Here is a 48,473-nt window from a genome sequence, read left to right as displayed (position 1 = left end):
AAAAAGTTAACGACTGCTGATTATTACGCCAAATTTAACTTAAATTATCAATTTCTCCAGTTTTGAGAATCCATATTCCTGCAAAACAGAGATTAATTCATCAGTCTCAGCATCCATCTTCATACAATAAGCAAGGTTATCTGCTGAAGTACAAACAAGATTCTCCTGATGTTTAACCAACCAAGCTGTCCTTCGGGCAATAGCGGCACCGGAATCAATTAAGCGGGTACCATCAGGCAATACCTGAACTAATTCTTCTGCCAATAGTGGAAAATGAGTACAACCCAATACCACCGTATCAGGTGGTTCTTTCATTCTGAGCCAAGGTTTCAGTATCTTTTTTAAAGCGTCGGAAGATACCTTACCACCATGCAGCTTAGCTTCGGCTAATTCTACCAACTCAGCAGAACCTATAGATTCAATTCTGCAATCTATCGCAAATCTTTCGATAAGTTCTTTTGTATAGGCTCGGTTAACTGTTGCTCTCGTCGCCAGTAGCCCAACAATGCCATTACGAGTTAACTTCGCGGCGGGCTTTATCGCTGGAACCACACCAACCACCGGGAAACGGAACCGCTCACGCAAAGCTGGCAAACTGACGGTACTTGCGGTGTTACATGCAATAACGACTATTGCCAAAGAATGTTTTTGCTGAACGGCATCAACAATTTTAACGACTCGTTCAATAATAAATTCTTCCGATTTTTCACCATAAGGGAATGCTTCATTATCAAATACGTATATATAGTGGAGATCCGGCAACAATTGCCGGATCTCTTGGTAAACGGATAAACCACCGACACCAGAATCAAAAACTAAAACTGTCGGGCGGACAGGTTTATTCAAATCAGAAGTTATAGCTCCCAGTGAGGTAATATTCACGTCCTGGAGTACGATAGCCATAAACTGTCTCGTAATCTTTATCAAGCAGGTTGGCTATTCTACCACGAATTGTCAGATGAACAGTGACCGGATATGAAACAGTTAAATCCCAAAAGCTAACTCCGCCTAATTTCACTTCTTGAGCGGGAGATGTACTGGAATCTTTATCGTAACGCTGCCCAAGATATTGATAGGTTAATCCCCAATCAAAATCATATAGCTGCCAGTCAAGTTGATATTTCACTTGCTGCTTCGCACGGCGAGTTAAAATCTCATTAGTTTCACCATTACGTGGATCGATATATTGCAATGTCAATTGATGCTGGAATATTCCAGTATCAATTGAACCAGTCCATTCAACACCTTTAATTTTTGCTTTGCCAATATTGTAGTAGCGACTATTTGTATAATCGATCAATTGTTCAATGTCATTACGATATACAGAAAGACGCCAATTCAACAAACCAGTTACGCCTTCTATACCGCTTTCCCATTGTTTACTTTCTTCAGGTTTCAAATCTCGATTACCTCCCCAAGAACCATACATCTGGCTAAGAGTTGGCGCTTTAAACGCCGTACCATAAGAAGCAATCAAACGATAACCTTCAATAAACTCCCAGCCTGCACTGGTTTGCCATGTAGTATTCCAGCCAGCTTCTGAATGCTTATCCGACCGAATCGCGCCCTCCAGAATAAAATCATTTAATTGCTGCTGTGCTGTCAGATATATCCCTGTACTACGTACTGTTTCACTCGTTGGAATATAACTTGTTCCAGCATCAATGGACTGTTTTTGAAAGTCGACACCCGTACTCACCATTCCCTGATATAGCTGAAAGGTATTTCCCCATTGCAAGTTATATTGTTCAGAATCGCCAAGAGTCGCGGATTTGTCATAGCGCCCATACTTAGGATCAAAGTTGTAGTCTTTTATATGACTATAACTTGCAATTAATTGGGACGAGTAAATCCCTTGGTTAAATTGGATCCCTGAGTCATAATGACGGCTATAAAGTTCACGAGTATCTGGCCTGGCATATGGATAACTCCAGTTAATATCCGCATCATAAGATGTTCTATTGTCATAGCCATAAGCACGGGCAAATCCACTGAATTGCTCATTAAATTTCTGATCAACCCCCAACCAGAGCACTTTACTCATAAAACCATCACGGTCAGGTTGCCTGAAACCACCAGTATTACCCGCAGAAACTACATCAAATCCTTTAGTATAAGTATAGCTGGCTGCTGCTGTCAGTGAGGTGTTTTCAGCTAATTTTTGCTGGGTTGCACCATCATAAACCTGGTAACCGTGTGAGCCGATACCTACGTTTAAACTGGTTCCCGGTTTCTCTCTGGTCGTTATGATATTAATAACGCCGCCAATCGCATCAGAACCATAAACCGCAGAACGTGGCCCACGGATATATTCAATTTTCTGAATCAACGATACAGGTATTTGGCTTAAATCAGAGGAGCCACTGATACCAGCTTGATTCAGACGTATTCCATCCATCAGCACCAATACATGACTAGAGTTAGTACCACGGATAAACAGGGAGCTTAACTGTCCAATACCACCATGCAGCGCAATATCAACACCGGGCAAGCGGCGTAAAATATCGGCTACGCTATTTGACTGCCAACGCTCAATTTCATCTCGTGTTACAACGGCATAAGGAGCCAATATGCTTGAAACAGGCTGTTTAAATCGACTTGCTGTAACAACCAATGAATCCTGCTGTTCTTCCGCAACAGCAACAGGATTCAAACCAGAGATAACTGCAACTGAAATTGCGGATAATAAAAACCGGTTTTTATTTATCATATAGAGAAAACGTCCAACAATGATTGTTAGAAGGCCAAACCTCCATGCTACGATGAAGGTTCAGACCTGTTTAGAATATAAGCATAGACAGGATTATGAATGCGTAATAAGAAAACTGGACATCCTTTGCTCTTTCCCTACAATTTCGCACGAAAATTTTTCTTACTACAGATATAAGAGAACAAACATAATGCAAAATCTCCTGCCAACGGAAAGCTATGAGCAACAACTTGCAGAGAAGGTAAGCCGTTTAAAAAACATGATGGCACCTTTCCAAACTCCGGAACCAGAGGTTTTCCGTTCACCGGTATCTCATTACAGAATGCGGGCAGAATTCCGAATCTGGCATGAGCAGGATGATTTGTACCATATTATGTTTGATCAACAGACAAAACAGCGTATTCGCATTGTGCAATTCCCTGTTGCCAGTAAATTAATCAACAACATGATGGCAGTGTTAATTGACGCCATTAAATCCGAACAAATCCTGCGCCATAAGCTATTTCAGATTGATTATCTGTCCACTAGCAGTAATAAAATCCTTGTTTCTCTGCTTTATCACAAAAAGTTGGTTGATGAATGGACACAACAGGCGTTAAAACTGCGGGAGGAGTTAAGAAATAAAGGGTTTAATGTTGAGCTAATTGGCAGGGCAGCTAAAACTAAAATCGTATTGAACCATGATTACATTGATGAGGTTTTACCTATTGCAGGTCGGAGTATGATCTATCGTCAGGTAGAAAACAGTTTCACCCAACCAAATGCCAGCGTCAATATTCACATGCTCGAATGGGCGATTGATATTACCAAAGGTTCACAAGGCGATTTACTTGAACTTTATTGCGGAAATGGCAACTTCTCTCTGGCGTTAGCTCAAAATTTTGAAAGAGTATTGGCGACAGAAATTGCCAAGCCATCCGTTGCTGCTGCTCAATACAATATCGCAGCCAATAATATTGATAATGTGCAAATTATCCGAATGTCGGCAGAGGAATTTACTCAAGCAATGAATGGAGAACGCGAATTTAATCGCCTTCACGGAATCGATTTGAAAAGCTATCAATGTGAAACTATTTTTGTCGATCCACCACGTAGCGGCCTTGATGAAAAAACAGTTGAGATGATCCAGGCATATCCGCGGGTTCTTTATATTTCCTGCAACCCGGAAACCCTTTGCCATAATTTAGAAACATTAACCCGAACGCATAAAATCAGCCGCCTAGCTCTGTTTGATCAGTTCCCTTATACACACCATATGGAATGCGGCGTACTTCTGGAAAAATTAAACTGAGACTTAACCAGCATACAAAACAAAAACGCCGCAGATAGTTATCTCTCCGGCGTTTTTCATCAATTAATGGCTGTTTTCTGCAATTGCCTGGTTTTTACGGACTTTTATTTTTCTGTAAATCCAGAACACCAATATAGTCCCTATTACCGCGGGGAGGAAATTAGAACCAATTTCAGGGTACTCCACCCTGATAATCGCACTATAACTAAATAATCCCAAGAGGAAGCAAGCGACAACCAGTTTAGGCACCCCATCAGGCATTGAATGATTCAAATAGCGCTGATGGAGACAATAAATTGATAACACCAGTGTTATCAATGGGAAAACTGAAAAAGAAACAACTGAGCTAAAAACTGCTGAAAACGTTCCATTAGTTGCTAATCCGACAATAAAAGCGAGTAACAATGTACTTTTGTCCTGGCGGTATTGTTCCATCATTTCGTTCTCCTTCTTCATAGTTATTTAAGTTTAGGGTCCGGTGGATTTATTTCTCTGCGATACCAATAATATGCACCTTTAGCAATCATCCGTAGTTGCAAGACTAAACGTTCTTCCAAACGCTGTCTTTTCTCCAAATCAATATCCAATGCTTCTGCACCTGCACTGAATACTATTGTCACCATTGCCTCTGCCTGTACTTCAGTAAAATGTCTCGGCATATGGCTTTCCTGCTCTAAATAGTCTGCCAACTCAGCAATAAAATGTTGGATTTCCCGTGCGACAGCGGCACGAAATTCAGCAGAGGTACCTGAGCGTTCACGTAATAATAAGCGGAATGCATTTGGATTATTACCAATAAATTCCATAAAAGTTGAAACAGATGTGCGGATGACACTGCCACCTTTAGCAATACGTTGCCGGGCTTGTCTCATTAACTGACGTAGCATCAAGCCACTCTCATCCACCATAGTCAGCCCTAATTCATCAACATCACGGAAATGGCGATAAAATGAAGTTGGCGCAATGCCTGCTTCCCGAGCCACCTCACGCAAGCTAAGGCTGGTAAAACTCCGTTCAGCACTCAGTTGACTGAATGCCGCTTCAATTAGTGAACGACGGGTTCTTTCTTTCTGTTTCGCTCTGACGCCAGTAATGTTACTCACACGAATCCTGATATCTCTGTCTGAATATAGTGAAGAAATAGACCAAATTTTATAATCATGCTCTTATCATGTCACTGATACGGATTTGTTTCATCATTAAACTGTGACATAAAATCCTTATGACGATTGGGTTATTAACTCAACCAATGTTAATATGGCGTTGTAATTTTGTGTAAAAACAGGTCTTTCCTCTATGCAACATATTCATTTTGACGCCATTGTCATTGGTTCCGGCCCCGGTGGAGAAGGAGCAGCAATGGGATTGGTGAAACAGGGTAAAAGCGTTGCCGTTATCGAACGCTATAACAACGTCGGCGGTGGTTGCACTCACTGGGGTACTATCCCGTCCAAAGCCCTCCGCCACGCCGTCAGCCGTATTATCGAATTTAACCAAAACCCTCTGTACAGTGATAATTCCCGCATTCTTCGCTCTTCATTTGCTGAAATCTTACGCCGCGCTGAAATCGTCATTAATCAGCAAACTAAAATGCGCCAGGGATTTTATGAGCGCAATGGATGTCGTATGTTTTCCGGGGAAGCAACATTTATTGATGACCACCGGGTGAGTGTGCGCTATGCCGATGATAACTACGATATCTTAAGCGCAGATAAGATTATTATCGCAACCGGATCCCGCCCATATTGCCCGCCAGATGTTGATTTCACCCATTCCCGTATTTATAACAGCGATTCCATTCTGAAACTGGATCACGAACCACGGCATGTGATTATTTATGGTGCCGGGGTAATTGGTTGCGAATATGCGTCAATTTTCCGCGGATTAGGCGTGAAAGTTGATTTGATCAATACCCGTAACCACTTACTGGCTTTCCTTGATCAAGAGATGTCAGATGCACTTTCCTACCATTTTTGGAATAGTGGTGTCGTGATCCGCCACAATGAAGAATATTCTAAAATTGAAGGTGTTGATGATGGTGTTATCGTTCACCTCAAATCCGGTAAAAAAGTCAAAGCCGACTGTCTGCTTTATGCTAACGGCCGAACAGGCAATACCGATACGCTTGGGCTGAAAAACATTGGTCTGGAAGCCGATGGCCGCGGGTTACTGAAAGTCAATAAGATCTATCAAACCAGCAACGAAAATATCTACGCCGTAGGAGATGTTATCGGTTATCCAAGCCTGGCATCCGCCGCTTATGATCAGGGCCGAATTGCCGCACAAGCGATGACTAAAGGAAGTGCCGAAGTTCATCTGATTGAAGATATTCCAACCGGCATCTATACCATTCCTGAAATAAGCTCTGTGGGTAAAACCGAACAACAATTAACAGCAATGAAAGTGCCTTATGAAGTTGGGCGGGCACAGTTTAAACATCTTGCACGCGCACAAATTGCGGGGATGAATGTCGGAAGCCTGAAAATACTGTTCCACAGAGAAACCAAAGAGATTCTTGGTATTCACTGTTTCGGGGAGCGTGCAGCTGAAATCATTCATATCGGCCAGGCTATTATGGAACAAAAAGGTGAAAGTAATACTATCGAATATTTCGTCAATACTACCTTCAACTATCCAACTATGGCTGAAGCCTATCGTGTCGCGGCCCTGAATGGCCTGAATCGGCTATTTTGATTGTCCATAATAAGCGCCCATTTTAGCGCTGACAACCTCTGCCAGTTGCTCATAGCGACCACGCAGAGGTGAACCAGGCCGATAAATCAAAATAACAGACCGCTTAGGTTCAGGGTTACCACACCCCAGATAACAGACACCATCACGTTTTCTCTCCTGCGGAACTGCCAGATCAGGCAATAACGTGATTCCACTCCCGGCAGCAACCATATTACGCAGGGTTTCCAAACTGGTTGCCCGGAAATGTGTATCTTCCTTCGCTCCGGCTTGAAAACAGAAACCCATGGCCTGATCACGTAAGCAATGACCATCTTCCAGCATCAGCAGCTTCTCACCTGCCAATTCATCCATAGCAATTTTTTCTCTATCTGCCCAGGGATGGTCATCATAGATTGCCAGTTTCATTGATTCTTCAAACAATGGCACTTCGATGAAAGCTTCTGTCTCCTTAACCATCGCCAGAATCGCACAATCCAATTTGCCACTATCCAACTGGGCTAACAAACTTTGCGTCTGAGCTTCATGCAGATACATTTCCAACTTAGGAAATAAACTATGAAGTTCAGGAATAATATGAGGTAACAGATATGGACCAATTGTTGGAATCAGACCAATATGCAGAGGGCCAGACATATTTTCCCCCTGAAGTGATGCCATTTCCTGTAGGATCCTAACCTCACGGAGAACCGTTCTGGCCTGTTCCACTAATAACATCCCTTGTTGCGTGAACAAAACCTTACGACTAGTGCGTTCCAACAGCATGACACCCAGATCATCCTCAAGCTTACGAATTTGCCCGCTTAACGTAGGCTGGCTGACGTGGCATGAATCGGCAGCATGGCGAAAGTGCCGATGCTCCGCAAGAGCCACAAGATATTCCAGATCGCGGATATTCATTCCCACCTCAACATATTTAATATAAATGATAGAAACTACCAATAGATAATTATATCAATGTGAGGAGAAGACTATCAGATAATCCTTAAAAACTTATATGTAAAGATCTCATTTATTTTACAGGGGATATTAATATCCCCTAACGATGACTCACTTAAGCTTTAGCCTCTGTTTAGCATCTGTAATCGCTTTCATGACCTGTTTCCGCGATACACCACCTTTTGCAAAACGCTTATCCAGACAAGATTGCAGAGACAAAATATCGTATACATCTTCAGTAATTGTGCTGCTAAATTTCTGCAACTCTGCCAATGACAGCTCTTCCAGCGCCTTACCTTGCGCAAGCGCCATAATCACGGTTTCCCCGACAATATGGTGAGCCTCACGGAATGGAACACCTTTTGCGACCAGATAATCAGCCAATTCAGTTGCGTTAGCATAACCCTGTTTAGCCGCTTCTTCACAACGTGAACGCCTGACTTGAATACCATCCAGTACCAACGCTGCCATATGCAAGCAATCGAGCCAAGTGTCCAGCGCATCGAACAACCCTTCTTTATCCTCCTGCATATCTTTATTATAGGCCAGCGGCAAACCTTTCAGGGTCATCATCATACCGGTCAATGCTCCCTGCACCCGACCACATTTCCCACGGATTAACTCCAGCGCATCCGGGTTTTTCTTCTGTGGCATCAGGGAAGAACCCGAAGTCACTCGATCTGACAGTTCAACAAAGCCCGCTTCACCACTGTTAAAGAAAATCAGGTCTTCAGCAAAACGGGAAAGGTGGATCATGCTGATACTAGCGTCAGACAGCAATTCCAGTACATGGTCACGATCTGAAACGCTATCCAGACTGTTACGGGTCGCGGAAGCGAAACCCAGCCATGACGCCAATTGTTCGCGGTCAATATCATAAGCGGTTCCGGCCAATGCTCCGCATCCAAGCGGACTGGTATCCAGCCGTCTTAAAGTATCCTGTAACCGGCTTTCATCACGAGCCAACATTTCTACATAAGCCAGGCACCAATGAGCAAATGTGACAGGCTGTGCTCTTTGCAAATGGGTATAACCCGGCATAACCGCATCCTGATTATTCTCTGCGGTAATAACCAATGCCTGCTGTAATTCCACAATTGCCTGATGAAGATAGGTAATATGCTCTTTACACCAAAGTTTGAGGTCTGTTGCCACCTGATCATTACGGCTACGACCTGTATGAAGCTTCTTACCCAGATCGCCAACTTTGCTGATCAACTGCCCTTCCACCCAACTATGAATATCTTCCGCATCACTTTGCAGGATGGCTTGTGGGCCAGCTTGAACCTCACTCAGCAATTCATTTAATGCCATCTCCAGCTTTTGTTGCTCCTCAGCCGTCAGCACACCAACAGTCACCAGCACTTTCGACCATGCAACCGAACCTGTAATGTCCTGCTCCGCCAGTCGGTAATCAAAGCGAAGTGAATCATTAAATTGTTTGAACCGTTGATCTGCTTCCTGACTGAAACGCCCGCCCCAAAGTGCCATATTTTTATTCCTGATTATCTGATGCCTGAGTGATGTATTGCCTTTTATAAGCCGTAATTTCATGCACTAAGTGGAGATAATGGACCAGAAAAGCCAATCCAGGAACGGATTCACAATCTGGTCATTATCCCCCTATGAAATTACTCTTTACTATTTAATGCCCGAATACGTGAGGAGAGAGAATACAGACGGATAAACCCTTCTGCATGGCTGTGATCGTAAACCTCATCTTCACCAAACGTTGCAAACGCTTCAGAATAAAGGCTGTTTGCCGATCTCTTCTGGATTGCTGTCACCTGGCCTTTATAGAGTTTCAGTACCACTTCACCACTGACATCCGCAGCCAACATCTCCGCGGCTGCCTGAATAGACTGACGCAGCGGCGCGAACCAACGTCCATCATAAACGACATAGGACATTTCCAGCCCAAGTTGCTGGCGCCATTTAAAGCTATCGCGGTCCAAGACCAGTTGCTCGACACCACTCAATGCGGCCATCATGATGGTTCCTCCCGGTGTTTCATAACAACCACGGGATTTCATTCCCACCAGCCGGTTTTCCACGATATCAATCCGGCCAATACCGTGTTTTGCCCCCAAAACATTCAACGCTTCAAGGCATTGATATGGCGACATCACCTTACCGTTAATCCCAACAACTTCGCCTTTCTCAATAGTGATGCTTACCCGTTCAGCTTCATCTGGCGCTTCTTCTGGCTCCACTGTCCATACCCAACAATCTTTATTAGATGCATTCCAGGTGCTTTCCAGCACGCCACCTTCTGTAGAAATGTGCCATGCATTCTCATCACGGCTGTAGATTTTCTCCAGTGTTGCCGTCGTTGGAATATCCCGTGCTTTCAGATAATCCAACAACGCTTCGCGGGAACGTAAATCCCACTCTCTCCACGGAGCTACCACTTTCAGATGGGGCGCTAACGCGGTATAGGTACTCTCAAACCGAACCTGATCGTTACCCTTACCTGTCGCGCCATGAGCAAGTGCATCTGCCCCCACTTTCAGTGCCAGTTCAACCTGTGCTTTAGCAATAATTGGCCGCGCCATTGAAGTTCCCAGCAAATAGCTGCCTTCATACAAAGCACCGGTTTTCAGTACCGGATAAACATAATCTTTAATGAATTCCTCACGCAGATCCACAACGTAACATTCTGATGCGCCAGAGCGTAAAGCTTTCTGCTCCACGCCCTCTAGATCTTCACGGCTTTGCCCCACATCGGCGACAAATGCAACAACTTCACAGTTGTCATAATGCTCTTTCAGCCAGGGAATAATGGCAGAAGTATCCAGACCACCAGAATAAGCGAGAACTATTTTTTTAATATCTTTAGTATGCATGAAGTTACCCTTTGAAATTCCGTTGTTGTTCATTGCCGAAAATTAATCAAACTTGATTTAAGCCAGAATACGAGTACCGACGGGAACACCGTTAAATAGAGCAGTCAGTTGATCCGCATGACGCCAACTGGCGATATCTACCGGGCGACCTAATGTTTTAGCTGCATCCAAAGCTGCATTCACCTTCACAATCATGCCGTCAGTAATGATGCCCTGCACAATAAGTTGTTCAGCTTTCTGGGCGGTCATATCAGGGATCTTCTGCCCTTTACCATCCAAAATGCCGCTAACATCAGAGAGCAATACCAGATCAGCCCCCAAAGTTTGAGCTATCGCCGTTGCCGCCTGATCAGCATTCACATTCATCAGTTCCCCTTTATCAGTTACACCAATCGAACTAATAATGGGTATATAACCAGCATCCAGTAAAATTCTTAGCAACTTAGCATCACCCGGCATCACTTTCCCCACATATCCCAACTCTTCACTCAGTTGGGAAACTGTGACCACATTACCATCTCCTAAATATAATCCAACTGATGTAAGTTGATACTTAGTCGCCCACGACAACAAAGTTTTATTAGCTATACCTGCCAATGCGCCAGTGATAATCCCTATCTGATCAACGGGTGTTACCCGTAATCCTTGCTCCTTCACTACCGGCAGTTGCAGCTTCTGCATCAATTCATCTACCAGACAACCACCACCATGAACAATCACCAACTGGCGTTTATGTGTTTGCCGATACTCCTGTAATGCAGTAAACAAGCGTTCCAGTGCTTCTTCATTATCCAGTAACACGCCACCTAACTTTATGACTAAAGGTTCCATCTGATTTACTCCCTCACGCCAATAATTAAAGTAATGCCTGGGTTTCTTCAAACCCAAAACGAATATTCATACACTGAACTGCCTGAGCTGCTGCGCCTTTCAAAAGATTATCCTCAGTACCGACAATAATCAGATGATCACCCTGTACAACAAAACCGATATCACAAAACGGTGATCCAACAACCGATTTCAGAGCCGGCACCCCTTTGCTGTAGAGACGTACCAGTGGCTTATCTTTATACGCCTGTTGATAAGCTTCACTTATCTGTTCTACGGTAACACCCGGCTGCAATTTACAGGTAATCGTGGCAAGAATACCCCGCGCAAAATTGCCAAGATGCGGAGTAAAAATCACCCTAGTCCCCAGATGTTCCTCAATCTCTGGTTGATGACGATGAGTAAATATTCCATAAGGTTGCAGGCTAACTTCGTAGAAACTGTTGGTCATACTGGCCTTCCGACCTGCACCACTCACGCCGCTGGTTGCATTAATCACCGGCCAGTGACCGATATCCAGCAAACCCTTTTCCAGTAGCGGCTTTAGAGCGAGTTGAGAAACCGTTGGATAACACCCCGGGACAGCAACCAACTGAGCCTGTCTAATTTCTTCAGCCTGCCATTCAGCAAGTCCATATACAGCTTGTGCTAACCATTGAGTATGCTTATGTTTGAATCCGTAGTATTGTTGATAAATCTGAGCATTTTGTACGCGATAGGCACCGGACAGATCGAACACAATGCAACCTGCTGCCAGAAATACCGGCACAATGTCATGACTGACCTCATGGGCGGTGGCAAGGAAAACCACATCAATCCCTTTAGCAGCATCAGTAATGTCAGTCAGCGGTTGCAGCGGTAGATCAACGATGCCTTTATACTGTGGATATAAATCTGAGAAGCATTTATCTGCATCAACGCTCTGAGCAGAAACCATTAGCCTAATCAGATTTATATGTGGGTGACGATGCAGATATGCTGCCAGTTCTGCTCCGGTATAACCACTTGCACCAACAACCAGCGTATTCAACATGGGATATCTTTACCTTGTGCTCAGTATTTAAACGGGATAATGTATTTTTATTCAAAAAAAATGCATGAATATTGATACTATCATGAATAAAGGCTGTCAACAGTGAATATTAAATTACCTCCATTTATTGAGCTATTTCGGCAGTTAATCACTACTCCCTCAATCAGTGCCACCGATATCAGTATCGATCAAAGTAATGAGTCTTTAATCAACCTGCTGGCAAGTTGGTTAAAGGAAATTGGTTTCGAGATTGAAATACAACCCGTACCCAAAGTCCGTGGGAAATATAATTTACTGGCGACTCTGGGGAGTGGTTCAGGTGGATTACTGCTATGTGGACATACTGATACCGTCCCTTTTGACGAAGGGCGCTGGACTAAAGATCCCTTCACCCTGACAGAACGTGATAACAAACTATATGGTTTAGGTACGGCAGACATGAAAGGCTTTTTCGCCTTTATCATTGATGCCTTGCGGGATATTGATGTCAGTAAAATAACCCGTCCGCTGTACATTCTGGCTACCGCGGATGAAGAGACAACAATGGCAGGTGCCCGTTATTTTGCGGCAAGTACCACTATCCGACCGGATTTCGCGATCATCGGTGAACCGACTTCATTGCATCCTATCTGTGCACACAAGGGACATTTATCGAACGCTATCCGCATTGTTGGCCAATCCGGACACTCCAGTGATCCAGATCGTGGTATAAACGCCATTGACTTGATGCACGAATCTATTGGTCACCTGATTGAACTACGCAATACGCTAAAAGAGCGTTACAACAACCCGGCGTTTACCATTCCATACCCAACCATGAACTTCGGCTATATTCATGGCGGTGATGCGGTAAACCGTATTTGTGCCCATTGTGAATTGCATATGGATATTCGCCCGTTACCGGGACTAACGTTACAGGATCTGAACGAACTGTTAAATGAAGCGCTGGAACCAGTTAAGCAACGTTGGCCTGGCCGCTTAACTATCGATGAATTACATGCCCCTATTCCCGGTTATACATGTCCAACCGATCACAAGATGGTTGACGTGATTGAGAAACTGCTAGGCCGCAAGGCTGAAACGGTCAACTACTGTACCGAAGCACCGTTCATTCAGGAAGTATGCCCAACGTTAGTCCTTGGCCCAGGTTCTATTGAACAGGCACATCAACCGGATGAGTTTATTGATATGTCATTTATTGAACCCACCAAAAAGGTAATTTCTCAGTTAATCGATCATTTTTGTCTAAGCAATAATTAATCGTTTTACTCGTCCCCCAAAAGTCAGGGGGACTCAAGCATCATAACAAGCAACAAAAGCACCTTTCCCAAGCCTTCTGCGCATAAGTAATACTTATGGAACATGACCTGCCATTAAATTTTAGAAATTTCTCCCAAACTGATTATTTTCTGATATGAATATGAGGGCTTAGGGTAAATGCAACACTGTGGTGCCACAAAAAACAATTTCCCGCCACTTTAATAAAATTTTTCTACAAGAACAGAATCAACATTCTGCCAGTTATAAAGGCCAAGAGTCACATGAATCAACAATATTCCGCAATGCGCAGTAATGTCAGCATGCTAGGTAAGCTGCTGGGAAATACGATCAAAGAAGCTTTAGGAGAAGATATTCTCGATAAAGTTGAAACTATCCGCAAATTATCCAAATCATCCCGTGCTGGCAATGAAGCACACCGCCAGCAACTATTGTCCACATTGCAAAACTTATCCAATGACGAATTGTTGCCGGTTGCCCGCGCTTTCAATCAATTTCTCAACCTGACAAACGTCGCGGAACAATATCACAGCATATCCCCACATGGTGAAGCTGCCAGCAACCCGGTTGCTTTGGCAAAGTTATTCACCCAGTTAAAAGAAAAAAATTTCAATAACGACGATCTGAAAAAAGCGGTAAATGAGCTGTCTATTGAACTGGTCCTCACCGCTCACCCAACTGAAATCGCGCGTCGTACCTTGATCCACAAACTGGTAGCCGTTAACACCTGTCTATCGCAATTAGATCACGATGATCTGGCGGATTATGAGCGTAATAACATTATGCGCCGCCTGCGCCAGTTAGTCGCCCAGTCATGGCATACCGATGAAATCCGTAAAATCCGCCCTACTCCCATTGATGAAGCTAAGTGGGGCTTCGCTATGGTGGAAAACAGCTTATGGGATGGTGTGCCGGCATTCCTACGTGAATTCAATGAACAGTTGGAAGAGTCAATTGATTACAGCTTGCCGGTCGAAGCTGTTCCCATCCGTTTTACTTCCTGGATGGGGGGAGACCGCGACGGCAATCCGAATGTCACGGCTGAAGTTACTCGCCATGTATTACTACTTAGCCGCTGGAAAGCCGCCGATCTGTTCCTGAAAGATATTCAGGTTTTGGTTTCTGAATTATCCATGTCCGAATGCACATCAGAAGTTCGCAAGCTGGCAGGTGGTGATGAAATTCTGGAACCTTACCGGGAAATTGCCAAAAAACTGCGAACACAACTCAACAATACATTGGAATATTTAGAGAAACGACTGAAAGGGGAACAAGTTCTGCCACCCACCGATCTGCTGGTGGATAATGAACAACTCTGGCAACCCCTTTACGCCTGTTATCAATCATTGAAAACCTGTGGAATGGAAATCATCGCCAACGGCCAATTATTGGATATCCTGCGCCGTATTCGTTGCTTCGGCTTGTCACTGGTACGCATTGATGTCCGTCAGGAAAGCAGCCGCCATACAACCGCCATGTCTGAATTGACGCAATACCTGGAATTAGGAGACTACGAAAGCTGGTCCGAAGAAGAGAAACAGGCTTTTCTGCTGCATGAACTGAATTCAAAACGCCCACTGATCCCACATAACTGGCAACCAAGCGCTGAAACTCAAGAAGTTTTCGAAACCTGTAAGGTGATTGCAGAATCACCTCAAGACGCTATCGCTGCTTACGTTATCTCAATGGCTAAAGTGCCTTCTGATGTATTAGCGGTTCACCTGCTGCTGAAAGAAGCCGGTTGTCCGTTCACCTTACCAGTTGCACCGTTGTTTGAAACCCTTGATGACCTGAATAACGCCGAGGATGTTATTCAACAATTAATGAATATTCAATGGTATCGTTCTCTGATTCAGGACAAGCAGATGGTGATGATTGGCTACTCTGACTCGGCAAAAGATGCCGGAGTGATGGCTGCGGGATGGGCGCAATACCGCGCACAAGATGCACTAATCAAAGCCTGTGAAAAAGAAGGCGTCATGCTGACCTTGTTCCACGGTCGCGGCGGTACCATTGGCCGTGGCGGCGCACCAGCACATGCAGCGCTGCTTTCCCAGCCACCGGGAAGCCTGAAAGGAGGGCTGCGTGTCACTGAGCAGGGTGAAATGATTCGTTTCAAATTCGGTCTGCCACAGGTCACTATCAGTAGCTTAGCGTTGTATGCCAGCGCAATTCTGGAAGCCAACCTGCTACCACCACCGGAACCTAAGCCGGAATGGCATCAGATAATGGATACCTTGTCTGATGTTTCTTGCAAGATGTATCGTAATTATGTACGTGAGCAACCTGATTTTGTACCTTATTTCCGGGCTGCAACGCCAGAACTGGAATTAGCTAAACTACCTTTGGGTTCTCGCCCGGCCAAACGCCGCCCGACAGGGGGTGTGGAAAGTTTACGGGCTATCCCGTGGATTTTTGCCTGGACACAGAACCGCCTAATGTTGCCGGCCTGGTTAGGCGCAGGTGCTGCACTACAAGCAGTCGTGAATGATGGTAAACAGGATGTACTGGCAGAAATGTGCCGCGGTTGGCCTTTCTTTACAACTCGCATTGGTATGCTGGAGATGGTTTTCGCTAAAGCGGACCTATGGCTGGCGGAATATTATGATCACCGTTTAGTGGATAAGCGTTTATGGCCGTTAGGCCAGCAACTACGTGAACAACTTTCCGCGGATATTAAAACGGTATTAACCATTTCCAAAGATGAACATCTGATGGCAGATTTACCGTGGATTGCAGAATCAATCGCCCTGCGTAATGTTTATACCGATCCATTAAATGTTTTGCAGGCAGAACTTCTGCTACGTTCCCGTCAGCAGCAACACCCTGATCCACAGCTTGAACAGGCGCTGATGGTCACAATAGCGGGTGTAGCAGCAGGAATGCGAAATACAGGTTAGTCGCTGTCAGTAGGAAACAATCTCCGCACGACAGTAGTGATATTATTGAGCACAGTACGGGTAACCCCGGACAAGATGTGCTCAATGGTATCACGGTTTTCCCACATTTACCGTTTGCGAAACTCAGCTAAATATGGATGCAAACGAAAAGGAAGTAATTTCTCGCCAGATAAAACGTGTTTGAAGAGCAACTCCCTAATAATTTACCCTCCCTGTTCCACTAAGCAAAAGACACGATAAGATCAGGCTAAATTCCACCCATTACATAAATAAAATTTGATAATGTGTTTTTTGCTCACTTCCCTAGAATTGTGCCTTTCCATTTCTAAGAGGGTTCAATCATGAAGAAAAGTAAACTTGCTATTTTGTTATCTCTTGCTTCCCTGTTTAGTGTTAATGCCTATGCCCAAACAGAGCAACCACAGGAAGCCCCTGCTGCTAAAAATGCCCTGACAGCACAATCCCAGTTGCTACCTAACCCTGAGAGCCCCATCCGCGCCGACGAGAAGGAGCGCAACATTAAGCCTGAGATAGCTTACATCCCCGCACCTCCGCTAACCAATATGTGGGTCTATGCCGTTGGCTCGACAAATTGCGGATGGGAATACACTTTCAACTTGCCGGTGACGAACTGTAATCACGGAGGAAACCTGCTTCGCGCCGCCGTTCTGGAGATTGGCTACGGATTCAACCCCATTGCTGGGATGAACGGCGGTACACTACCAGGCTCAATGTACTCTTCTACACCAGTTTGTATTACAGGCGGGTACTACACTTGGCCGTGCGCTGCGGGCCAAATTGTGATTGGCTTCCTTAAGGAATACAGCCTTGACGGCTACCAGAATGGTCTATTCAGATACCAGAACACTTCCACTAACTGGCCTCATAATACTATGTCAACGCAGATCAACATTCGTTGACCTGCTGTGGAAACCCACTTAAATCTGTAAGGGCCGGGAAACCGCCCTTATTTATTTTTATGCGCAAGTATCGACGCCGATAGTTTCCTGCTATATGACAGATTCAAGCACCTTGAGCATCTTTTTACCATTACGCATCACGCTGGTGAAATCGGCTTATTTAACACCACCTATTTCTGTCAGAGAAACCTCGGCTGTAGCCATTATCAGAGATATCAAAAATGATATTGAGCTGTTGACCACAACACTGAGCGATTGCGCGCGCTGGCATAGAGGTAACTGACTCTGGCATTAATTCTCATCGTAATCAAGCCATTCGGTTTTTTCGCCTGATATTCCCGCCCGCATTAGGCGAAGGTTTACAGCGACTTTTGCTAAACTTTGTGCCACGAGGTCCCTTGAATACCTAATGGCGGCCATCCTTGGTTTTCAGTGGTAGGGAATGTAGCCGTAAGGTCCCTAGCTTGCTGTAACATCCGTCCGACTAAGCTGGCCAGCAACTCAGCATCCAGCTTTTCCAGCCATTCTCGGCTCCAAAGCAGAGTCTCACCCTCGCCACTGCGGCTCAATTGCAACGGCGGCCAGTCGGCTAATGTAGCCAAAGAGCGGGGTTGGACATCACCCAGCGGAATAAACAAAGTTACCAGCTCATCGCGTTGGCGAATATGCAGGCTAAAAGGACCGAGCGGCAGATCAAGCCCCTCCGGGTGCAGGGACTCCTCGGTCTGACCAAGGAGCCGGCACAGATCCGATAATAGGAGATTGAACATGATTACTCTTTATGATTGTCAAACACGGATTCAGTCGGCGGCCACAGGTTGGCGATTGGAGGATTACTCGGCGTACCTTGCAGTTCGCCACCTATGGTCGCAGCCCAAGGATCGATGACACGTGCCTGGGAACCCCAGGTTTCAGGTTTGCCAAGCTCACTGTTGGGATCGCGACCGATCACTACGAAGCAGTGGGTCTGGGTATGCCCCTTGGAGCCACGATGAGCGACTACCTCAATGCGCTGCTGGTCGTCTTGATTGTGCTTCATCAATTCTGCTGCCGCAGAGTAGGCCAAGGTGGTACAGCAGCCAGCCTGGGCCTGAGCGACATGGCGGGCGATGGATTGCAACTGGTTGAGGCTGACGTTGCCTCGCTTGGCGGCGATGGCTGCCATGTTGGACATCATGTTGGCCTGGCTGTTAACCTTCTGGCGCTCAGGATTATCATTGAATAACCGTAACCTCTCCATAATTTGCTGATATTGGGAATTCTGCTTGCTAACGAAGGTGCCTGCATCGGTGCATGCATAGGTTCCCATCTTCTGCAAGGTTGGCATGGCCTGTTGCAACATGGCCTTGATACCGGGCGCGACCACATTTGGCTGGTGGGCACGCACCATAACACCCTGTTCCGACAGAGCCTGTTTGAGTTCGGTGAGGCGGGTGCCCCGGGCCTCCACCTCTTTGGGATGGTGGTTCTCCCAGTGCTGGATAGCATCTTGTACCCGTTGGGCCTGCCCGCTGCTGGGGGCACTCTGCAACTGGCGCAGTTCAGTGATCAACTGTTTGAGATCCGAACTCTGGAAGTGCAGAGGACCACGTCGAACAGACTGTTCGAACAGACGGTTGCCCTGTTCGAGTAGAGGAGAGACGGCAGCGTGCTGAGGAGCCTGCATTTGGCTAAGTGGCATACGGCCGCTAATGGGTGAGATTGGCATGATCTTTTCCAAAATTAGGTTGAGTTAATTAGGGGCATCTTAGTATTTTTCCTGCCCTGCTTATGTAAAAAAGTGATCAGACTTTTGTCTGTTTTGGGTAATCAGAAGATTTCCGTTATCGACTCAATACTCAAACTTACCTACTCAAATTTTATACAGTAAAATGCTGCATACGTTAATTTACTGTATTTATAGGAAAATGCTTATGACTGCTGTTACTCGATTTGATTTAAAGATGGATATTGATGAAAAGGAAGTTATTTCTCGCGCAGCGGCTTTGATGGGCACAACAATAGCTGCATTCGTGCATACGGCGGCTAACAGGGCAGGATCCCACTTTAAATTGAACTATTTCGTTAATTAAGGATGAGAACGGTATCATTGGTCAAATCAGGGCGAGATCTCACATTTTTAGCATAGGAGAGAGTATCAACATCTATTTATTAGTCGAATCTACCCTTCATAAATCAGCAAGTAAATAGCCTGATAATATAAAAATATCCTTTTCTGTTTTCTCGGATAATCAGCCCCTTTATCCAAGGTTTAAATCCTGCCAAATTAACCGTTTTATCCCTTTTTTATTGCGTTATTTTTATGGTTTTCTTCATAAAATAACCGGAGTGAAAACGCTTAAACACCTATCTTATTCGGATAATATTCTTTTACGTGAAGATTTACTTTCAACTCGCTATTAACGGTTAATGATTTTCTATTAAATACCATTAACTATCCTGCTAAAAAGTTACATTTATTAAATTAAATCCGCTCCTGATCTAAAATATTTAATATTTCTACATTCACGTTTTTAAATGATTACAGCAGGTTAGGCTAATGTAAAATAAGCAGAGTATAAAATCGCAGACAAATGAATTAAACATGGCAGGATAAACAATCAGTAAATCAGTAAATCAGTAAATCAGTAAATCAGTAAATCAGTAAATCAGTAAATTTTATGTAATAAAATATTAATTTCAACTGGCAGATTCGACTAATCATTTAATTGATAACAATAAATTATTTATTAACATTAAAACCCCTTTATCCTTTCAGCTATATAAAATTAAATATCAAAAGTATATTAACCTTAATATTCATAAAGATAATAAGAATTTACTATTCATAGCAATACAGCGGAAAAAATATGCTCTTACTAAGCGACATGTCTTAATAAGAGCCAATGATTAAGGACGAACACCCAGAGTATGACAAATTGCATAACTCAGTTCCGCACGGTTTAAGGTATAAAAGTGAAAATCTTTCACACCTTCACGACTTAAAATTTTCACCATATCCATTGCAATAGAAGCACCAACCAGATTAGAGCTTTCAGGGTCATCATCCAGCCCCTCAAACATTCTGGTCATCCAGCTTGGAATACGAACATTGGTCATTGTCGCAAAACGTTTCAGCTGACGGAAGTTGGATACCGGCAGAATACCCGGTACGATTTCCACCTCAATTCCGGCAGCAACACAGCGGTCACGAAAACGCAGATAACTTTCCACATCAAAGAAGAATTGAGTAATCGCACGGTTCGCACCCGCATCAATCTTTCGTTTCAGGCAAATCAGATCAGCCTGAGAATTTTTCGCTTCAGGATGAACTTCAGGGTAAGCAGCCACTGAAATATCAAAATCAGCTTCTTTCTTAAGTAATTCAACCAGATCAGCCCCATACATTTTGGGTTTTTCACTGTTATCAGGTAAATCCCCCCGCAAAGCCACAATATGACGAATTCCATTATTCCAATAATCACGGGCGATTTCACACAATTCATCGCGGCTGGCATCAATACAGGTGAGGTGCGGAGCAGCCTCAAGACCGGTTTTCTCTTTTATTCCTTTGATAATGCTATGGGTGCGATCACGTTCACCAGAGTTAGCCCCATAAGTAACGGAAACAAATTTAGGCTTGAGGGTGCTCAAGCGACCAATGGATTTCCACAGGGTTTTTTCCATTTCAGCTGTGCGCGGTGGAAAGAATTCAAATGAAACACGGATCTGCCCTTCCAGTTCAGCCAGATTCTGATTCAGCGCTTCTCGCTGATTAGCGTGAAAAAAACTCATACCCTGTACCTCGTTAACAAGCGGAATAATTTCCTGTCTTATAATTTGCCAGTTACTTTTATTTAAACGTCTAAACACCTAACCACCTATACGTTTAGACGTCTAAATAAGATGAAGGATTGGGATTTTTTAGTCAACAATAAATTTGAGCTAAGAGAATGAGTAATATTCATTCTGAATCGGAAAAAAATTCATCAAGAAATCTTTGGCGCTGTTTATACCAATTTGGCAGATCAAGATACCCAAGGCTGCGATAACGATGAAGAAGGGTGTCTTTACCAGAACACCCTTCCTCTCGTTATCTCAAATATCAAGCGAAGGAAATTACATCAGCTAACAAGTGGGGATTTGCAACCTAAAGCAGTTGTGACAAACGGTTAAGATCAGACTGAATCGCACCTGCTGTGACATCACGACCGGCACCCGGACCACGGATCACCAGCGGATTATCACGATACCAACGGCTCTCAATCGCGAATACATTGTCGCACGGTAACAAGGAAGCCAATGGGTGATCGGGACGTACCGCTTCAACACCGACTTTAGCCTTACCATTCGCATCAAAACGGGCAACATAGCGCAATACCATGCCCATTTCCTGTGCCGCAGCCAATCGCTGTATCATTTGCTCATTGATAGCACCGCTGTTATCAAAGAACTGCTCAATAGAACCTGATTTCGCTTCTTTCGGCACTAATGACTCAACACGCACCTGCTCTGGTTCAATCTCATAGCCGGCTTCACGGGCGAGGATAATCAGTTTACGCATGACATCCTGACCAGACAGATCAATTCGTGGATCCGGCTCGGTCAATCCCTGCTGCCACGCCTGTTCAACCAAATCACTGAATGGCACTGAACCATCAAATTGCAGAAACAGCCAAGATAACGTACCGGAGAAAATACCACTGATGGACAAAATGGTATCGCCACTCTCGCGTAAATCTCTCACGGTATGGTTGATCGGTAAGCCTGCGCCAACAGTTGCATTGTAAAACCAATGACGACCGGTTTTGGCAAATGCGTCACGAATAAGACGATAATCGTTACTACTGGAAGCACCGGCAATTTTATTGGCACTGATAACATGGAAACCATAACTGGCAAAATCACTGTAACATCGTGCCAGTTCTTCACTGGCAGTCACATCCAGGATCACCAGATCGTCATAAGGGTGCGCCCGCATCCACAGGAACAGCTCATCGACATCATGGTCTGTCGCTTCAGCATCAAAGAAAGCTAGTGCCCGGCTGGCATTAATCCCCTGATAGTCGAGTAAACTACGGCGACTATCCGCCACACCAGCCAGAATAAATTCAAAATCACTGCGGGCAGAAATATTTTTCTGCTCACGGGCGAATAACTCCAGCCAACGGGAGCCGATATTCCCTTTACCAAACAAAATCAGGCCAATGCGCTTTTCAGCACGGAACAAACTCTGATGCAGCCCCTGAATCACATGTTCAGTCTGATTAGTCCGCAACACAGCGACAAGACTGATACCATCCTCCGCATGCCAGATAAATTCTACCGGTTGATCTTTAAGCTGCTGATAAAAACGATGGCAATGCAATGGATTCTTACATACACCTGCCCCAACCAGCGCCACCAATGCCAATCCTTCTCTCAGGGAAAGTTTCCCCGGCAGCACAGCATCTTCCAAAACCTCCAGTGCACTATTCACCACTTCGGCAGTGTAACAGAGCTGAATCAGGTTACAGTCTGGATGGATACCGGTTGCCAGTGGGCGGATTTGTCCCCGTTTTAACAACAGATCAATATCTTTGTATATCTGTTTAAAATCATTATGAGCAGCCACATGCAACTCAATCAGACAAACTTCATCATGGCTGGTGACAATTTTCGCCCCAGTCCCGGAAGCCAACACCCTTTCAACACGGGTAGAACCCTGCTCCGGCTGGTAGCTGCAACGCAGCAGTAAATCAATATCACTGACGGAAACGGGCTGTAAGGTACGGGTATGCAGCACAGGTGCTGCAAGACGAGCAAGCTCACTCGCTTCATCCAGACGTAATAAAGGTAACAGACAGGCGTCTTTTACTTTTCTCGGATCGGCGCTGTAAACACCGGCGACATCACTCCAGATGGTTACCCGTTTAGCCCCTGCCAGAGCACCAACCTGCGTTGCAGAATAGTCACTGCCATTTCTCCCCAGTAAAACCGTTTCTCCATCATGATTACTGGAGATAAATCCCGTTACAACCAGTCGGTTATTAAGATTTTGCGTTAACAGCTGATTCAATAATGGCTGAGAAAGGTCAACATCAACTTGAGGTTGAGCCGCCCGCTCCGCGCGTAAAAACTGACGGGCATCCACCCAGTCACTGGGGATACCCTGAGCTTCAAGCACCGCTGACATCAAACGTGCAGACCAGATCTCTCCGTGCCCCACAACTTCCGCATAAGTCACATCACTCACCGGCTTATCCAGTAATGCACTCAACCTTTCAAGATCGGCAATAAAATACTTCACCAATTCTTCAGCAACAGTTTCAGGCAGCAAACCTCTGATAAGATCCTGCTGATAACGGCGCAAAACCTGCTGTACCTGATGGGCAGAAATACGATCGTTCTGGCTGAGCTTAAGCCAGTTAATTAACTGGTTGGTTGTACTGCCTGCCGCGGATACCACCATTAAATCACCAGGTTGACTGTAATTAGCCATAATCTTGGCTACCCGTTGATAACATTTCACATCCGCGAGACTGCTTCCACCAAACTTATGTAATTGGCGGCCATTTTCCGCCCCTGCTACTGCCAGTGCACTCATGGTCACTCCTTTACTACTGCCTGAAATGCATTTTCCAAATCAGCGATTAAATCCTGACTATCTTCAATACCCACAGAAACACGCAACAATGAATCCGTAATACCCGCTTCTGCTCTTGCCTGTGCTGACATTCCCGCATGAGTCATGGTAGCAGTATGGGAAATCAACGTTTCCACGCCTCCCAATGATTCCGCCAAAGTAAATAATTTCAACTCAGACAGAAAACAACGTATTGCCGATTCATTGCCATCTAACTCAAAACTTATCATTGCACCAAAACCGGACTGTTGCTTACAGGCAATTTCATGCCCTGGATGATCTTTCAAAGCAGGATAAAAAAGTTTCTTCACTAGCGGTTGTTGTTGAAGATAATTCACAATCTCCCGCGCATTATTTTGCTGTAAAAGGATCCGTGGCGATAAAGTACGCATCCCACGCAACAGAAGATAACTATCAAACGCCGCACCGGTCACACCAATATTATTCGCCCACCAGGCAAGCTCCGTCGCGATATCTTCATCCTTTGCAATAATGGCTCCGGCAATAACATCAGAATGTCCGTTAAGATATTTAGTACAGGAATGAACAACCAGATCTGCCCCCAATGCCAGCGGTTTTTGTAATACAGGACTCAGGAAAGTGTTATCGACAATCACTGTCGCACCGACCTCATGGGAAAGCTGGCATATATGGGCAATATCCACGATACGCAATAAAGGATTACTTGGCGTTTCAATTAATACCAACTTTGGCTTTCTGGACAATACCTGTTTTAACGCCTGTTCATCACTCTGATCGATAAAAGCCACTTCATAAGCACCGCGTTTACTCTGGCTGTCAAACAAGCGGTAGCTGCCACCATAACAGTCATGAGGAGCAACCAACAGATCGCCCGGCTTAAGAAAAACCGTGCATAACAGGTGAATCGCTGACATACCGCTGCTGGTCATAACAGCACCGACTCCCCCCTCCAGTTCAGCCAATACCCTCTGCACCATATCGCGGCCTGGATTACCCCTCCGGGAATAATCATGTGTTCTCGGCTGATTAAAATCTGTAAAATTATATGTACTGGAAAGATAAATAGGCGGAACAACACAGCCATACTGCTCATCATTATTCAGCCCACTGCGAACTGCTATTGTTGCCTGTTTGCGTGTCATATCAGTCACCACTGCCTGTCATAAATTCGAGTCAGGGAAGAATACCCGCCACCACAATAGACGTCAATACATCTAGACATCCAAACCTCTTTACGGTTAGATTAAGTAATGGGATAATTATCCATTACAACTATGCTGCTTTTATTATTAGTAGTCATTAGTTTATCGCATATACTATAACTGTATAATTGATAAGGAAATCACGATAAAATGGCAATATTTTGCAACGAAAGCGGGTTCTGTTATCCGGCTTACTTTTATGATTTCACGACTATTTAAGGTACCCCATGGCCGAGTGGAACGGTGAATATGTCAGCCCTTATGCTGAACATGGCAAAAAAAGCGAACAAGTGAAGAAAATCACAGTTTCAATTCCTTTGAAAGTGTTGAGGATCCTCACTGATGAGCGCACCCGCCGCCAGGTAAATAACCTGCGTCACGCGACTAACAGTGAATTGCTGTGTGAAGCATTCCTGCATGCATTTACCGGGCAACCACTGCCCGATGACGCTGATTTACGCAAAGAGCGTAATGACGAAATCCCAGAGGCTGCCAAAGGGATCATGCGGGAATTAGGCATTGATCCCGATACCTGGGAATATTGATAGTGGTATAAGGAACCTCCTGCAAAGCTCAGGGGGTTTTTACTATATTAAAATACAGAATGACCGATTTAAATACAAAACGCCCGATGCAAAACATCGGGCGTTTGTTCGTACCAGCTGATCTGCTTTATAAGCAGACCCAATTTGGCAATTACTTGCCAACACCTGGAACGTTGAAACGTTTGTTGAAACGATCAACACGACCACCGGTAGCAACATCACGTTGTTTACCAGTATAGAATGGGTGGCATTGGCCACATACGTCCAGGTTCAGAGCGTGATTAACGGTAGATTTGATCTGCATTACATTACCGCAAGAACAAGTTGCAGTAACTGCTTCATATTTAGGATGAATATCTTTTTTCATGGGATAACCTCTGTTAAGGCCGTGTCGCTATCCAGCCCTGTTGCCGCCAGACACCACACGTCGTGTTGATAAAATAAGTTTGGTATCTTTTGTACCAAAGGCGGCGGATCATACAGAATATCTACCTATCCCGCAATGAAATCCGCTCATGGTCTGTGATACTCTATAATCAATTTTTTATTATACTCTGACTTACTCATTGATCTTATGGAATAATTTTATGGCTGTTGTTCAGGTTGCCCTGCCTATCCCCCTTGCCCGCTCTTTTGATTATCTGTTGCCCACAGAAACTCAATTACCTGTTGCAGGGATGCGGGTAATCGTCCCATTTGGCAACCGCAAGGCAATTGGCATCGTCACCGGAACCACTGATAGTAGTGATATTCCAGCAGAACAACTGAAATCAATAGAATCTATTCTCGATACTCACTCCCTGTTTTCAGAAGATCTCTGGCAATTATTACTCTGGGCATCCAGCTATTACCATTATCCCATTGGAGAAGTGCTGTTCCATGCATTGCCGATACTGCTTCGTCAAGGAAAGCCCGCTGAATCTGCCCCGCTCTGGCAATGGCAACTGACTTCGGCGGGAGCTGAAATACCCTTGGCGCAATTGAAACGTTCACCTAAGCAGCAACAGGTGCTGGCAACACTACGCAGAAAAGCGATATATCGCCATCAGATTACAGAATTGGAATTAAGCGAAAGTGCCTTCCTGTCACTCAAAAAGAAGTCACTTATTGATTTATACCCAGTGCAACCTGAATCTCAGAACTGGCGGAGTCACTTCCAAATCACCGGCGAACGCCTGAAATTAAATACGGAACAAGCCACAGCAGTTGGTGCTATCCGTGCGGAGGACCAGCAATTTTCTCCCTGGTTACTAGCCGGTATTACCGGATCAGGTAAAACAGAAGTTTATCTCAGTGTACTGGAAAATATTCTGGCGCAAGGTAAACAAGCGCTGATACTTGTACCGGAAATTGGCCTGACACCACAAACAATCCGTCGTTTCAGAGAACGCTTTAATGCTCCGGTTGATGTTCTTCATTCAGCCCTGAATGATAGTGAACGCCTTGCTGTATGGTTACGGGCACAACGTGGTGAGAACGCAATTGTCATCGGCACACGTTCAGCTTTATTTACCCCTTTTACCTGCCTTGGCGTCATCATTATCGATGAAGAACACGACAGTTCTTACAAACAACAGGAGGGCTGGCGTTACCATGCTCGTGATTTAGCGGTATTCAGAGCAAAAAAAGAGAATATCCCGGTGATTATGGGCTCTGCGACGCCGGCACTGGAGACACTTTATAATGTGCAACAGGGCAAATACTGCCAACTAACATTATCCAAACGAGCAGGTCATGCCCAGCCAGCAACTCAACATCTGTTGGATTTAAAAGGCTTGCCACTCAAATCCGGGTTATCTCAACCACTGATAAAGTGCATTGAAGAGCACCTGCAAGCCGATAATCAGGTAATACTGTTTCTCAACCGCCGTGGTTACTCACCTGCTCTGCTCTGCCATGAATGTGGCTGGATTGCAGAATGCCAACGCTGTGACCATTATTACACCTTGCATCAACACCATCGTCAGTTGCGTTGCCATCATTGTGACAGCCAACGCCCGGTTCCGCGTCAGTGTCCACAATGCGGTTCTACTCATCTTCAACCTGTTGGCCTTGGCACAGAGCAACTTGAAGACGGTATTACAGCATTGTTCCCTGATGTACCGGTTACCCGCATTGACCGGGATACCACCAGCCGCAAAGGAACACTGGAACAACAACTGGCCGACATTCATGCCGGTGGTGCCCGTATACTGATTGGTACCCAAATGCTGGCAAAAGGCCACCATTTCTCTGATGTCACACTGGTCGCTTTGCTGGATGTTGACGGTGCCCTGTTCTCAGCAGATTTCCGGGCAGCAGAACGCTTCGCACAACTTTATACGCAAGTTTCTGGTCGGGCCGGCCGGGCAGGTAAACGGGGAGAAGTGGTTCTCCAAACTCATCATCCTGACCATCCGTTACTGCAAATTTTACTGAATAAAGGTTATGACGCCTTCGCGACTCAGGCGATGGATGAACGCCAAAGTGTATTTCTGCCGCCATTTACCAGCCATATTATCTTGCGATCAGAAGATCACGATAATCAGCAAGCACCCGCTTTTTTACAGCACTTGCGTCTGCTTTTTGAAAATCATCCTCTGCGTGATAATAACCTATGGATCATGGGGCCGGTTCCCGCATTACAGGCCAAAAGAAGTGGTCGTTATCGCTGGCAACTATTGATTCAACATCCATCCAGAATTTTTTTACAAAAAATCATGACGATGGTTTATCCACAAATAATGGCTCTGCCACAAACCCGGAAAGTAAAATGGAATATTGATGTTGATCCAACGGATGGTTAGTGATTAATCACCTTTATTTTAAAACATATAACTTTATCAGATTAAACATACTTCTATTTGCGACTGAGTAAAATCACCCTGAGTCATCCTTAATCAATAAAAAATTATTCACTAATTTGCGAGCTATATCGAATAAATGATTTATATCACACTTTTTTGCAAACTAAGGAATAAACGAATTTGCCAAACTGTTTAGAATGGTCCCTTAATAACATTGTCATCACCTTAAACCAAATGTCGTGACTTGCTTAACGTCACTGACGGTTTCCCGGCAACCAGAAAATGACAATCGTTTAACTAATCAGTCAGGAAATGAGGAGTGAGTTTTGGAGCAGAAAAAGAATGGCACCTCCGCAACGATGAAAGATGTCGCTGAAGTGGCTGGCGTTTCTACCGCAACAGTATCAAGAACACTCATGAATCCAGAAAAAGTTTCTTCCCAGACACGACAAAAAGTGGAACAAGCTGTACTGGCTGTGGGTTATTACCCAAATAATTTATCCCGTAATCTTAAACGCAGTGAGTCGAAAACGGTTTTAATCATCGTGCCGAATATCAGTGATCCCTTTTTCACTGATGTGATTTGCGGTATTGAAGAGACAGCAACGCAACAGGGTTATCTGGTTTTAATCGGTGATTGTCAACATCAGCAAAAACAGCAACACGCATTTCTCAACCTGATTGTCACCAAACAAATTGATGGCCTATTGCTGCTTGGCTCCAATATCCCATTTGACGCCAGCAAAGAAGAACAAAAAAACCTGCCACCCATGGTCATGGCAAACGAATTTGCACCCGAGCTGGAACTGCCGACTATTCACATTGATAACCTGACCGCAGCATTCAATGCCACTTATTACCTGCAAACACTGGGGCATAAACACATTGGCTGTATCTCCGGGCCGGAAGATATCCTGCTTTGCCGCTACCGCCTTCAAGGATATATTCAGGCATTGCGTCGCTCTGGCGGGACAATCCGTGAAGATTATATCGTCCAGGGTAACTTTACCCATGAAAGTGGCGCAAAGCTGACCAAACAGCTGATGTCTCTGCCAGAACCCCCAACCGCCATTTTCTGCCACAGCGATGTAATGGCGGTTGGTGTTATGTGGCAGGCTAAAAGAATGGGCTTAAGAATACCGCAAGATTTATCAATCATCGGGTTCGACAACTTAAGTCTGTCCATGTATAGCGATCCGCCATTGACTACCGTTGGACAGCCCCGTTATGAGATTGGTCAAAAAGCGATGCTACTGTTACTAGATCAAATCCAAGGCCATACAACATCTGGCGGTTCCCAATTACTGGAATCTGAATTAATCATTCGGCAAAGCACCTGTTCGCCTAAAAGCTAGGCAAATAACTCCAGGTTAAGTAACATGTCGTTTATTTTCTTTTATTTAAATAACTCAGCGAATTAGACAGTGGCACAACGAGATTATGTGAGTCGCGGGCGTTCAAACACCCGCCGTAAAAACACCGATAAGAAAAAATACCCGTCCCAGGGTCTGCCAAAAACCACTCTGGCAGTCGCGGTAGCATTGGTCGTTATCTTTATTGGCGGCCTTTACTTTATTACCCACAATGGACAAGAAAGCGCGCCAGACGTACTACCAAAACATCCTCAGCAAAATAATGGCTTACCACCAAAACCAGAAGAGCGCTGGCGCTATATCAAAGAATTGGAAAATCGCCCTGTTGGTATCGCGACGCCACGTGAGCCATCATCCGGCAAGCAGACAAATTCACGCATTCCGCTGACCGCAGAACAACGGCAGTTACTTGAACAAATGCAGGCAGATATGCGTCAACCCGCGACCTCACTGCCAGAAATTCCATACAATGGCGTTCAAGTACCACGTTCACAAGTGATCATCAAACCATCAGAAGAGACGCAACAACCGCTGGAAACAAGACCACAGCCACAACCTCAGCCAACATTGCCACAACAAAAAATACAAACTCAGCCAGTTCAGCCGCAGACACCACCACCGGCTGAAACTAACAAGCCTCAACCAGCAGAAAATGCACAACGTATGATTTTGCAATGTGGTTCATTCCGCAATATGGACCAGGCTGAATCCGTACGCGCCAGCCTGGCATTTTCGGGTATTGAAAGCCAAATCATAACAGGAGACGGCTGGCATCGTGTCGTTCTTGGCCCTTACAGTAAAAGCACCGCAGGAAAAATGCAGGAACGCCTGAAAGGCGCTGGCGTACCCGGTTGTATTCTCCGTGTTACTGGGGGTTGAAAAATGATAATTCTCCCCCATTTATACTGCTAGCACTGTGCACACGGTATTTTCGATAGCCATATACACTGTCGAAAGTACCGTGCGTCACATTTATCTATTTTGTAACCAAGGGCTTACTCGTGACTACAATCGTAAGTGTTCGCCGTAACGGCCAAGTCGTAATCGGTGGTGATGGACAGGCAACGATGGGTAATACCGTCATGAAAGGCAATGTCCGCAAAGTTCGCCGCCTCTATAATGACAAAGTAATCGCGGGTTTTGCTGGCGGTACAGCAGACGCTTTTACTCTGTTTGAACTGTTTGAACGTAAACTTGAAATGCATCAAGGGCATCTGACCAAGGCAGCCGTTGAACTTGCCAAAGACTGGCGGACCGACCGCATGCTGCGCAAACTGGAAGCGTTGCTGGCAGTCGCAGATGAAAATACCTCCCTGATCGTTACAGGTAACGGCGATGTCATTCAGCCGGAAAATGACCTGATTGCCATTGGCTCCGGTGGTCCATACGCGCAGTCCGCTGCACGGGCAATGCTGGAAAATACCGATCTCAGTGCCAGAGAAATTGCAGAAAAAGCACTGACAATTGCCGGTGATATCTGTATTTACACCAACCATAATCACAACTTCGAAGAACTTCCTTCAAAAGCGTAAGGGTAGATAGTATGTCTGAAATGACTCCACGCGAAATTGTCAGCGAACTTGACAACCATATCATTGGTCAGGACAAAGCGAAACGCGCTGTAGCTATCGCACTCCGTAACCGCTGGCGTCGTATGCAGCTGAATGAAATGCTGCGTTATGAAGTGACGCCTAAAAATATTCTGATGATTGGCCCAACAGGTGTCGGTAAAACCGAAATCGCCCGTCGGCTGGCAAAACTGGCAAACGCGCCATTCATCAAAGTTGAAGCGACAAAATTCACCGAAGTTGGCTATGTTGGTAAAGAAGTCGATTCTATCATCCGTGATTTGACCGATGCGGCGGTTAAAATGGTTCGTCTGCAATCCATTGAAAAAAACCGTTACCGGGCTGAAGAACTGGCAGAAGAACGCATTCTGGATGTCTTGATCCCACCGGCAAAAAATAACTGGGGACAAGCAGAGACGCAATCTGAACCCTCAGCCGCTCGTCAGGCATTCCGTAAGAAGTTACGTGAAGGTCAACTTGATGATAAAGAAATCGAGATCGATATTGCTACCACACCAGTGGGCGTAGAGATCATGGCACCTCCTGGCATGGAAGAGATGACTAATCAGTTGCAATCCATGTTCCAGAACCTTGCCGGTCAGAAACATAAATCCCGTAAGCTGAAAATCAAAGATGCTTTCAAACTGCTGGTGGAAGAAGAAGCCGCTAAACTGGTTAACCCAGAAGAATTGAAACAACAGGCCATTGATTCGGTTGAACAGCACGGTATCGTCTTCATTGATGAAATCGACAAAATCTGTAAACGCGGCCAGACTTCCGGCCCTGATGTTTCCCGTGAAGGTGTTCAGCGTGACCTATTGCCACTGGTGGAAGGCTGTACGGTATCCACCAAACACGGCATGGTAAAAACAGACCATATCCTGTTTATCGCCTCCGGCGCATTCCAGGTTTCCAGCCCTTCTGATCTGATCCCTGAATTACAAGGGCGTCTACCGATCCGTGTAGAATTACAGGCATTAACCACAGAAGATTTTGAGCGTATTCTGACTGAACCCAATGCATCCCTGACGGAACAGTACAAAGCACTGATGGCAACAGAAGGAATGAATATCAGCTTCACCGCTGATGGCATTCGCAAAATCGCTGAATCAGCATGGCAGGTAAACGAATCAACTGAAAATATCGGTGCGCGTCGCTTGCATACTGTCCTTGAGCGACTGATGGAAGATATCTCTTTTGACGCCAGCGAACGTCCTGGCCAATCAGTTGATATCAATGCTGATTACGTCAAAGAACATTTAGATGAGCTGGTTGCAGATGAAGATCTGAGCCGATTTATCCTATAATCGGAATATACGATTCCTTATCCGCTATAATTATTGATGGGAGGCAAGCCTCCCATTTATTTTTTATAATATTTAAAGGAGTAAGTTAACGTAGAAATGAACTCACCAACTCCCATCAATCAAACTCAAGCATGGCTGGAAAGTTTACGCCCTAAAACGCTGCCACTCGCCCTTGCAGCCATTATTACCGGCTCCTCCCTTGCCATCTGGACAGGACATTTCAAGCTGCCTGTTGCCTTACTGGCTCTGTTAACAGCGGCTATATTGCAAATTCTGTCCAATCTCGCCAATGATTACGGCGATGTTGTCAAAGGAAGTGATACCGAAAAACGTATCGGGCCGCTGCGCGGTATGCAAAAAGGCGTTATCACCGCCTCGCAGATGAAAAAAGCGCTAAAGATTACGGTGCTGCTGGCTTGTCTGTCTGGAATTGCTCTCATTACCGTTGCCTGTGAAGAACCCAGGGACATATTAGGTTTTCTGGTCCTTGGTCTGCTGGCAATTGTTGCTGCAATTACCTATACAGTCGGCGCAAAACCCTATGGCTATATAGGGCTTGGCGATATTTCCGTACTGATATTCTTTGGCTGGTTAAGTGTTGCCGGGGCTTATTATCTTCAAGCAGGTTTTTTTGACTCGATTGTCATGCTGCCGGCAACCGCCTGTGGTCTTCTTTCCGCTGCTGTTTTAAATATTAATAACTTACGTGATATTGAAGATGACAAACGGAATGGCAAAAACACCCTTGCTGTCCGTCTCGGCCCCCAAAAAGCCCGCTACTATCATGCCAGTCTCATCATCGGAGCAATCCTCTGCTTAAGCTTATTTACCATACAAAATCTGCCAGGCTGGTCCGGTTGGCTGTTCCTGCTCGCGTTGCCTTTGTTGATCAAACACATGTGGTATGTGCTTAACGAACCCACACCAGAAAGTATGCGCCCAATGCTGGAACACATGGTTAAAGCAGCATTGCTGACTAACATTCTGTTTTCGGCTGGACTTATTCTTAGTTATTGATGATTTTGCTAACATCAGCCTGAAAGGGATATACTTACTGTTCCATACCTTAACCAGACGTAAATCCTATGAAATATGATACTTCCGAGCTTTGTGACATCTATCAAGAAGAAGTAAATGTGGTAGAGCCTATGTTCTCTAATTTTGGTGGGCGTACTTCATTTGGTGGTCAAATCATCACAGTTAAATGTTTTGAAGACAACGGGTTGATTTATGACCTGCTTGAAGACAACGGTCACGGCCGTATTTTACTGATAGATGGTGGTGGTTCTGTACGTCAGGCATTGATTGACGCAGAACTGGCACAACTCGCTGTGCAAAATGGATGGGAAGGCATTGTCGTTTACGGTGCGGTACGTCAGGTTGACCAGCTGGCAGAGCTCGACCTTGGTATTCAGGCTATCGCGGCCATCCCTGCTGGCTGTCGTGATGAAGGAACCGGAGCAAGCGATATCCGGGTAAATTTCGGTGGTGTAACCTTCTTCTCTGGCGATTATCTGTATGCTGACAATACCGGTATCATTCTATCCGAAGAGCCACTGGCACTTGATGACAGCGAAGATGAAGAGATCATCTAACGACAGCGTATAAAATCAAGGGCGATTTTTTGGATCGCCCTTTTTTGTCTGCCGGCAATTTGTAATTACTGAACATCTTCCATTTTGCCTAACAAGGCACGCAAACGCTCCTGCCATACTAGCTGCTCTTGTTTTAATTGCTCATTCTCATGAACCAGAGACTCACGGCTACTGGCTGCGGTTTCAATTTCCTGAGACAAAGACTTATTTTTTTCTTTTAATTCTTCAATTTCCATTTGTAGCAGGGTAATAGTATCAATCGCCTGCTGAACCTTGGCTTCCAGCTTTTCAAAAACTTCAAATGACATTCTCGGTTCCCCCTTATAAGCAATCGCCTGATTGTATGTAGCCGAAGCGCCTCTGTCTAGCAACATCCCCAACACATGCGAAATAACTATCAAATAAAAACGACAAAGTGTCTCACACTTTAATTTTTAGCAAAACGCCAGAAAAATGCGGAACTGCTCATTTTGTTGACACAACACACACATTTCAATTTCGCTATTTCTCGTTTCCGCGCATTAACGATAAATTTACAGAACCTTCCTTTCAATACTGAAAGGCGAAAATAATAATTACCACTCTAAAATCTTCTTCGTAGGATAGAACATATGAGCCAAACTACTAGCACGACATTAACCGGACAATGTATCGCTGAGTTTCTTGGTACCGCACTATTGGTTTTCTTTGGCGTAGGTTGTGTTGCCGCTGCCCGTATTGCCGGCGCACAACTGGGCTTGTGGGAAATCAGTATTATTTGGGGGATGGGTGTCGCATTGGCAGTTTATCTCACCGCCGGTGTTTCCGGTGGTCACCTTAACCCGGCGGTGACAATTGCCTTATGGCTGTTTGCCCGTTTTGAGGGCAAAAAAGTCATTCCTTTTATTATTGCCCAAATGATCGGTGGTTTTGTCGCTGCCGCTATCATCTACATGATGTACTACAGCGTATTCCTTGATTACGAGCAAGTACATAATATCGTTCGCGGCACCCCTGAAAGCCTGTTTACCGCAGGAGTATTCTCCACTTACCCGATGGCATCACTGTCTATTTCTCAAGCATTTATGGTAGAAGTCATCATTGCCGCAGCGCTGGTGTGTCTGATTCTGTCACTGACTGACGATGGTAACGGTGTTCCGCGCGGGCCTCTGGCTCCGTTACTGATTGGTATTCTGATTGCCGTTATTGGTGGCGCATTTGGCCCATTAACCGGTTTCGCCCTGAACCCGGCCCGTGACTTTGGCCCTAAACTCATTGCTTATCTGGCAGGTTGGGGAGATATCGCCCTGACGGGTGGACGTGAAATTCCTTACTGCCTGGTTACTCTGACCGCTCCGATTATCGGCGGTATTATAGGTGCATTCGGCTACCGCAAACTTATTGGTCGTCATTTGCCATCTGATGCCCACAAAACCAAAGACCAGAGCAAAAAGAAAGCCTAAAGTAGAGCATCACCAGAACAGGTTATTATCATGACAACAGAAAATATGATTGAGAAAAAATATATTGTCGCCCTTGATCAGGGAACAACCAGCTCCCGGGCAGTCATTCTTGATCACGACGCCAATATTATCTCTATTTCCCAAAGAGAATTTACTCAAATTTATCCTAAACCGGGCTGGGTCGAACATGATCCCATGGAAATCTGGGCAACCCAAAGCTCAACGTTGGTAGAAGTATTAGCGAAAGCGGATATTAGTTCTGATCAGATCGCCGGCATTGGGATTACCAACCAACGTGAAACAACGATTATTTGGGAAAAGAAAACCGGTAAACCCATCTACAATGCCATTGTTTGGCAATGTCGCCGTACCGCAGATGTCTGTACCAAACTGAAACAAAAAGAAGGTCTGGAAGAATATATTCGCCAGAACACAGGATTGGTCGTGGACCCTTACTTCTCTGGTACCAAAGTAAAATGGATTCTGGATCATGTTGAAGGTGCCCGTGAGCGGGCTGAAAAAGGCGAGCTACTGTTTGGTACTGTAGACACCTGGCTGGTATGGAAAATGACCCAGGGCCGTGTCCACGTTACGGACTACACCAACGCATCCCGTACGATGCTGTTCAATATTCACAATCTGGAGTGGGATCAACATATTCTTGATGAGTTACAAATCCCACGCGCCCTGTTACCCACCGTCCATGCATCTTCTGAGATTTATGGTCAGACCAATATCGGCGGTAAAGGCGGCACCCGGATCCCTATCGCTGGCATTGCGGGTGACCAACAGGCTGCTCTGTATGGTCAGCTTTGTGTCCAGCCCGGTATGGCGAAAAACACCTACGGAACAGGCTGTTTCCTGCTGATGAACACCGGTACAGATGCCGTGCGCTCCAACCACGGTTTGCTGACAACCATCGCCTGTGGTCCCCGCGGAGAAGTGAACTATGCACTTGAAGGTGCGGTTTTCGTTGGTGGTGCTTCTATTCAGTGGCTGCGTGATGAACTGAAACTCATTGCCGATGCTGCTGACTCCGAATACTTTGCCACTAAAGTTAAAAACAGTAACGGCGTGTATGTGGTTCCCGCTTTTACCGGTCTTGGCGCACCCTACTGGGACCCTTACGCCCGCGGTGCCATTTTCGGCCTGACCCGCGGGACAAACAGTAATCACATCATCCGTGCAACGCTGGAATCCATTGCCTATCAGACCCGTGATGTACTGGATGCTATGCAAGCGGATGCAGGTACCCGATTGCAAGCCCTGCGTGTAGACGGAGGTGCCGTTGCCAATAACTTCCTGATGCAATTCCAGTCAGATATCCTGGGTACCCGCGTAGAACGCCCTATAGTGCGTGAAAGTACTGCATTGGGCGCCGCATTCCTCGCAGGATTGGCTGTAGGCTACTGGCAAGATCTGGATGAAGTGAAAAGCAAAGCCACCATTGAAAAAGAATTCCGTCCGGGTATTGAAACCACCGAACGAAATTACAAATACAATGGCTGGAAAAAAGCGGTTGCCCGCGCGCAAGACTGGGAAGATAAAAGCTAAGATTTACTGACAGTAAAAATAAAGAAAGGGTGGAAAATTCCACCCTTTGAAATTCTATTTATTTCCTACCTTCAGAAATTTTCTTTTAAAACTGAATCGAACATTAAGATCTAGCATAAGACCTAATATCGACAGACCTTTTATTATCTCGTAGATAGAATCAGAATATTCCTTTGATAATTTATCTCCATATTTATAGATAAGATCTATAGCATGGCAAGCTGTTAGTTTTCTGAATTTTCTACTGAAATTCTTATTGGCTATTAAGATAACTTCGACTATTCGAACCAGATATTAAGAAAAACAAATTCATTCCCCTATGACACAGAATCGATAATAGTATTTATATCGATAGACTAAAATAACGGCATAAAAACAAACTGTTCCGGGGTTTCAGGATTAGGAGATAAGTTCCAATGGCAAACTGGATTACAGGAAAAGTTACACAAGTTATTCACTGGACGGATACCTTATTCAGCATCAGGATGCATGCACCAGTTGAAGAGTTTACCGCCGGTCAATTCGCTAAGCTGGCGCTGGAAATAGAGAATGAACGCGTTCAACGGGCCTACTCTTACGTTAATGCGCCGGCAGATAATAATCTTGAATTCTATTTAGTGACGGTTCCAGAAGGCAAACTCAGCCCACGGTTAGCCGCCCTGCAACCCGGTGATGATCTATTGGTTACAGAACAAGCCGCAGGATTTTTTATTCTTGATGAAATACCGGATTGCCAAACATTATGGATGCTTTCAACGGGGACAGCCATTGGCCCTTATCTGTCAATCCTTCAGCAAGGGGATTATCTGGACAGATTCGAGCACATCGTATTGGTGCATGCAGTCAGGCTAACACAAGATTTAAGCTATCTGCCCTTAATGGAACAATTAGTTCAGCGCTTCAACGGCAAATTACGAATTCAGACGATCGTCAGCCGCGAACAAAACCTTGGCTCATTGACTGGCCGTATCCCAACATTGATCGAAAATGGCGAACTTGAGGCGGCTGTCGGGCTGCCGATGAACAGCGACAACAGCCATATTATGCTATGCGGTAATCCCCAAATGGTGAAAGATACCCAACAACTGCTAAAAAAACAGCGAGGAATGGCAAAACACCTGCGCCGCAAACCAGGGCATATCACCAGCGAACAGTACTGGTAATTTCAATCATCTTTGGCAGAAATAAAATCCACTTTTTCTGCCCCTTCACCAAACCGGTTTGGCCCATCCGTGCCACGGAATACACCGCAATCAAGCACCATCATAACGATGATTAATGTGGGGATAAAACGGCCAATCCCCCATTGCCAGAATGGTTCCATTCCCCCCCAATCAGCGGCAATCAGCAACCCTGCCAGCAATAAAAGCAGCGACCAGCCTCCCCGCTTATTGCGATCATGTAAACGCTTCGCCATTATTGCCGCCACAGGATACATCACCAAAACCAGCGCAAAAACAGCATAACGCATGGTTAAAGAACTCATTCCCTGAATAGTAAAGATAACAAACACCAAAGCCAGACAAACACCGATACCAATCCAGAATTCCCGTCGCCCAATTCGCCCTTTAAATGAAAAACCCCATTGTTGTAATGTCATCTATTCTCTTCCAATCGTGTATTCTGTTTTTCGGTGCAGTTTAACCCAAGCGAGCGGCAACATGAAAATGGACGTTAATAAATTTCTGGCAATAACGTTAGTGGCAAGCAGCGCGGGCTTACCATTGGTAACCCATGCCGATACATCCAAAACAACTGGGCCCATAGCGCAAGCGGCCTACCTTATGCCAAATGCCCCCTCTTTTGATGAAACTATCCCGCGGTTTCGTGAAAAATATAATCGCCGCAACCCGGCATTACCATTACACGAATATCGGGTCATTACCGGCAAAGACATTTATCTGCCACTGACACGGGCAGCCAGCAAAATCAATGAGAAACTTTACTCCTCGGCGGTACTGGAACGGGGAAGTGAAAAAATCAAAAGTCTGCAACTGACATTACTGCTATCAGAAAATGAAACAGAAACTCAGAAAAATCAAATACTGACAGAGCAGTACATGATCGCGTTGATACGCCACTTTAATCCGACCCTTTCACAGGAGCAAAGCAAAGAAAATATTGATAATTTGCTGAAAAACAGCAAAAAATTGCCATTTTATAGCCACAACATCGGCGCCATTCGCTATATTGTGGTAAACGGTAGCGAAAAAACACTTACTTTTGCCATTGAACCGATTAAGCTGTCGTTATCTGGACCAGAAAACTAATCAAAATTAGTGATAAAAAGCAAAGCTATTGCTTGTAATGACCACTATACTGTGGACCACTGATCTAACGAATTGATCCTAAGAATGAATTTCATTCAATCCACTACTTAAAAATTTTCTGGTTGGAGGAAAAAACATGCGACATCCATTTGTTATGGGTAACTGGAAATTGAATGGCAGTACCCATATGGTCAACGAACTTATCACTGACCTGAGTAAAGAATTGAACCATGTTACTGGCTGTGAAATCGCTATCGCGCCACCAGCACTTTATCTCTCTCAGGCTAAACAAGCGCTGGTTGGCAGCCACATGGCTCTGGGCGCACAAGATGTTGACATCAACCTGTCTGGCGCATTTACCGGTGAAACTTCCGCTGAAATGCTGAAAGACATTGGCGCAGAATACATCATCATCGGCCACTCTGAGCGCCGTACTTACCACAAAGAAAGTGACGAATTCATTGCGAAGAAATTTGCCGTTCTTAAAGAACAAGGTCTGATCCCGGTTCTGTGTATCGGTGAAACTGAACAGGAAAATGAAGCTGGCCAAACTGAAACAGTATGCGCAAGACAAATTGATGCTGTTCTGAACACATTAGGTGTAGAAGCCTTCCACGATGCGGTCATCGCTTACGAACCCGTTTGGGCGATTGGTACCGGTAAATCAGCAACACCAGCGCAAGCTCAGGCTGTGCACAAATTTATTCGTGATCACATTGCGAAGAGAGACGCGGTAATCGCAGAACAAGTGATTATCCAGTACGGTGGTTCTGTGAACGCGGGTAACGCGGCTGAATTATTCACCCAGCCGGATATTGACGGAGCACTGGTTGGCGGCGCTTCCCTGAAAGCTGACGCTTTCGCTGTTATTGTAAAAGCCGCAGCAGCAGCTAAAAGAGCCTGATTAAAATTTTAGTGATAATTGTCCGCCGTACACCTACGGCGGTTATTCACTTCTGGCGTTGAATAATCTCATCAAATACACCGCCAGTCACAAAATGCACTTTTTGCGCTGTTCCCCAACCATCGAATACTTTATCGACCGTAAATAATGTTAATTCCGGGAAAATAGCCCGGTATTTATCGGCAATCGCTTTATCACGTGGGCGATAATAATTTTTAGCCGCTATCTCCTGCCCAACAGGAGAGTAAAGGTATTGCAGGTATTCCGTTGCCAACTGACGGCTACCACGTTTATCTGCCACCTTATCAACGACAGAAACCGTCGGTTCAGCAAGGATTGAAACGCTGGGTGTGACAATTTCGAATTTATCTTTATCCAGCTCATGAATAGCCAATAACGCTTCATTCTCCCAGGCAATTAAGACATCACCAATTCCACGTTCGACAAAAGTATTGGTCGCTCCTCTGGCACCGGAATCCAACACTTCAACATTCTGATAAAGCGCTTTAACAAATGCTTTGGCTTTACTCTGATCCTGATTATTATGCGCCAACCCATAACCCCACGCAGCCAGATAATTCCAGCGGGCACCACCTGATGTTTTTGGATTTGGTGTCACAACAGCAACACCTGGACGAATTAAATCCGGCCAGTCTTTAATTTGTTTTGGATTGCCTTTCCGCACCAGAAAAACAATTGTTGAAGTATAGGGGGCAGAATTATCGGGTAAACGCTTAATCCACCCTTTATCTATCCGACCACGCTCGGCAATGGCATCCACATCATAGGCCAGAGCCAGTGTCACCACATCTGCCTCAAGGCCATTGATGACAGACGTTGCCTGCTTACCGGAACCACCATGAGATTGCCGGATTGTCACTTTATCCCCTGTCTTCTGCTGCCAATAATCACTGAAAGCCTGATTATATTGCTGATATAACTCTCTGGTTGGATCATAGGAAACATTAAGAAGCTGAATATTTTTTGCCCATACACTGCTACTGGTCATCAACAATAACGCCAATGCCACACGCCATCTGACTCTCATTTGAATCTCTCCACAAACTGTTTTAACTGTTATGAAATTCAAGGCTGACAGAAAGCGTTATCACTCAGAAATAATTAAAAACATTTACTTATATGCAAGAGGAATATACTGAGGAGCAATTACAGCCTCCAAAGAGGCTGCAACAGATACAGATTTGCTTGTATTGACGTGATTAATACAGCTTTTTCGCAGTTTCCAGCCAATCCTGTTTAAACACACGTTTCATATTCTGCACTGCGTCAATGATGTCATGATGAACAAGTTTCTCGTTCTGGATACCAACACAACGACCACCATAACCTTCCAATAGCAATTGAATGGAATATGCCCCCATACGGGAAGCCAAAATACGGTCATAAGCGACCGGAGAACCACCACGCTGAATATGGCCTAAGACGGTTGCACGGGTTTCATGATGAGTCTCTTTTTCAATATGCCTCGCAAGTTCATAGACATCACAAACATGCTCAGTAATCGCAACGATCGCATGGCGTTTACCTTTATCGATACCCACTTTAATCTCAGCCACCAGTTCATCACGACTGAATGAGACTTCTGGCAAAACGATGAACTCACAACCTCCCGCGATAGCGGCTGACAGAGTAAGATCACCACAATAACGCCCCATCACTTCAACAATGGAAATACGTTTGTGGGAAGTTGAAGTATCACGCAAGCGGTCAATGGCTTCAACAACCGTTTCCAGTGCGGTGAAATAGCCGATGGTATAATCCGTACCCGCCACATCATTATCAATGGTACCCGGCAGACCGATACATGGGAAACCGGCTTCGGTCAGCATCTTCGCCCCAAGATAAGAACCATCACCGCCAATAACCACCAGTGCATCAAGACCGATTTTTCTCATGTTTTCAATAGCGATAGCACGAATCTTCTCATCCCTGAACTCAGGGAAACGGGCTGAACCCAGAAAAGTACCACCGCGGTTAATCATGTCGGATACACTGAAACGATCAAGTTTCTTCATGCGGTTTTCATACAAGCCAAGATAACCATCATGAATACCGAAAACCTCTAACCCTTCGGTTAATCCTGCACGAACCACACCACGAATAGCCGCATTCATACCCGGCGCATCACCGCCACTCGTTAAGACACCGATTCTTTTGATCTCGTTGATCATGATGACCTCTGAACTTGTAGATGTAATAATTGCAAACCCGCTAACGGCGGGCTTCGTATGCTATCACTTTGCCTGAAACAGAAATCTGCCTTCTTAACCTGTTATCGCCCAACGCACTGAAGCAATCATGCTGAATTGATTCAACCCTGCATATAATACGGTAAAAAACCAAGTCTGCATTAACAATAAATCCCTTTTTGAGATCAATTTAACTGAAAATAATTTCATTATAGCTCCTGCGACTCCTTACGCTGATCGGGAATACGCCTTATCCGCAATAAAAAAGAGGCCAGCACTGCGGCAATCCATACCACAGTGCTGATCAATCACCTTTAACTCTCATTCATTGCGCTGGTATCTTTCCATTACGTATAGAAATAGCGTGTCAGATGGAAAAATACTGGGGCGGCAAAACATAAAGAATCGATTCTGTCTAACATTCCGCCATGACCTTCAATCATTTCACCAAAATCTTTGATGCCACTATCGCGTTTTATCGCTGACATACACAAGCCGCCAATAAAGCCCATCAACGTAATCGCCAACGACATCAAACCCGCCTCCCACGGAGAAAATGGCGTTACCCAGTAAAGTGACATTCCCAATAAAACGGAAGCCAAAATGCCGCCGGCAAAACCTTCAACGGTTTTATTTGGGCTCAGTTTAGGCACAATAGGATGTTTGCCAAACAATTTACCAAACACATACTGCAAAACATCCGACATCTGCACCACAATCATTAAAAACAGTAGTAATTCGACGTTCTCCCCTTCATAACCTGGAATATCCAACATCAATAAAGCGGGAGCATGACTAATACAGAATACAGCAACTAACATTCCCCACTGTATTTTAGCTGTCCGCTCCAGAAAGTTCGTCGTATCTCCAGCCAATGCAATACGGGCAGGTAAAAATAGGAACACATAAACAGGAATGAAAATAGAAAACACGCCATACCACTCAATACCAACGGCAATGTATTGCAATGGCATGAAAATAAAGAAACACCAGAACATGGCTTCATGGTCACTGCGTCGTGTTGGTGTCAAAGTGAAAAATTCCCGCAAAGCAAAAAATGACATACTTGCAAATAATAAAACTGAACCGATTGGCCCAACAATGACGGACAACACACAAACAATGCACATTCCCCACCAACCGCGAATGCGAGCATTCAGATTCTCAATGGTCGGATGGCTTTCCGCTGAATACTTAGAGGCCAGCATTGCCCCAACAATACTGGCAATAATTAACGGCACAAACATACCGCCCAACAACAAAAGCAATTTATTATTAATGGTCATAGTATTAACGCCTCCAATGCCAAGCGAGCCCGCTGTAGAAAATCCGCTTTTTCCTCTTTTTCGCCTAATTTTTCCAAAGGTCGGCCAAATGTCGCCGAACAAATAACAGGAACAACAAGTGCTGAACCTTTTGGCAAAACTCGGTTTAAATTTTCCAGATAAACAGGAATAAGCTCAACCTCAGGGTATTTCTTGGCTAAATAATACAGACCACCTTTAAATTTATTGACTTGTTCGCCACTTCCCCGTGTCCCTTCAGGGAATAAGATCAAAGACTCCCCGCGCCTTAATACATCCTCCATTGGTATAAGCGTATTTTCTTTTAAACCGTCCTCCCCTTTGCGATCAATCAGGACAGATCGAAAAACTTTATTGATAAAATACCTGCGTAAACTCGTCTTACTCCAATAATCACGGGCAGCGACCGGATGCACCCGATAGCGTAATACTCGGGGAAATCCGGCCCAAATAACCAACCCATCCAAATGGCTAGTATGATTGGCATAATAAATCCGGGAAACGACCGATGGCTTACACCCAATCCAACGAATCCTCACTCCGGTTAATAAACGGCAAAGCCCGGACAGAAAAGAACCCATCCCTTTACTTACCAATGTCACTTCTTGTGATTTACTCATTACAAGCATCCTTCTCCTGTAATTCAGCCAATATGACTCGGGTTCGCCGAATACATGTCCAGAGACAACCCAGCGTGATAACGACTAATACCGCCAGCAAAAGATACTGGCCCCATAACGGAGATAAAAAGGCCGCGACAATTGCACCAACAGTCATTAACGCCATCCGATGCTGTTTAGCCATTGGGCCAAGGAAACGCTGAGGTAAACCACAAGTACCACCTAATAAACGAATATAAGCCGTCAGAACAGCCAATAATGCAGCAATACAGCCAAGAGAAATCGCAAATGGAAAAAGTGTTAAACCATATCCCAATCCAATCAAAATAAAAGAATCCGCGATACGATCGGGAAGATCATTAAAAACAGCGCCGGCAGCCGTCTTCAATCCTCCTTCAACAGCAACCATCCCATCTAATAAATTACACATTAACCTGGCTTGAATAGACAGCGCTCCAACAATCAACAAAACTGAAGTCAGCCAGAAAGGTTTGACCAAAAAACAAACCGCAAAACACAACCCAGCTAATACCGCAAAAACAACACTGGCAACCGATATGCCATTTGGTGTCACCCCTCTATATTGCAGCCACTTAGCCGTTTTCCCGACCCATATTGCATTACGTGTTTTGATCGGACGCCTATCTTTTACCTCATTACCAGACATATCATTTCCCTTCCAAAAAACAAATGAACAATCAAATCCACTTAAGTTAAATGAAATAAGATAAACAGGATTGGTTAGAATAACAACAATAAAAAAACCCGCCGAATCGGCGGGGGATACTCCGCTTCCTCGACCAGCGGTGGCGATTTTCTTTTAAAGGCAATTTACGTTATTAATCGGCATTCCTTCGCTGATTACCCTAGGAGGCGCGTTACTGCCGTAGCAGGTCCACCTCTAAAAGTATCAACAAATAAATATATTATTGTGGTAAATCAGTAATCTCATCAGGATAAGAAATGGCTAATGACACAGGATGAGTGGAGCCGACTTCTGCCAGCGATGTAGACGTTTACCCATATCGCTACAGAGATCGGTCACTCCGTATTGGTCAAAGGTGAAAGCCAGAAAGGCATTGCTGATCGGGTTTCACCGTCACACGGTTTTCTATACTATCCGGGATACCGATATTCTGATTGCGCGTATCCTTCATCAACAGATGAATCACCCCCGTTATCTTCTTTGAGCTGGCGGGGGCTACGTTGTGCTGTGCATCAAGCCAGCGTATCTGTCTCGTCCTGCGAGCTGCCATTGCTGATCGCAGTGCTTTGTTGCTCTTATTTCTTTCTGGAGAACAAGCATTTTATTGCAGGAGAAGTGAAAATAACACCCTAGCGGGGGATTAGACCGGGTTAATGAGGAAAATGGAGACATTATGATTCATAATGAAAGAAACAAACCCCGTTATTTTCAACGAAGTTTGTCAGCAGTTTGAAACCCCTCATATATGTATGAAGGGTTATAAGCCCTTTGCGGGAGAAATTTTTAACAAAGCCTTCATGGGGAATAATCATACTCTAGTTGATAGAATCCAAAAATCAACTTTCAGATTTACCGATAAGATTTGATGCGCCGATGATTTTGATTATTGCACGTTGTATCTTTTCAACATCTTCACACGTCAAATATTGCTGAAATCGTTCATAGCTAAAATAACGTGCTCAAGCACCAAAAATATTCGTTTTTAGTAACTGATATTCATGTCACTTCACCTTGCCAAAAAATTTATACACAAGCCATCTTTGCATAAATCAACCAGATTAAATAAAACATATAGCAATTAGATCTTTAATTATCACAAATATAGGTAGTTTCTGGGTAGCTACGATAACTGCTAACTTTTCTCTACACCAACCATAAGAACAAAAACATTCGTTTGTACAATCCCATTCTTCTGACCGATAGCTCAGTGGTTTATCCATTGCAAAAAGCTATTGCCAAATCTCCTCAAATGGCAATTAGTTAACGCAACCATTGTCTGCAAAATTTTTTGATATTTAACCATCACCTTAACAGATCTATCAATCCCACATACTGTAGGCTTTTTCATTTATCAAGGCCGAACAGGAAAGTACCCTCGATAAGTCACTATTGCAGTATCTGTTATCGCTGGGGTGGTTGAGTAGACCCCAACAACCCCAAACAACAATAAAAACAAGTTTTGTCACTGTCCGGCGTTATCTATTTTATTGAAGTTCCCGCTCAAGCAACTGAACTATGAACTGGTTCTTTGAGACTGCGTGTGATATTGCCACCGCAGTCAAGCGAGCTTCCAGCCAGCCAGGATAACGAAGAGTAAAAGATTTTAGCTTGTCCTCCTCCTTGAATGGGTTAATTCCCTCTTCCTCGCACGTTTCTATATATTCAGCCAGTGAGATTTGTCCCTCTTTTTCAAGCCCGTCAATACTGTTTGATACGAAATCACAATATCCGGTGACATCCAGAAACTTGCCGCGAAAGGCCCTAATTTCTGCTTCGTAGGTAACAGAAGCGGGATGGCCGTCGATAGTCATAATGTTGTTGCTTTTAATCATGTTCGACCCCTATTACATTTTCGAACCACTCACGAAGGCCATTTACTGCGCCTTTATCCATTACGTTACCAGGATGAGGTTGATGAGTCTGATGTTAGACAAGGTTTTATGTCAGCCGGTTTCCTCGTCAATTTTGGCACGCAGGCCCAGCGCACGAGCAGTTGCGTATGCGATAGACTCGTTATTTTTGACCATATCCCAACTGCGGAAGTCCGGCCAAAGCAATATCAGCTCACGCTGGTTAAAGTTGTTGCGGTAGTTGATAGCCTCTGAGATGGTCTTGCAGCCATAGGCGTTGACATAAGCCATTGCCCGCAGTTTCTGGGCAATACCCGCGAGAGCCGCCGCAACAGGTTGGGTATCGTGACCGGGTATACCTAGAATGGGTGCTTTTTGGCATTTCAAAAAATTCAACCTTTCGGTTCAATACCTCGTTCCCGTAGTTCCTTACGCAAAATCCGCTTGATCCATATAGCTGAAAAGGCCGACCTCATGACCTCATAAACCAGCACCCGCTCCAACCTAAATCGGAACGTTTATCTGCGCAAAAAGAGCTCAGAGAGTCCCAATTGTAGTGTTAGCCAAGTAAAACGTGTATAGACACTACACAACACGGAGTATAAAAAAACAATTTCAAGGATATTAAAACCCTAATTGTTCTACCACATGGTTAACTATGTGAATCCCTCTTTAGCTACGCTATCTGATGAAACTGGTATAGATAGAAAGTTATCAGCATATTGAGGAATATCTTCTTGGGATTCTTTTTATGAGAACACTTGGCTCTAATGATAACAAATGTGCTATATGAACAAATTCCACAACATCCAATCTTCTTTCACCATTCTCAACTTTCGCAATAAACGATTGAGGGCGATCTAGCGCTTGAGCTAAATTCTCTTGTGTGACTCCCTTTGCTATACGAGCCTCCCGGAGTGCTTTGATAACTACTTGATATTCATCAGAGTAAATTGAAACCATATATTCAATCCTAGGCTGTGTCCCTTAATGTAAGTTGATAGTATTATCATCTAATTAGTTTCAATATTGGAAAAAGATGATGGCCCGCTACGACATTCCTGATGACGCCTGGATATTGATAGAACCTTGTTTGCCCCCTGTACATTCAAAGCGAGCAGGACGTCCACATGTTGAACACCGCCGTGTGATGAATGGGATGTTCTGGGTGTTATGCTCAGGGGCACCGTGGCGCGATTTACCTGAACGCTATAG

46 protein-coding genes and 3 pseudogenes are annotated in these 48,473 nt (G+C 44.8%); 23 read left to right on the top strand and 26 right to left on the bottom strand.

Going from position 1 to position 48,473, the window contains the following annotated elements:
- Positions 1-39: 39 nt before the first annotated feature.
- Positions 40-903, bottom strand: coding sequence for a glutamate racemase (gene murI, locus PTE_RS08175; RefSeq protein WP_036844951.1), 864 nt, complete (start codon positions 901-903; stop codon positions 40-42).
- Positions 848-2,710 (bottom strand): TonB-dependent vitamin B12 receptor BtuB, encoded by a 1,863-nt coding sequence (gene btuB / locus PTE_RS08170; protein WP_036844948.1) that lies wholly within the window; start codon positions 2,708-2,710, stop codon positions 848-850. Before btuB ends, murI begins: the two co-directional genes overlap by 56 nt.
- Positions 2,711-2,897: 187 nt before the next feature.
- Here btuB and trmA point away from each other — a divergent pair, with 187 nt between their 5' ends.
- On the top strand, positions 2,898-4,001 hold the full coding sequence (gene trmA, locus PTE_RS08165; RefSeq protein ID WP_110742838.1) for a tRNA (uridine(54)-C5)-methyltransferase TrmA: 1,104 nt from the start codon (positions 2,898-2,900) through the stop codon (positions 3,999-4,001).
- 63 nt (positions 4,002-4,064) lie between these two features.
- Here trmA and PTE_RS08160 read toward each other — a convergent pair whose 3' ends face one another.
- Both PTE_RS08160 and fabR read right to left on the bottom strand, forming a co-directional pair.
- Positions 4,065-4,436, bottom strand: a complete 372-nt coding sequence (locus PTE_RS08160; RefSeq protein WP_021325465.1) for a YijD family membrane protein — start codon at positions 4,434-4,436, stop codon at positions 4,065-4,067.
- 23 nt (positions 4,437-4,459) lie between these two features.
- Positions 4,460-5,104, bottom strand: a complete 645-nt coding sequence (fabR, locus tag PTE_RS08155) for an HTH-type transcriptional repressor FabR (RefSeq protein ID WP_036844941.1) — start codon at positions 5,102-5,104, stop codon at positions 4,460-4,462.
- Positions 5,105-5,297: 193 nt separating this feature from the next.
- Between fabR and sthA the strand changes: the two genes are divergently transcribed.
- Positions 5,298-6,695, top strand: coding sequence for a Si-specific NAD(P)(+) transhydrogenase (sthA, locus tag PTE_RS08150; RefSeq protein WP_021325463.1), 1,398 nt, complete (start codon positions 5,298-5,300; stop codon positions 6,693-6,695).
- On the opposite strand, the gene oxyR is transcribed toward sthA, so the two are convergent.
- From oxyR to argC, 5 genes are all read right to left on the bottom strand, one after another.
- On the bottom strand, positions 6,687-7,592 hold the full coding sequence (oxyR, locus tag PTE_RS08145) for a DNA-binding transcriptional regulator OxyR (protein WP_036844938.1): 906 nt from the start codon (positions 7,590-7,592) through the stop codon (positions 6,687-6,689). The genes sthA and oxyR overlap by 9 nt on opposite strands.
- Positions 7,593-7,742: 150 nt before the next feature.
- Positions 7,743-9,122 carry an argininosuccinate lyase gene (gene argH, locus PTE_RS08140; RefSeq protein ID WP_036844935.1) on the bottom strand — a complete coding sequence of 460 codons (1,380 nt, stop codon included), beginning with the start codon at positions 9,120-9,122 and terminating at the stop codon, positions 7,743-7,745.
- A gap of 140 nt (positions 9,123-9,262) precedes the next feature.
- Positions 9,263-10,477, bottom strand: coding sequence for an argininosuccinate synthase (locus PTE_RS08135; protein ID WP_036844932.1), 1,215 nt, complete (start codon positions 10,475-10,477; stop codon positions 9,263-9,265).
- Between the two features lie 57 nt (positions 10,478-10,534).
- Positions 10,535-11,308: an acetylglutamate kinase gene (gene argB / locus PTE_RS08130; RefSeq protein WP_036844929.1), complete on the bottom strand. Its 774-nt coding sequence runs from the start codon at positions 11,306-11,308 to the stop codon at positions 10,535-10,537.
- A gap of 25 nt (positions 11,309-11,333) precedes the next feature.
- The gene (argC, locus tag PTE_RS08125) at positions 11,334-12,338 is read right to left on the bottom strand and encodes an N-acetyl-gamma-glutamyl-phosphate reductase (RefSeq protein ID WP_036844926.1); all 1,005 of its coding nucleotides are present in this window, start codon (positions 12,336-12,338) and stop codon (positions 11,334-11,336) included.
- 102 nt (positions 12,339-12,440) lie between these two features.
- Here argC and argE point away from each other — a divergent pair, with 102 nt between their 5' ends.
- From argE to PTE_RS08105, 4 genes are all read left to right on the top strand, one after another.
- The gene (gene argE, locus PTE_RS08120; protein WP_036844922.1) at positions 12,441-13,598 is read left to right on the top strand and encodes an acetylornithine deacetylase; all 1,158 of its coding nucleotides are present in this window, start codon (positions 12,441-12,443) and stop codon (positions 13,596-13,598) included.
- A gap of 281 nt (positions 13,599-13,879) precedes the next feature.
- Positions 13,880-16,516: a phosphoenolpyruvate carboxylase gene (gene ppc, locus PTE_RS08115; RefSeq protein ID WP_036844920.1), complete on the top strand. Its 2,637-nt coding sequence runs from the start codon at positions 13,880-13,882 to the stop codon at positions 16,514-16,516.
- A 341-nt stretch (positions 16,517-16,857) separates the two neighbouring features.
- The gene (locus PTE_RS08110; RefSeq protein ID WP_051477284.1) at positions 16,858-17,436 is read left to right on the top strand and encodes a YolA family protein; all 579 of its coding nucleotides are present in this window, start codon (positions 16,858-16,860) and stop codon (positions 17,434-17,436) included.
- A gap of 94 nt (positions 17,437-17,530) precedes the next feature.
- Positions 17,531-17,719 carry a hypothetical protein gene (locus PTE_RS08105; RefSeq protein WP_036844915.1) on the top strand — a complete coding sequence of 63 codons (189 nt, stop codon included), beginning with the start codon at positions 17,531-17,533 and terminating at the stop codon, positions 17,717-17,719.
- 91 nt (positions 17,720-17,810) lie between these two features.
- On the opposite strand, the gene PTE_RS08100 is transcribed toward PTE_RS08105, so the two are convergent.
- Both PTE_RS08100 and PTE_RS08095 read right to left on the bottom strand, forming a co-directional pair.
- Positions 17,811-18,206, bottom strand: coding sequence for a type III secretion system chaperone family protein (locus tag PTE_RS08100; RefSeq protein ID WP_070974870.1), 396 nt, complete (start codon positions 18,204-18,206; stop codon positions 17,811-17,813).
- Positions 18,207-18,208: 2 nt separating this feature from the next.
- Entirely contained in the window at positions 18,209-19,144 is a 936-nt protein-coding gene (locus PTE_RS08095; RefSeq protein ID WP_036844912.1) for a hypothetical protein, read from the bottom strand.
- A gap of 205 nt (positions 19,145-19,349) precedes the next feature.
- Here PTE_RS08095 and PTE_RS24465 point away from each other — a divergent pair, with 205 nt between their 5' ends.
- Positions 19,350-19,508 carry a type II toxin -antitoxin system TacA 1-like antitoxin gene (locus PTE_RS24465; protein ID WP_157890170.1) on the top strand — a complete coding sequence of 53 codons (159 nt, stop codon included), beginning with the start codon at positions 19,350-19,352 and terminating at the stop codon, positions 19,506-19,508.
- An 817-nt stretch (positions 19,509-20,325) separates the two neighbouring features.
- On the opposite strand, the gene metF is transcribed toward PTE_RS24465, so the two are convergent.
- The 3 genes from metF to metB all read right to left on the bottom strand — a co-directional run bounded on the left by metF (position 20,326) and on the right by metB (position 25,164).
- Positions 20,326-21,210, bottom strand: a complete 885-nt coding sequence (gene metF, locus PTE_RS08090) for a methylenetetrahydrofolate reductase (protein ID WP_036844964.1) — start codon at positions 21,208-21,210, stop codon at positions 20,326-20,328.
- A 355-nt stretch (positions 21,211-21,565) separates the two neighbouring features.
- Positions 21,566-24,001, bottom strand: a complete 2,436-nt coding sequence (locus PTE_RS08085) for a bifunctional aspartate kinase/homoserine dehydrogenase II (protein WP_036844909.1) — start codon at positions 23,999-24,001, stop codon at positions 21,566-21,568.
- Positions 24,002-24,003: 2 nt separating this feature from the next.
- Positions 24,004-25,164 carry a cystathionine gamma-synthase gene (metB, locus tag PTE_RS08080; protein ID WP_036844907.1) on the bottom strand — a complete coding sequence of 387 codons (1,161 nt, stop codon included), beginning with the start codon at positions 25,162-25,164 and terminating at the stop codon, positions 24,004-24,006.
- Between the two features lie 287 nt (positions 25,165-25,451).
- Here metB and metJ point away from each other — a divergent pair, with 287 nt between their 5' ends.
- The gene (metJ, locus tag PTE_RS08075; protein WP_021325403.1) at positions 25,452-25,769 is read left to right on the top strand and encodes a met regulon transcriptional regulator MetJ; all 318 of its coding nucleotides are present in this window, start codon (positions 25,452-25,454) and stop codon (positions 25,767-25,769) included.
- A 151-nt stretch (positions 25,770-25,920) separates the two neighbouring features.
- Here metJ and rpmE read toward each other — a convergent pair whose 3' ends face one another.
- Positions 25,921-26,136: a 50S ribosomal protein L31 gene (rpmE, locus tag PTE_RS08070; protein ID WP_036844905.1), complete on the bottom strand. Its 216-nt coding sequence runs from the start codon at positions 26,134-26,136 to the stop codon at positions 25,921-25,923.
- Between the two features lie 220 nt (positions 26,137-26,356).
- On the opposite strand from rpmE, the gene priA reads away from it, so the two are divergent.
- The 7 genes from priA (at position 26,357) to rraA (ending at position 34,398) form a co-directional block, all read left to right on the top strand.
- The gene (gene priA / locus PTE_RS08065; protein ID WP_036844903.1) at positions 26,357-28,555 is read left to right on the top strand and encodes a primosomal protein N'; all 2,199 of its coding nucleotides are present in this window, start codon (positions 26,357-26,359) and stop codon (positions 28,553-28,555) included.
- 326 nt (positions 28,556-28,881) lie between these two features.
- Positions 28,882-29,910, top strand: coding sequence for a DNA-binding transcriptional regulator CytR (cytR, locus tag PTE_RS08060; protein ID WP_036844901.1), 1,029 nt, complete (start codon positions 28,882-28,884; stop codon positions 29,908-29,910).
- 69 nt (positions 29,911-29,979) lie between these two features.
- Complete coding sequence (ftsN, locus tag PTE_RS08055) at positions 29,980-30,807, top strand: cell division protein FtsN (protein ID WP_036844899.1); 828 nt, start codon at positions 29,980-29,982, stop codon at positions 30,805-30,807.
- Between the two features lie 122 nt (positions 30,808-30,929).
- On the top strand, positions 30,930-31,460 hold the full coding sequence (gene hslV / locus PTE_RS08050; RefSeq protein WP_036844897.1) for an ATP-dependent protease subunit HslV: 531 nt from the start codon (positions 30,930-30,932) through the stop codon (positions 31,458-31,460).
- Positions 31,461-31,471: 11 nt separating this feature from the next.
- Positions 31,472-32,803 (top strand): ATP-dependent protease ATPase subunit HslU, encoded by a 1,332-nt coding sequence (gene hslU, locus PTE_RS08045; RefSeq protein WP_036844895.1) that lies wholly within the window; start codon positions 31,472-31,474, stop codon positions 32,801-32,803.
- Positions 32,804-32,899: 96 nt separating this feature from the next.
- Positions 32,900-33,820 (top strand): 1,4-dihydroxy-2-naphthoate polyprenyltransferase, encoded by a 921-nt coding sequence (locus PTE_RS08040; protein ID WP_036844892.1) that lies wholly within the window; start codon positions 32,900-32,902, stop codon positions 33,818-33,820.
- A 68-nt stretch (positions 33,821-33,888) separates the two neighbouring features.
- Positions 33,889-34,398 (top strand): ribonuclease E activity regulator RraA, encoded by a 510-nt coding sequence (rraA, locus tag PTE_RS08035; protein WP_036844890.1) that lies wholly within the window; start codon positions 33,889-33,891, stop codon positions 34,396-34,398.
- A gap of 65 nt (positions 34,399-34,463) precedes the next feature.
- Here rraA and zapB read toward each other — a convergent pair whose 3' ends face one another.
- The gene (zapB, locus tag PTE_RS08030) at positions 34,464-34,706 is read right to left on the bottom strand and encodes a cell division protein ZapB (protein ID WP_036844887.1); all 243 of its coding nucleotides are present in this window, start codon (positions 34,704-34,706) and stop codon (positions 34,464-34,466) included.
- 303 nt (positions 34,707-35,009) lie between these two features.
- Between zapB and PTE_RS08025 the strand changes: the two genes are divergently transcribed.
- The 3 genes from PTE_RS08025 to fpr all read left to right on the top strand — a co-directional run bounded on the left by PTE_RS08025 (position 35,010) and on the right by fpr (position 38,557).
- On the top strand, positions 35,010-35,840 hold the full coding sequence (locus PTE_RS08025; protein ID WP_036844885.1) for an MIP/aquaporin family protein: 831 nt from the start codon (positions 35,010-35,012) through the stop codon (positions 35,838-35,840).
- 30 nt (positions 35,841-35,870) lie between these two features.
- The gene (gene glpK, locus PTE_RS08020) at positions 35,871-37,394 is read left to right on the top strand and encodes a glycerol kinase GlpK (RefSeq protein WP_036844882.1); all 1,524 of its coding nucleotides are present in this window, start codon (positions 35,871-35,873) and stop codon (positions 37,392-37,394) included.
- 416 nt (positions 37,395-37,810) lie between these two features.
- Positions 37,811-38,557: a ferredoxin--NADP(+) reductase gene (gene fpr, locus PTE_RS08015; RefSeq protein ID WP_036844879.1), complete on the top strand. Its 747-nt coding sequence runs from the start codon at positions 37,811-37,813 to the stop codon at positions 38,555-38,557.
- Positions 38,558-38,559: 2 nt separating this feature from the next.
- Here the strand turns inward: fpr and PTE_RS08010 are convergent, their stop codons facing one another.
- On the bottom strand, positions 38,560-38,994 hold the full coding sequence (locus PTE_RS08010) for a DUF805 domain-containing protein (protein WP_036844876.1): 435 nt from the start codon (positions 38,992-38,994) through the stop codon (positions 38,560-38,562).
- A 67-nt stretch (positions 38,995-39,061) separates the two neighbouring features.
- Here PTE_RS08010 and PTE_RS08005 point away from each other — a divergent pair, with 67 nt between their 5' ends.
- Positions 39,062-39,664, top strand: coding sequence for a DUF1454 family protein (locus tag PTE_RS08005; protein WP_198539196.1), 603 nt, complete (start codon positions 39,062-39,064; stop codon positions 39,662-39,664).
- A 136-nt stretch (positions 39,665-39,800) separates the two neighbouring features.
- Complete coding sequence (gene tpiA / locus PTE_RS08000; RefSeq protein ID WP_036844871.1) at positions 39,801-40,568, top strand: triose-phosphate isomerase; 768 nt, start codon at positions 39,801-39,803, stop codon at positions 40,566-40,568.
- Positions 40,569-40,614: 46 nt separating this feature from the next.
- On the opposite strand, the gene PTE_RS07995 is transcribed toward tpiA, so the two are convergent.
- From PTE_RS07995 to PTE_RS07975, 5 genes are all read right to left on the bottom strand, one after another.
- Positions 40,615-41,616 carry a sulfate ABC transporter substrate-binding protein gene (locus PTE_RS07995; RefSeq protein WP_036844868.1) on the bottom strand — a complete coding sequence of 334 codons (1,002 nt, stop codon included), beginning with the start codon at positions 41,614-41,616 and terminating at the stop codon, positions 40,615-40,617.
- A gap of 172 nt (positions 41,617-41,788) precedes the next feature.
- Entirely contained in the window at positions 41,789-42,760 is a 972-nt protein-coding gene (gene pfkA / locus PTE_RS07990) for a 6-phosphofructokinase (RefSeq protein ID WP_036844867.1), read from the bottom strand.
- Between the two features lie 365 nt (positions 42,761-43,125).
- Positions 43,126-44,064, bottom strand: coding sequence for a phosphatidate cytidylyltransferase (locus PTE_RS07985; RefSeq protein ID WP_036844865.1), 939 nt, complete (start codon positions 44,062-44,064; stop codon positions 43,126-43,128).
- Positions 44,061-44,702, bottom strand: a complete 642-nt coding sequence (locus tag PTE_RS07980; RefSeq protein WP_036844863.1) for a lysophospholipid acyltransferase family protein — start codon at positions 44,700-44,702, stop codon at positions 44,061-44,063. The genes PTE_RS07985 and PTE_RS07980 overlap by 4 nt, the downstream gene beginning before the upstream one ends.
- Positions 44,695-45,369 carry a CDP-alcohol phosphatidyltransferase family protein gene (locus PTE_RS07975; protein WP_036844860.1) on the bottom strand — a complete coding sequence of 225 codons (675 nt, stop codon included), beginning with the start codon at positions 45,367-45,369 and terminating at the stop codon, positions 44,695-44,697. The genes PTE_RS07980 and PTE_RS07975 overlap by 8 nt, the downstream gene beginning before the upstream one ends.
- A gap of 418 nt (positions 45,370-45,787) precedes the next feature.
- Here PTE_RS07975 and PTE_RS27215 point away from each other — a divergent pair.
- Positions 45,788-45,892, top strand: a pseudogene (locus PTE_RS27215) (type II toxin-antitoxin system RelE/ParE family toxin); the annotation flags it as partial.
- Positions 45,893-46,091: 199 nt separating this feature from the next.
- A complete protein-coding gene (locus PTE_RS07970; RefSeq protein WP_036844858.1) occupies positions 46,092-46,274 on the top strand; it encodes a hypothetical protein in 183 nt (60 codons plus the stop codon).
- A gap of 618 nt (positions 46,275-46,892) precedes the next feature.
- Here PTE_RS07970 and PTE_RS07965 read toward each other — a convergent pair.
- The 4 genes and pseudogenes from PTE_RS07965 to PTE_RS07955 form a co-directional block, all read right to left on the bottom strand.
- A complete protein-coding gene (locus tag PTE_RS07965) occupies positions 46,893-47,240 on the bottom strand; it encodes a type II toxin-antitoxin system HicB family antitoxin (RefSeq protein WP_036844856.1) in 348 nt (115 codons plus the stop codon).
- Positions 47,233-47,328 (bottom strand): annotated as a pseudogene (locus PTE_RS26415) (type II toxin-antitoxin system HicA family toxin); the annotation flags it as partial. The gene PTE_RS07965 and the pseudogene PTE_RS26415, both read right to left, overlap by 8 nt.
- A 26-nt stretch (positions 47,329-47,354) precedes the next feature.
- A pseudogene (locus PTE_RS07960) lies at positions 47,355-47,654 on the bottom strand (phage tail sheath subtilisin-like domain-containing protein); the annotation flags it as partial.
- 318 nt (positions 47,655-47,972) lie between these two features.
- The gene (locus PTE_RS07955; protein WP_036844852.1) at positions 47,973-48,221 is read right to left on the bottom strand and encodes a helix-turn-helix domain-containing protein; all 249 of its coding nucleotides are present in this window, start codon (positions 48,219-48,221) and stop codon (positions 47,973-47,975) included.
- Positions 48,222-48,300: 79 nt separating this feature from the next.
- On the opposite strand from PTE_RS07955, the gene PTE_RS23525 reads away from it, so the two are divergent.
- Positions 48,301-48,473: transposase (locus tag PTE_RS23525; protein ID WP_131601457.1), on the top strand; the 173-nt coding region annotated here is incomplete at its 3' end.

Source organism: Photorhabdus khanii NC19, from assembly GCF_000517265.1.
In the GTDB taxonomy this organism is placed as follows: Bacteria; Pseudomonadota; Gammaproteobacteria; order Enterobacterales; family Enterobacteriaceae; genus Photorhabdus; species Photorhabdus khanii.
This window is presented reverse-complemented; position numbering and strand designations above follow the sequence as displayed.

Excerpts from the sequence above, each read along its gene's own strand:
- murI (WP_036844951.1), bottom strand. The coding sequence starts at position 903 with ATGGCTATCGTACTCCAGGACGTGAATATTACCTCACTGGGAGCTATA.
- btuB (WP_036844948.1), bottom strand. The coding sequence starts at position 2,710 with ATGATAAATAAAAACCGGTTTTTATTATCCGCAATTTCAGTTGCAGTT.
- PTE_RS08160 (WP_021325465.1), bottom strand. The coding sequence starts at position 4,436 with ATGGAACAATACCGCCAGGACAAAAGTACATTGTTACTCGCTTTTATT.
- sthA (WP_021325463.1), top strand. The coding sequence starts at position 5,298 with ATGCAACATATTCATTTTGACGCCATTGTCATTGGTTCCGGCCCCGGT.
- oxyR (WP_036844938.1), bottom strand. The coding sequence starts at position 7,592 with ATGAATATCCGCGATCTGGAATATCTTGTGGCTCTTGCGGAGCATCGG.
- argH (WP_036844935.1), bottom strand. The coding sequence starts at position 9,122 with ATGGCACTTTGGGGCGGGCGTTTCAGTCAGGAAGCAGATCAACGGTTC.
- PTE_RS08135 (WP_036844932.1), bottom strand. The coding sequence starts at position 10,477 with ATGCATACTAAAGATATTAAAAAAATAGTTCTCGCTTATTCTGGTGGT.
- argB (WP_036844929.1), bottom strand. The coding sequence starts at position 11,308 with ATGGAACCTTTAGTCATAAAGTTAGGTGGCGTGTTACTGGATAATGAA.
- argC (WP_036844926.1), bottom strand. The coding sequence starts at position 12,338 with ATGTTGAATACGCTGGTTGTTGGTGCAAGTGGTTATACCGGAGCAGAA.
- ppc (WP_036844920.1), top strand. The coding sequence starts at position 13,880 with ATGAATCAACAATATTCCGCAATGCGCAGTAATGTCAGCATGCTAGGT.
- PTE_RS08110 (WP_051477284.1), top strand. The coding sequence starts at position 16,858 with ATGAAGAAAAGTAAACTTGCTATTTTGTTATCTCTTGCTTCCCTGTTT.
- PTE_RS08105 (WP_036844915.1), top strand. The coding sequence starts at position 17,531 with ATGACAGATTCAAGCACCTTGAGCATCTTTTTACCATTACGCATCACG.
- PTE_RS08100 (WP_070974870.1), bottom strand. The coding sequence starts at position 18,206 with ATGTTCAATCTCCTATTATCGGATCTGTGCCGGCTCCTTGGTCAGACC.
- PTE_RS08095 (WP_036844912.1), bottom strand. The coding sequence starts at position 19,144 with ATGCCAATCTCACCCATTAGCGGCCGTATGCCACTTAGCCAAATGCAG.
- PTE_RS24465 (WP_157890170.1), top strand. The coding sequence starts at position 19,350 with ATGACTGCTGTTACTCGATTTGATTTAAAGATGGATATTGATGAAAAG.
- metF (WP_036844964.1), bottom strand. The coding sequence starts at position 21,210 with ATGAGTTTTTTTCACGCTAATCAGCGAGAAGCGCTGAATCAGAATCTG.
- PTE_RS08085 (WP_036844909.1), bottom strand. The coding sequence starts at position 24,001 with ATGAGTGCACTGGCAGTAGCAGGGGCGGAAAATGGCCGCCAATTACAT.
- metB (WP_036844907.1), bottom strand. The coding sequence starts at position 25,164 with ATGACACGCAAACAGGCAACAATAGCAGTTCGCAGTGGGCTGAATAAT.
- metJ (WP_021325403.1), top strand. The coding sequence starts at position 25,452 with ATGGCCGAGTGGAACGGTGAATATGTCAGCCCTTATGCTGAACATGGC.
- rpmE (WP_036844905.1), bottom strand. The coding sequence starts at position 26,136 with ATGAAAAAAGATATTCATCCTAAATATGAAGCAGTTACTGCAACTTGT.
- priA (WP_036844903.1), top strand. The coding sequence starts at position 26,357 with ATGGCTGTTGTTCAGGTTGCCCTGCCTATCCCCCTTGCCCGCTCTTTT.
- hslU (WP_036844895.1), top strand. The coding sequence starts at position 31,472 with ATGTCTGAAATGACTCCACGCGAAATTGTCAGCGAACTTGACAACCAT.
- PTE_RS08040 (WP_036844892.1), top strand. The coding sequence starts at position 32,900 with ATGAACTCACCAACTCCCATCAATCAAACTCAAGCATGGCTGGAAAGT.
- rraA (WP_036844890.1), top strand. The coding sequence starts at position 33,889 with ATGAAATATGATACTTCCGAGCTTTGTGACATCTATCAAGAAGAAGTA.
- zapB (WP_036844887.1), bottom strand. The coding sequence starts at position 34,706 with ATGTCATTTGAAGTTTTTGAAAAGCTGGAAGCCAAGGTTCAGCAGGCG.
- PTE_RS08025 (WP_036844885.1), top strand. The coding sequence starts at position 35,010 with ATGAGCCAAACTACTAGCACGACATTAACCGGACAATGTATCGCTGAG.
- glpK (WP_036844882.1), top strand. The coding sequence starts at position 35,871 with ATGACAACAGAAAATATGATTGAGAAAAAATATATTGTCGCCCTTGAT.
- fpr (WP_036844879.1), top strand. The coding sequence starts at position 37,811 with ATGGCAAACTGGATTACAGGAAAAGTTACACAAGTTATTCACTGGACG.
- PTE_RS08010 (WP_036844876.1), bottom strand. The coding sequence starts at position 38,994 with ATGACATTACAACAATGGGGTTTTTCATTTAAAGGGCGAATTGGGCGA.
- PTE_RS08005 (WP_198539196.1), top strand. The coding sequence starts at position 39,062 with ATGGACGTTAATAAATTTCTGGCAATAACGTTAGTGGCAAGCAGCGCG.
- tpiA (WP_036844871.1), top strand. The coding sequence starts at position 39,801 with ATGCGACATCCATTTGTTATGGGTAACTGGAAATTGAATGGCAGTACC.
- PTE_RS07995 (WP_036844868.1), bottom strand. The coding sequence starts at position 41,616 with ATGAGAGTCAGATGGCGTGTGGCATTGGCGTTATTGTTGATGACCAGT.
- pfkA (WP_036844867.1), bottom strand. The coding sequence starts at position 42,760 with ATGATCAACGAGATCAAAAGAATCGGTGTCTTAACGAGTGGCGGTGAT.
- PTE_RS07985 (WP_036844865.1), bottom strand. The coding sequence starts at position 44,064 with ATGACCATTAATAATAAATTGCTTTTGTTGTTGGGCGGTATGTTTGTG.
- PTE_RS07980 (WP_036844863.1), bottom strand. The coding sequence starts at position 44,702 with ATGAGTAAATCACAAGAAGTGACATTGGTAAGTAAAGGGATGGGTTCT.
- PTE_RS07975 (WP_036844860.1), bottom strand. The coding sequence starts at position 45,369 with ATGTCTGGTAATGAGGTAAAAGATAGGCGTCCGATCAAAACACGTAAT.
- PTE_RS07970 (WP_036844858.1), top strand. The coding sequence starts at position 46,092 with ATGAAAGAAACAAACCCCGTTATTTTCAACGAAGTTTGTCAGCAGTTT.
- PTE_RS07965 (WP_036844856.1), bottom strand. The coding sequence starts at position 47,240 with ATGATTAAAAGCAACAACATTATGACTATCGACGGCCATCCCGCTTCT.
- PTE_RS07955 (WP_036844852.1), bottom strand. The coding sequence starts at position 48,221 with ATGGTTTCAATTTACTCTGATGAATATCAAGTAGTTATCAAAGCACTC.